66 protein-coding genes and 1 tRNA gene (2 of these 67 running past the window's edge) are annotated in these 55,784 nt (G+C 29.6%); 39 read left to right on the top strand and 28 right to left on the bottom strand.

Features of this window, described 5'->3' with window-relative positions:
• The 6 genes in view from B8063_RS03390 to B8063_RS03365 are tightly spaced (at most 58 nt apart) and all read left to right on the top strand, a layout consistent with a single transcriptional unit that may run on beyond the window.
• Window positions 1-77 carry the 3' portion of a nucleotide exchange factor GrpE gene (locus B8063_RS03390; protein ID WP_085069524.1) on the top strand. Its footprint begins 565 nt before the window's first position, so 77 of the gene's 642 nt are visible here — the last part of the coding sequence; the start codon falls outside the window, past its left edge; the stop codon is at window positions 75-77.
• A 58-nt stretch (window positions 78-135) separates the two neighbouring features.
• Entirely contained in the window at window positions 136-2,061 is a 1,926-nt protein-coding gene (dnaK, locus tag B8063_RS03385) for a molecular chaperone DnaK (protein ID WP_085069522.1), read from the top strand.
• A 28-nt stretch (window positions 2,062-2,089) separates the two neighbouring features.
• Entirely contained in the window at window positions 2,090-3,217 is a 1,128-nt protein-coding gene (dnaJ, locus tag B8063_RS03380) for a molecular chaperone DnaJ (protein WP_085069520.1), read from the top strand.
• Between the two features lie 37 nt (window positions 3,218-3,254).
• Window positions 3,255-4,031, top strand: coding sequence for a 4-hydroxy-tetrahydrodipicolinate reductase (gene dapB, locus B8063_RS03375; protein ID WP_085069518.1), 777 nt, complete (start codon window positions 3,255-3,257; stop codon window positions 4,029-4,031).
• The gene (gene nth / locus B8063_RS03370; protein WP_085069516.1) at window positions 4,031-4,684 is read left to right on the top strand and encodes an endonuclease III; all 654 of its coding nucleotides are present in this window, start codon (window positions 4,031-4,033) and stop codon (window positions 4,682-4,684) included. Before dapB ends, nth begins: the two co-directional genes overlap by 1 nt.
• A 2-nt stretch (window positions 4,685-4,686) precedes the next feature.
• Window positions 4,687-5,616, top strand: coding sequence for an adenosine kinase (locus tag B8063_RS03365; RefSeq protein ID WP_085069514.1), 930 nt, complete (start codon window positions 4,687-4,689; stop codon window positions 5,614-5,616).
• Window positions 5,617-5,619: 3 nt separating this feature from the next.
• Here the strand turns inward: B8063_RS03365 and arfA are convergent, their stop codons facing one another.
• Both arfA and B8063_RS03360 read right to left on the bottom strand, forming a co-directional pair.
• Window positions 5,620-5,724, bottom strand: coding sequence for an alternative ribosome rescue factor ArfA (gene arfA / locus B8063_RS07155; protein WP_143323111.1), 105 nt, complete (start codon window positions 5,722-5,724; stop codon window positions 5,620-5,622).
• The gene (locus tag B8063_RS03360; RefSeq protein WP_085069512.1) at window positions 5,708-6,283 is read right to left on the bottom strand and encodes a winged helix-turn-helix domain-containing protein; all 576 of its coding nucleotides are present in this window, start codon (window positions 6,281-6,283) and stop codon (window positions 5,708-5,710) included. Before B8063_RS03360 ends, arfA begins: the two co-directional genes overlap by 17 nt.
• Before the next feature lie 16 nt (window positions 6,284-6,299).
• Here B8063_RS03360 and B8063_RS03355 point away from each other — a divergent pair, with 16 nt between their 5' ends.
• Window positions 6,300-6,791, top strand: a complete 492-nt coding sequence (locus B8063_RS03355; protein WP_085069510.1) for a L,D-transpeptidase family protein — start codon at window positions 6,300-6,302, stop codon at window positions 6,789-6,791.
• Between the two features lie 6 nt (window positions 6,792-6,797).
• On the opposite strand, the gene B8063_RS03350 is transcribed toward B8063_RS03355, so the two are convergent.
• Window positions 6,798-8,510 carry a tetratricopeptide repeat-containing sulfotransferase family protein gene (locus B8063_RS03350; protein ID WP_085069508.1) on the bottom strand — a complete coding sequence of 571 codons (1,713 nt, stop codon included), beginning with the start codon at window positions 8,508-8,510 and terminating at the stop codon, window positions 6,798-6,800.
• A gap of 3 nt (window positions 8,511-8,513) precedes the next feature.
• Window positions 8,514-9,182 (bottom strand): YggS family pyridoxal phosphate-dependent enzyme, encoded by a 669-nt coding sequence (locus B8063_RS03345; protein WP_085069506.1) that lies wholly within the window; start codon window positions 9,180-9,182, stop codon window positions 8,514-8,516.
• Here B8063_RS03345 and B8063_RS03340 point away from each other — a divergent pair.
• Window positions 9,177-9,701 carry a thiamine phosphate synthase gene (locus B8063_RS03340; RefSeq protein ID WP_085069504.1) on the top strand — a complete coding sequence of 175 codons (525 nt, stop codon included), beginning with the start codon at window positions 9,177-9,179 and terminating at the stop codon, window positions 9,699-9,701. The genes B8063_RS03345 and B8063_RS03340 overlap by 6 nt on opposite strands.
• 60 nt (window positions 9,702-9,761) lie before the next feature.
• Here the strand turns inward: B8063_RS03340 and B8063_RS03335 are convergent, their stop codons facing one another.
• Complete coding sequence (locus tag B8063_RS03335) at window positions 9,762-10,709, bottom strand: porin (protein WP_085069502.1); 948 nt, start codon at window positions 10,707-10,709, stop codon at window positions 9,762-9,764.
• A gap of 196 nt (window positions 10,710-10,905) precedes the next feature.
• Here B8063_RS03335 and B8063_RS03330 point away from each other — a divergent pair, with 196 nt between their 5' ends.
• Genes B8063_RS03330 through holA form a run of 4 tightly spaced genes read left to right on the top strand, consistent with a single transcriptional unit; the run spans window position 10,906 to window position 15,465 of the window.
• Window positions 10,906-11,460: a DUF3576 domain-containing protein gene (locus tag B8063_RS03330; protein ID WP_085069500.1), complete on the top strand. Its 555-nt coding sequence runs from the start codon at window positions 10,906-10,908 to the stop codon at window positions 11,458-11,460.
• 15 nt (window positions 11,461-11,475) lie between these two features.
• Complete coding sequence (leuS, locus tag B8063_RS03325) at window positions 11,476-14,019, top strand: leucine--tRNA ligase (protein ID WP_085069498.1); 2,544 nt, start codon at window positions 11,476-11,478, stop codon at window positions 14,017-14,019.
• Window positions 14,016-14,501 carry a hypothetical protein gene (locus B8063_RS03320; protein ID WP_085069496.1) on the top strand — a complete coding sequence of 162 codons (486 nt, stop codon included), beginning with the start codon at window positions 14,016-14,018 and terminating at the stop codon, window positions 14,499-14,501. The genes leuS and B8063_RS03320 overlap by 4 nt, the downstream gene beginning before the upstream one ends.
• Window positions 14,491-15,465: a DNA polymerase III subunit delta gene (holA, locus tag B8063_RS03315; protein ID WP_085069494.1), complete on the top strand. Its 975-nt coding sequence runs from the start codon at window positions 14,491-14,493 to the stop codon at window positions 15,463-15,465. Before B8063_RS03320 ends, holA begins: the two co-directional genes overlap by 11 nt.
• Here the strand turns inward: holA and B8063_RS03310 are convergent.
• From B8063_RS03310 to hemE, 9 genes are all read right to left on the bottom strand, one after another.
• Complete coding sequence (locus B8063_RS03310) at window positions 15,462-16,310, bottom strand: ParB/RepB/Spo0J family partition protein (protein WP_315861723.1); 849 nt, start codon at window positions 16,308-16,310, stop codon at window positions 15,462-15,464. The genes holA and B8063_RS03310 overlap by 4 nt on opposite strands.
• Window positions 16,307-17,107 (bottom strand): ParA family protein, encoded by an 801-nt coding sequence (locus tag B8063_RS03305; protein WP_085069492.1) that lies wholly within the window; start codon window positions 17,105-17,107, stop codon window positions 16,307-16,309. The genes B8063_RS03310 and B8063_RS03305 overlap by 4 nt, the downstream gene beginning before the upstream one ends.
• A complete protein-coding gene (locus tag B8063_RS03300; RefSeq protein WP_085069490.1) occupies window positions 17,104-17,742 on the bottom strand; it encodes a 16S rRNA (guanine(527)-N(7))-methyltransferase RsmG in 639 nt (212 codons plus the stop codon). Before B8063_RS03300 ends, B8063_RS03305 begins: the two co-directional genes overlap by 4 nt.
• The gene (mnmG, locus tag B8063_RS03295; RefSeq protein WP_085069488.1) at window positions 17,739-19,610 is read right to left on the bottom strand and encodes a tRNA uridine-5-carboxymethylaminomethyl(34) synthesis enzyme MnmG; all 1,872 of its coding nucleotides are present in this window, start codon (window positions 19,608-19,610) and stop codon (window positions 17,739-17,741) included. Before mnmG ends, B8063_RS03300 begins: the two co-directional genes overlap by 4 nt.
• A 76-nt stretch (window positions 19,611-19,686) precedes the next feature.
• Entirely contained in the window at window positions 19,687-21,015 is a 1,329-nt protein-coding gene (gene mnmE, locus B8063_RS03290; protein WP_085069486.1) for a tRNA uridine-5-carboxymethylaminomethyl(34) synthesis GTPase MnmE, read from the bottom strand.
• A 36-nt stretch (window positions 21,016-21,051) separates the two neighbouring features.
• On the bottom strand, window positions 21,052-22,323 hold the full coding sequence (rho, locus tag B8063_RS03285) for a transcription termination factor Rho (RefSeq protein WP_085069484.1): 1,272 nt from the start codon (window positions 22,321-22,323) through the stop codon (window positions 21,052-21,054).
• Window positions 22,324-22,385: 62 nt separating this feature from the next.
• Window positions 22,386-22,820 (bottom strand): protoporphyrinogen oxidase HemJ, encoded by a 435-nt coding sequence (gene hemJ, locus B8063_RS03280; protein WP_085069482.1) that lies wholly within the window; start codon window positions 22,818-22,820, stop codon window positions 22,386-22,388.
• Window positions 22,821-22,824: 4 nt separating this feature from the next.
• A complete protein-coding gene (gene hemH, locus B8063_RS03275; RefSeq protein WP_085069480.1) occupies window positions 22,825-23,814 on the bottom strand; it encodes a ferrochelatase in 990 nt (329 codons plus the stop codon).
• Complete coding sequence (gene hemE / locus B8063_RS03270; RefSeq protein WP_085069478.1) at window positions 23,814-24,815, bottom strand: uroporphyrinogen decarboxylase; 1,002 nt, start codon at window positions 24,813-24,815, stop codon at window positions 23,814-23,816. The genes hemH and hemE overlap by 1 nt, the downstream gene beginning before the upstream one ends.
• Window positions 24,816-25,101: 286 nt before the next feature.
• Here hemE and B8063_RS03265 point away from each other — a divergent pair, with 286 nt between their 5' ends.
• From B8063_RS03265 to dnaQ, 5 genes are read left to right on the top strand one after another with little or no spacing between them, the layout of a single operon-like run.
• On the top strand, window positions 25,102-25,920 hold the full coding sequence (locus B8063_RS03265) for a pyruvate, water dikinase regulatory protein (RefSeq protein WP_085069476.1): 819 nt from the start codon (window positions 25,102-25,104) through the stop codon (window positions 25,918-25,920).
• Window positions 25,920-26,501, top strand: coding sequence for a Maf family protein (locus B8063_RS03260; protein WP_085069474.1), 582 nt, complete (start codon window positions 25,920-25,922; stop codon window positions 26,499-26,501). Before B8063_RS03265 ends, B8063_RS03260 begins: the two co-directional genes overlap by 1 nt.
• On the top strand, window positions 26,498-27,292 hold the full coding sequence (gene aroE / locus B8063_RS03255; protein ID WP_085069472.1) for a shikimate dehydrogenase: 795 nt from the start codon (window positions 26,498-26,500) through the stop codon (window positions 27,290-27,292). Before B8063_RS03260 ends, aroE begins: the two co-directional genes overlap by 4 nt.
• On the top strand, window positions 27,285-27,860 hold the full coding sequence (coaE, locus tag B8063_RS03250) for a dephospho-CoA kinase (protein ID WP_085069470.1): 576 nt from the start codon (window positions 27,285-27,287) through the stop codon (window positions 27,858-27,860). Before aroE ends, coaE begins: the two co-directional genes overlap by 8 nt.
• The gene (dnaQ, locus tag B8063_RS03245; protein WP_085069468.1) at window positions 27,857-28,525 is read left to right on the top strand and encodes a DNA polymerase III subunit epsilon; all 669 of its coding nucleotides are present in this window, start codon (window positions 27,857-27,859) and stop codon (window positions 28,523-28,525) included. Before coaE ends, dnaQ begins: the two co-directional genes overlap by 4 nt.
• On the opposite strand, the gene B8063_RS03240 is transcribed toward dnaQ, so the two are convergent.
• Together B8063_RS03240 and B8063_RS03235 are read right to left on the bottom strand one after the other, a co-directional pair.
• On the bottom strand, window positions 28,519-28,944 hold the full coding sequence (locus B8063_RS03240; RefSeq protein ID WP_085069466.1) for a protein-export chaperone SecB: 426 nt from the start codon (window positions 28,942-28,944) through the stop codon (window positions 28,519-28,521). The two genes, dnaQ and B8063_RS03240, sit on opposite strands and share 7 nt — an antisense overlap.
• Window positions 28,944-29,360, bottom strand: coding sequence for an FxsA family protein (locus B8063_RS03235; protein ID WP_085069464.1), 417 nt, complete (start codon window positions 29,358-29,360; stop codon window positions 28,944-28,946). Before B8063_RS03235 ends, B8063_RS03240 begins: the two co-directional genes overlap by 1 nt.
• A gap of 58 nt (window positions 29,361-29,418) precedes the next feature.
• On the opposite strand from B8063_RS03235, the gene B8063_RS03230 reads away from it, so the two are divergent.
• A complete protein-coding gene (locus B8063_RS03230) occupies window positions 29,419-30,006 on the top strand; it encodes a Tim44/TimA family putative adaptor protein (RefSeq protein ID WP_085069462.1) in 588 nt (195 codons plus the stop codon).
• Window positions 30,007-30,423 (top strand): Smr/MutS family protein, encoded by a 417-nt coding sequence (locus B8063_RS03225; RefSeq protein ID WP_085069460.1) that lies wholly within the window; start codon window positions 30,007-30,009, stop codon window positions 30,421-30,423.
• Here B8063_RS03225 and hslU read toward each other — a convergent pair.
• On the bottom strand, window positions 30,418-31,785 hold the full coding sequence (gene hslU, locus B8063_RS03220; RefSeq protein WP_085069446.1) for an ATP-dependent protease ATPase subunit HslU: 1,368 nt from the start codon (window positions 31,783-31,785) through the stop codon (window positions 30,418-30,420). The two genes, B8063_RS03225 and hslU, sit on opposite strands and share 6 nt — an antisense overlap.
• 1 nt (window position 31,786) lies before the next feature.
• Entirely contained in the window at window positions 31,787-32,302 is a 516-nt protein-coding gene (gene hslV / locus B8063_RS03215; RefSeq protein ID WP_085069432.1) for an ATP-dependent protease subunit HslV, read from the bottom strand.
• Between the two features lie 91 nt (window positions 32,303-32,393).
• On the opposite strand from hslV, the gene hisB reads away from it, so the two are divergent.
• From hisB to B8063_RS03175, 8 genes are all read left to right on the top strand, one after another.
• A complete protein-coding gene (hisB, locus tag B8063_RS03210) occupies window positions 32,394-32,984 on the top strand; it encodes an imidazoleglycerol-phosphate dehydratase HisB (protein WP_085069430.1) in 591 nt (196 codons plus the stop codon).
• A gap of 5 nt (window positions 32,985-32,989) precedes the next feature.
• Window positions 32,990-33,616, top strand: a complete 627-nt coding sequence (gene hisH / locus B8063_RS03205; RefSeq protein ID WP_085069427.1) for an imidazole glycerol phosphate synthase subunit HisH — start codon at window positions 32,990-32,992, stop codon at window positions 33,614-33,616.
• 11 nt (window positions 33,617-33,627) lie between these two features.
• Window positions 33,628-34,470 (top strand): heparin lyase I family protein, encoded by an 843-nt coding sequence (locus B8063_RS03200; protein WP_085069425.1) that lies wholly within the window; start codon window positions 33,628-33,630, stop codon window positions 34,468-34,470.
• Complete coding sequence (hisA, locus tag B8063_RS03195) at window positions 34,467-35,192, top strand: 1-(5-phosphoribosyl)-5-[(5-phosphoribosylamino)methylideneamino]imidazole-4-carboxamide isomerase (protein ID WP_085069424.1); 726 nt, start codon at window positions 34,467-34,469, stop codon at window positions 35,190-35,192. The genes B8063_RS03200 and hisA overlap by 4 nt, the downstream gene beginning before the upstream one ends.
• A complete protein-coding gene (gene hisF / locus B8063_RS03190; protein WP_085069422.1) occupies window positions 35,185-35,937 on the top strand; it encodes an imidazole glycerol phosphate synthase subunit HisF in 753 nt (250 codons plus the stop codon). The genes hisA and hisF overlap by 8 nt, the downstream gene beginning before the upstream one ends.
• A gap of 1 nt (window position 35,938) precedes the next feature.
• Window positions 35,939-36,211: a phosphoribosyl-ATP diphosphatase gene (gene hisE / locus B8063_RS03185; RefSeq protein WP_085069420.1), complete on the top strand. Its 273-nt coding sequence runs from the start codon at window positions 35,939-35,941 to the stop codon at window positions 36,209-36,211.
• A 125-nt stretch (window positions 36,212-36,336) separates the two neighbouring features.
• Window positions 36,337-36,831: a hypothetical protein gene (locus tag B8063_RS03180; protein WP_085069418.1), complete on the top strand. Its 495-nt coding sequence runs from the start codon at window positions 36,337-36,339 to the stop codon at window positions 36,829-36,831.
• Window positions 36,798-37,082, top strand: coding sequence for a hypothetical protein (locus B8063_RS03175; protein ID WP_085069416.1), 285 nt, complete (start codon window positions 36,798-36,800; stop codon window positions 37,080-37,082). Before B8063_RS03180 ends, B8063_RS03175 begins: the two co-directional genes overlap by 34 nt.
• A 14-nt stretch (window positions 37,083-37,096) precedes the next feature.
• Here B8063_RS03175 and B8063_RS03170 read toward each other — a convergent pair whose 3' ends face one another.
• Complete coding sequence (locus tag B8063_RS03170) at window positions 37,097-37,594, bottom strand: outer membrane lipoprotein (protein WP_085069414.1); 498 nt, start codon at window positions 37,592-37,594, stop codon at window positions 37,097-37,099.
• A 35-nt stretch (window positions 37,595-37,629) separates the two neighbouring features.
• On the opposite strand from B8063_RS03170, the gene B8063_RS03165 reads away from it, so the two are divergent.
• From B8063_RS03165 to B8063_RS03140, 6 genes are read left to right on the top strand one after another with little or no spacing between them, the layout of a single operon-like run.
• Window positions 37,630-38,040, top strand: coding sequence for a cupin domain-containing protein (locus B8063_RS03165; RefSeq protein ID WP_085069412.1), 411 nt, complete (start codon window positions 37,630-37,632; stop codon window positions 38,038-38,040).
• A gap of 48 nt (window positions 38,041-38,088) precedes the next feature.
• A complete protein-coding gene (locus tag B8063_RS03160; protein WP_085069410.1) occupies window positions 38,089-39,024 on the top strand; it encodes an HpcH/HpaI aldolase/citrate lyase family protein in 936 nt (311 codons plus the stop codon).
• A gap of 2 nt (window positions 39,025-39,026) precedes the next feature.
• Complete coding sequence (locus tag B8063_RS03155; RefSeq protein ID WP_085069408.1) at window positions 39,027-40,187, top strand: malate--CoA ligase subunit beta; 1,161 nt, start codon at window positions 39,027-39,029, stop codon at window positions 40,185-40,187.
• Complete coding sequence (sucD, locus tag B8063_RS03150) at window positions 40,188-41,075, top strand: succinate--CoA ligase subunit alpha (RefSeq protein ID WP_085069406.1); 888 nt, start codon at window positions 40,188-40,190, stop codon at window positions 41,073-41,075. It begins immediately after the preceding gene.
• Window positions 41,076-41,441 carry an HIT domain-containing protein gene (locus B8063_RS03145; protein WP_085069404.1) on the top strand — a complete coding sequence of 122 codons (366 nt, stop codon included), beginning with the start codon at window positions 41,076-41,078 and terminating at the stop codon, window positions 41,439-41,441.
• Entirely contained in the window at window positions 41,438-41,950 is a 513-nt protein-coding gene (locus B8063_RS03140; RefSeq protein ID WP_085069402.1) for a GNAT family N-acetyltransferase, read from the top strand. Before B8063_RS03145 ends, B8063_RS03140 begins: the two co-directional genes overlap by 4 nt.
• Here B8063_RS03140 and B8063_RS03135 read toward each other — a convergent pair.
• Together B8063_RS03135 and B8063_RS03130 are read right to left on the bottom strand one after the other, a co-directional pair.
• A complete protein-coding gene (locus tag B8063_RS03135; protein ID WP_085069400.1) occupies window positions 41,943-42,497 on the bottom strand; it encodes a LolA family protein in 555 nt (184 codons plus the stop codon). The two genes, B8063_RS03140 and B8063_RS03135, sit on opposite strands and share 8 nt — an antisense overlap.
• Window positions 42,494-44,575 carry an FtsK/SpoIIIE family DNA translocase gene (locus B8063_RS03130; protein ID WP_085069398.1) on the bottom strand — a complete coding sequence of 694 codons (2,082 nt, stop codon included), beginning with the start codon at window positions 44,573-44,575 and terminating at the stop codon, window positions 42,494-42,496. The genes B8063_RS03135 and B8063_RS03130 overlap by 4 nt, the downstream gene beginning before the upstream one ends.
• Window positions 44,576-44,637: 62 nt before the next feature.
• Here B8063_RS03130 and B8063_RS03125 point away from each other — a divergent pair, with 62 nt between their 5' ends.
• The gene (locus tag B8063_RS03125) at window positions 44,638-45,735 is read left to right on the top strand and encodes an FAD-dependent monooxygenase (RefSeq protein WP_085069396.1); all 1,098 of its coding nucleotides are present in this window, start codon (window positions 44,638-44,640) and stop codon (window positions 45,733-45,735) included.
• Here B8063_RS03125 and B8063_RS03120 read toward each other — a convergent pair.
• Window positions 45,725-46,375, bottom strand: a complete 651-nt coding sequence (locus tag B8063_RS03120; protein WP_232311417.1) for an LON peptidase substrate-binding domain-containing protein — start codon at window positions 46,373-46,375, stop codon at window positions 45,725-45,727. The genes B8063_RS03125 and B8063_RS03120 overlap by 11 nt on opposite strands.
• Window positions 46,376-46,418: 43 nt before the next feature.
• On the opposite strand from B8063_RS03120, the gene B8063_RS03115 reads away from it, so the two are divergent.
• From B8063_RS03115 to B8063_RS03105, 3 genes are all read left to right on the top strand, one after another.
• Window positions 46,419-48,071, top strand: a complete 1,653-nt coding sequence (locus B8063_RS03115; RefSeq protein WP_085069392.1) for a tetratricopeptide repeat-containing sulfotransferase family protein — start codon at window positions 46,419-46,421, stop codon at window positions 48,069-48,071.
• A gap of 3 nt (window positions 48,072-48,074) precedes the next feature.
• On the top strand, window positions 48,075-48,926 hold the full coding sequence (locus B8063_RS03110; protein WP_085069391.1) for a sulfotransferase domain-containing protein: 852 nt from the start codon (window positions 48,075-48,077) through the stop codon (window positions 48,924-48,926).
• A gap of 241 nt (window positions 48,927-49,167) precedes the next feature.
• On the top strand, window positions 49,168-49,353 hold the full coding sequence (locus B8063_RS03105) for a hypothetical protein (RefSeq protein ID WP_085069389.1): 186 nt from the start codon (window positions 49,168-49,170) through the stop codon (window positions 49,351-49,353).
• Here the strand turns inward: B8063_RS03105 and B8063_RS03100 are convergent.
• A complete protein-coding gene (locus tag B8063_RS03100; RefSeq protein WP_085069387.1) occupies window positions 49,350-49,937 on the bottom strand; it encodes a hypothetical protein in 588 nt (195 codons plus the stop codon). The two genes, B8063_RS03105 and B8063_RS03100, sit on opposite strands and share 4 nt — an antisense overlap.
• A 134-nt stretch (window positions 49,938-50,071) precedes the next feature.
• Here B8063_RS03100 and B8063_RS03095 point away from each other — a divergent pair.
• Window positions 50,072-50,146 (top strand) — tRNA-Gly (locus B8063_RS03095).
• Window positions 50,147-50,156: 10 nt separating this feature from the next.
• Complete coding sequence (locus B8063_RS03090; RefSeq protein WP_085069385.1) at window positions 50,157-50,501, top strand: 4a-hydroxytetrahydrobiopterin dehydratase; 345 nt, start codon at window positions 50,157-50,159, stop codon at window positions 50,499-50,501.
• Here B8063_RS03090 and purH read toward each other — a convergent pair.
• The 5 genes from purH to B8063_RS03065 all read right to left on the bottom strand — a co-directional run.
• Window positions 50,491-52,032 carry a bifunctional phosphoribosylaminoimidazolecarboxamide formyltransferase/IMP cyclohydrolase gene (purH, locus tag B8063_RS03085; RefSeq protein WP_085069382.1) on the bottom strand — a complete coding sequence of 514 codons (1,542 nt, stop codon included), beginning with the start codon at window positions 52,030-52,032 and terminating at the stop codon, window positions 50,491-50,493. The genes B8063_RS03090 and purH overlap by 11 nt on opposite strands.
• Window positions 52,029-53,660, bottom strand: coding sequence for a heparinase II/III family protein (locus B8063_RS03080; protein ID WP_232311416.1), 1,632 nt, complete (start codon window positions 53,658-53,660; stop codon window positions 52,029-52,031). Before B8063_RS03080 ends, purH begins: the two co-directional genes overlap by 4 nt.
• Before the next feature lies 1 nt (window position 53,661).
• Window positions 53,662-54,321, bottom strand: coding sequence for a ribulose-phosphate 3-epimerase (gene rpe / locus B8063_RS03075; protein ID WP_085069380.1), 660 nt, complete (start codon window positions 54,319-54,321; stop codon window positions 53,662-53,664).
• Window positions 54,322-54,348: 27 nt separating this feature from the next.
• A complete protein-coding gene (locus B8063_RS03070; RefSeq protein ID WP_085069378.1) occupies window positions 54,349-54,705 on the bottom strand; it encodes a hypothetical protein in 357 nt (118 codons plus the stop codon).
• Between the two features lie 69 nt (window positions 54,706-54,774).
• Window positions 54,775-55,784 carry the 3' portion of a sodium:solute symporter family protein gene (locus tag B8063_RS03065; RefSeq protein ID WP_085069376.1) on the bottom strand. Its footprint extends 805 nt past the window's final position, so 1,010 of the gene's 1,815 nt are visible here — the last part of the coding sequence; its start codon lies off the right edge, out of view — the gene reads right to left on this strand; its stop codon occupies window positions 54,775-54,777.

The raw sequence follows: 55,784 nt of genomic DNA, 5'->3' as shown, positions 1-55,784 counted from the left end.
CAAAAAGAAAGACAGAAGAGCAATCAAAAGATGAGCAAAAAACTCAAGAAAATCAATCAGAAATGGATAAAAATTAATCTTGATGGGTGCTTGTAGTTGTAAAATTAACACTTATATGAAGCAAAGGAATTTAATATGAGCAAAGTAATTGGGATTGATTTAGGAACAACTAATTCTTGTGTAGCCGTAATGGAAGGTACACAGGCAAAAGTTTTAGAAAATGCAGAGGGTGCGAGAACTACTCCATCTGTTGTTGCTTTTACTGATGGAGACGAAAAATTAGTTGGACAGCCAGCAAAAAGACAAGCGGTAACAAATCCTGAAAATACTATATTTGCTGTTAAAAGATTAATTGGTAGAAATTTTGAAGATCCAACTGTTAAAAAAGATGTTGAGACGGCTCCATTTAAAATAGTTAATTCAGACAAAGGTGATGCTTGGATTGAAGCAAAAGGAACAAAGTATTCACCATCTCAAATATCTGCATTCACACTTCAAAAGATGAAGGAAACAGCAGAAAAATATTTAGGACAAGAAGTAAAACAAGCAGTAATAACTGTTCCAGCATATTTTAATGATGCACAAAGACAAGCCACAAAGGATGCAGGTAAAATTGCTGGTCTTGAAGTCTTAAGAATTATTAATGAACCAACTGCAGCATCACTTGCATATGGATTAGATAAAAAAACAAATAAAAAAATTGCAGTCTACGATTTAGGTGGTGGAACTTTTGACGTTTCAATTCTTGAATTAGGTGATGGCGTCTTTGAAGTAAAATCTACTAATGGAGACACATTCTTAGGTGGTGAAGATTTTGATAATACGATTGTTGAGTATCTTCTTTCAGAATTTAAAAAAGAAAATGGTATTGATTTAAAATCAGATAAGCTAGCACTACAAAGACTCAAAGAAGCTGCAGAAAAAGCAAAAATTGAATTATCTTCTGCTGCGCAAACTGAAATAAATTTACCTTTTATAACAGCTGACAAAACAGGTCCAAAACACATAAATTTAAAAATGACTAGAGCAAAATTAGAGGCTCTTGTTGAAGATTTAATTTCTAGAACAATACCACCTTGTCAAACTGCATTAAAAGACGCTGGTCTTTCAGCAAGCGAAATAGATGAGATTGTTTTAGTTGGTGGTATGACGAGAATGCCTAAAGTAGTTGAAGAAGTAAAAAACTTTTTCGGTAAAGATCCAAATAAATCTGTAAACCCAGATGAAGTTGTTGCAATGGGTGCTGCAATTCAAGCAGGTGTATTACAAGGAGATGTTAAGGATGTATTATTGTTAGATGTAACTCCGTTATCACTAGGAATTGAAACATTAGGTGGTGTATCAACAAAATTGATTGAGAAGAATACGACTATTCCTACAAAGAAAAGCCAAGTTTTCTCGACCGCAGAGGATAATCAGCCAGCTGTATCAATAAGAGTTTTGCAAGGTGAAAGAGAGATGGCAACAGACAATAAAGTTCTTGGAAATTTTGAGTTGGTTGGAATTGCGCCAGCACCAAGAGGAGTTCCTCAAATTGAAGTAACATTCGATATTGATGCAAATGGTATCGTTAACGTTTCGGCTAAAGATAAAGGAACTGGTAAAGAGCAAAAAATTCAAATTCAAGCATCTGGTGGTTTAAGTGATGAAGAAATCAATCAAATGGTAAAAGACGCAGAGAGCAATAAGGAGGCTGACAAGAAAAAAAGAGAAGCTGTTGATGCAAGAAACCAAGCTGATACTTTATTACATTCAACTGAAAAAAATTTAAAAGAGCACGGAAGTAAGGTTTCTGATGCAGATAAGAAGGCCATTGAAGATGCATCCGCAAATTTGAGAAATGCACTTAAAGGAACTGATTTAGAAGAAATAAAAAAGAAAACTCAAGACCTAGTTCAAGCATCCATGAAGCTTGGTGAAGCAATTTATAAATCACAACAAGGTGCTAAACCAGATGATGCTCCAAAAGACGATTCTAAAGGAGAAAATAAAAAAGACGACAATGTTGTTGATGCTGACTTTGAAGAAGTAAAAGACGAGAATAAAGAGAAAAGCGCCTAGACTAACAACTATTTGTCTATAACCTGTTATGGCAAAGAGAGATTATTATGACGTCTTGGGAGTTAATAAAGGTGCTTCAGCTGATCAAATTAAATCAGCTTACAGAAAATTAGCAGTCAAATTTCATCCAGACAAAAATAAAGGCGATAAAGCAGCTGAGGAAAAGTTTAAGGAGGCATCAGAGGCTTACCACGTTTTATCGAATTCTGAGAGGAAGCAGAATTATGATAATTTCGGACATGCGGCTTTTGAAAATGGCGGTGGAGGCAGAGGTGGTTTTGGAAACTTTGACTTTTCTGGCTCTTTTTCAGACATCTTTGAGGACTTTTTTGGTGAAGGTTTTGGAGGAGGTGGAAGAAGATCAAGAAGATCTAATAACAGAGGTTCTGACTTAAGATATGATTTATCCGTAACTTTAGAAGAGGCTTTTTCTGGAAAAAAACAAGACATTAAGTTTTCAACAACAGAAAAATGTGACACTTGTAGTGGTTCAGGCTCTAAACCAGGTCATAACCCTGGTGCGTGTAATATGTGTGGGGGTCATGGACAAGTAAGATCTAGTCAGGGATTTTTTACTGTGCAACAAACCTGTCCACAGTGCTCTGGCTCTGGTGAGATGATAACTCATCCATGTGGAAGTTGTGGTGGACAAGGAAAAAAACAAGCATCAAAAAGACTATCAGTTACAATTCCAAAAGGTGTTGATGATGGTACAAGAATTAGATTATCTGGTAAAGGCGAAGCAGGATCTAGAGGTGGAAGTAATGGAGACTTATATCTATTTATTAATGTTCATTCTCATGAATTATTTAAGAGATCAGATGAAAATTTATTTTTCGAGTGTCCAATTTCTATCGCTGATGCAGCTTTAGGTACCTCTATTGAAATACCAACTATTGATGGAGGGAAAGCAAAAATTAAAATCCCAGCAGGAACACAGAGTGGAAAACAGTTTAGATTAAGAGCAAAAGGGATGCCTTACATGAGAGGTGGGGATTATGGTGATCTTTATGTACAAGTAAATACTGAAGTACCTGTTTCATTAAATAAAGAGCAAAAAGAACTACTAGAAAAATTTAGAGAAATTGAAAACGAGAAATCAAACCCAAGTATTAAAAAATTCTTTCAAAAAGCCAAAAGTTTCTGGCAAAACTAAAGGTTAATGCTAATCTAAGTTAACTTTAAATTTTTAAATGAAAAAAATAAATTTAGTAATAACTGGGTGTATGGGGAGAATGGGCCAACAACTAGTAAAATCCATAAAAACTGATAGAGCTATAAAACTTGTTGGTTTGACTGAAAATAAATTAATAAAAAAAAAGATAGGTGGAATTAAACCACAATTAAACAACGACAATGTGTTTAAAAAAACAGACGTAATAATAGATTTTACAGTGCCCAGATGCACCTTTGAGATTTTAAACATAGCTTCAAAATTAAAGAAAAGAGTTGTTATTGGAACCACTGGTTTTACTAAGACTGAAGAGGATAAGATTAAAAAAATTTCAAAAAAAATTCCTATTTTAAAAGCAGGTAATATGAGTCTTGGAATAAATCTTTTGATGTATTTAACTGAAATAGCATCAAGAGCACTTGGGGATAGATATTTAAGTAAGGTTTTTGAAGTTCATCACAAACATAAAAAAGATTTTCCATCAGGTACTGCTTTAATGCTTGGTAAAGGTATAGCTTTTGGTAAAAATAAAGATTTTTATAAATTACTTGGGAAAAAATTTCTAAATAAGAAAATATTTCCATACAGCAAAAAGATAAATTTTAATTCAATTAGGAAAGGTGAAATTATCGGAGAACACGAAGTTAAGTTTTCTAGTGGTAAAGAGATAATCACGCTAAACCATGAAGCTTTTGATAGAGCTCTTTATTCAGAGGGAGCAATCACAGCTGCAAAGTGGCTAAAATCAAAAAAACCAGGTCTTTATTCAATGAGAGATGTATTAAATTTTGAATAATGAATGAAGTCCAAAGGGCTAAAATAGTTTTAAAAGAACTTAATAAATTTTATCCTAAAACACCAATTCCATTAAAACACAAAAATATTTTTACACTTTTAATCTCTGTCCTTTTGTCAGCTCAGTGTACTGACAAAAATGTAAATAATGTGACTAAAAATATTTATCCAAAGTATTATAGACCAGAACATTTTGTTAAACTTGGTAGAAAAAAAATAGAAAAACTTATAAAAAAAATTGGAATTTTTAGAGTTAAAGCAAAAAGTATTTATATTTTGTCAAAAATGTTAGTAGAAAATTATAATGGAAAGGTCCCAAAAACCTTTGAAGATTTAGAAAAATTACCTGGTGTTGGACATAAAACTGCAAGTGTAGTCATGTCACAAGGATTTGGATTTCCTGCTTTTCCTATAGATACTCATATTCATAGATTGGCTCAAAGATGGGGACTTACAAATGGAAAAAATGTAGTACAAACTGAAAAAGACCTTAAAAGATTATTCCCAAAGAAATATTGGAATAAATTGCACCTTCAAATAATTTATTACGGACGAGAGTACTGCAAAGCAAGAGAATGTTATGGAATTGCTTGTAAAATTTGTACCACTTGTTATCCTAAAAGAAAAAAACCTCTTAAAACAAAGAAAGCATAAAAATGAAAATATTAGGAATTGGAAACGCAATTGTAGATGTAATTTGCAAAGTTGATGAAGATTTTATTTCAAAAAATGGGTTAACAAAAAGTACAATGAAGTTAATTTTTGATGAGAGTGAATTTCAAAGTTTATTAAAAAATCTTAAAATAGAAAAAACTGTCTCAGGCGGCTCTGTTGCTAATTCTATTGTTGGTCTATCACAACTTGGGAATGAAGTAGGATTTATTGGAAAAGTAAGTGATGATAAATTGGGTGAAAAATACGAAGAGGGTTTAAAACAAGAAAACGTTAAATATTTTTATGACAAGAAAAAGGAGGCACTGCCTACAGGAACGTGTTTAATTTTAGTGACACCAGACTCTGAAAGAACAATGTGCACATTTTTAGGAACAGCAGGGAAAATAAATGAGAATGATGTAAGTTCAGAGGCAGTTAAAAAAACTCAGATTATTCTTTTAGAGGGATATCTCTGGGATGAAGGGGATCCTAAAAAGGCATTTGAAAAAGCAATTCAAAGTGCAAACAAAGTGGCAATGTCTTTATCTGATCAGTTTTGTGTTGATAGACACAAACCACACTTTTTAGAATTGGTTAAAAATAAACTAGATATTACCTTTGCCAATGAGCAAGAAATAATGTCGCTTATCGATGCAAAAAATTTTGATGATGTAATAACATTTTCCAAATCACTCAGTAAAACAGTTGTTGTAACAAGAGGCGAAAAGGGTGCTGTAGCGGTTAATGGAGATGAAGTTGTTGAGTGTGGTATAAAAGAAGGTTTAAAAATTGTTGATTTAACTGGTGCTGGAGATCTTTTCGCAGGAGGTTTTTTGCATGGACATGTAAATAATATGTCATTGAAAGATAGCTTAGAAAAAGGCACAGAAATGTCGTCGAAAGTTATTCAACAAATAGGTGCAAGACTTTAAATATTATTTTTTTCTTTTAAAACTGCCTTTACCTTTTTTTGGTTTAACAACCCTTGGCTTGTACTTTTTAGAAAAAAGTTCTTTAGCCACACTATTTTTTTTTTTCATTTAAAAAATATCCCTTTTTATCACTTATAATAAATTCATTATCGTAGAATTTATCGTTTATTTTCTTTCTAAGACGATATACGTGAGTTTCAACTGTATGGGTTTCGAGTTCAGAGTTATATCCCCAAACCTTTTCTTGAAGCTGATCAATTTTCACTGGATCTTCAGACTGTTTTAAAAAAATTAAGATAGAGCTCTCTTTTTCTGTTAGCTCAAGTTCCTTTTCATTTTGATTTAATATCCTTGAATTAAGATCTAAATTATATCTTCCTAAATCAATTTTAGATTGTTCTATAAATTTTGACTTTAAAAAATTGATATTTAAAATTTGAATAAGATCATTAATATTAATTGGAGATTTATCAATTATAATCTGCTTTTTTAAATTTGATAATTTTTTTTTAGTAATCACTAAGTAATCACTCAAATTATCATTTTCCAAATTTTCTAATTCTCTCTCGTTCTCATAAAATTCTAATTTAAATTCAAAATTTTCCTTAATTTCTTCAAGTATATTAAATAGTTCTCTGTATCTAAAAATTATTAATTTTTTTGTCATAGTATATAGTGAATCTATGACAATTATTGTCAAAAATAAACATACTCTTTTATTTAAAGATTTTAAGTTTAGATGTTGTATTGGAAAAAATAATTTCTCAAAAAAAAAAATTGAGGGTGATAAAAAAACTCCAATTGGAATATTTGGTTTGGGAGATCTCTACTATAGAGCTGACAGATTTAAAAAGCCATTTACAAGCCTAAAGACTCATAAAATCAATAAAAATATGGCCTGGTGTAATGATGTTAACCACAAAAAATATAATAAATTAATCAAAATAAATAAAAAGATAGGCTATGAAAAATTATTTAGAAAAGACTATAAGTATGACTTTCTTTTACCAATTAAATATAATTATAAAGCTATACCTAAAAAAGGGAGTGCAATTTTTATTCACTTAACGAAAAATTATCAGCCTACCGCAGGGTGTATTGCTTTATCAAAAAAAGATTTTTTAATTTTAATAAAGCTAGTTAATAAAAAAACAAAAATAAGAATATTAAAATAAATTTATTTAGTAATTAAATTCCTTGATCCAATTTTCCAACGAAATATTTGATTTTGCAAACTCTTTTTCATAATTTTTCCATCTATACATAGAATTAGAATAAATAGGTTGGCTAACTTGGTTATAACTTGGAGTGTTAATTATTCCTCTTTTTTCAGCAGTTTTATAAAATTCTATTACATTATCAGACCACTTAACGTTTAAAAATTTCAAAAGATCTCCAATTGTTTTTTTAAAGTTAGAGACCACATCTTCATATCTTATTAAATGATGATCAATTATAAAAACATTGGTATATTTTTTCCACAATGACATAGTAAGATCATATAATTTTAACGTGTCATCTAAATTTAGGAAGTTAGCCATAGCATGATTGAGCATAAAATTTTGCATGAAACAGCTCAAAACACAGTCATATGGATGTCTTAAAGCTAATATAAATTTAGCATTTGGAAAAAATCTTAAAATCTCACCCACATGTACAATATTAAGTGGCATTTTATCTATAGTGATTTTTTTATTTTTATTTTTCTTATAGCTTTCAATTTGATTAAAATAGTAATCCCTCATTTCTTTTATTAATTTTGGATCGGTATTTTCTAAATTTTCAAGGGTGTAACCTTTATTTATATAAAGATGATCTATAAATCTATTTATTATTGGTATTTCTTCTAAAACCTCAATAGACGGGTGACTTCTTAAAATTGTATCTAACAAAGTTGTACCAGATCTCGGGAAACCTATTAAAAAATATGGATCTCTCCTATCATCTAAGATTTTGGGAGGGTCCCAAGTGGAAATTTTTGGATTACTAAAAAAATTTAGTCTATCTTTTGTAGTTTTAATATGTATTTTTTTGTCGACTGTTTGGTCTTTACCTTGATCCATGATGTCATTCAACATCTGAAAAAGTTTAAAAGCTCGGCCATAGTCGCCCACTTTATCGTAGCTTTTAGCTAAGACTTCATAGCTAGCCTGTTTTTGAACGATTTGCTCTGGTAAAAATTCTGTATTTTCTAATAGACTTATTACCTCTTTATAACTTTTATTTTTATAAAACAGCTTTGCTTTAAATGATTTGATTACTTGATCATTTAAAAATATTTTTTCTGCAGTATTTATTAGATCCTTAAGTTTTTCATTTTGATTTGATTTATCATACAAATCCATAACATTATTATAAGAAGGTAGATAATTTGGATCAATCTCTATTGCTTTTTTATAAAAATTTTCAGAATTTTCATGGTCCCCTAATCTTTTCAATAGATTAGCAAAATTATAGTTTGCGAGAAGATTATCCGGATCAATTTCAAGCGCTTTAAGATAATTTTCTTTTGCTTCCAAAACTTTTTTTTGATTAACATAAGCCATACCAAGATTAGTATAAGCGAGTAGATAATTTTTATTTAGACTAATTGCTTTTTTAAAATATTTTATAGCTTTTTCTATTTCATTTAAGTTTAAATATACTAAACCTAGATTATTATTTAACTCTGGAAGATTTGGATTTATGGAATTAGCTTTCTCCATGTAATCTTTAGCTTCATTGAAACTATTATTTTGTGCTTTGATTGAGGCCATAAAATAATTAGCATCAAAGTTATTAGGAAATTTCTTTATTATTTTTTTATATAATTTTTCTGCTTTAACAAAATTTTTATTTCTAAAAAATTTATTTGCGAAATCTAAATTTTCTCGCAAATCGTTATTATTTTTCATTACTTAAAATTTCTTTTTTCTTTCACCAAATATTTTAGAACCTACTCTGATAAAAGTAGCATTGTTATCGATTGCAGAAATAAAATCAGCCGACATACCCATGCTGAGTTCATTTAAGCCTAAATCTTTATTTAAATAATTCATCCTCATAAAGTATTTCTCAGGGTCTTCTGAAATGGGTGGTAAACACATGGTTCCAATGACATCTAAATTTTTATTTATGCAATATTTGTAGAATGATTTTAACTTGTTAGGATTTACACCACTTTTTTGATCCTCGTTTCCAACATTTACTTGAATAAACAATTTAGGTTTTTTATCTATTTTTTTTTGCTCCTCAGAAATTTTATTGGCAAGTTTTTCATTATCAAGTGAGTGAATGTAATCAAAAATTTTTAAAGCTAATTTTGTCTTATTTGATTGCAGTCTTCCAACTAAATGAAGTGATAAGTTTTGATTTTTAAGTTTTATGTCAGACCATTTTTCAATTGCTTCTTGAACCTTGTTTTCTCCAAAATCTGTATGACCGTATTCGACCAAGGGATTTATATGACTAATTTCAAATGTTTTTGAAACAGCAATAATTTTAATATTATTTTTATTGTTTGTTTTCTCTTGATTTTCTTTTATTGAATTCTGTATGTTTGTAAAATTTATTATTGATTGATGCATAGATTAAAAAAAAAATATTACTTTATAAAAAACTTTAATACTACAGAACTTAAAAATTTAAACTCAAATACAGATGTAATATATAGAAATTACGAGAAAATGCCTAAAATTACTGAACTTTTGAAGATGAGGACATTCTGCAAGAGAAAAGGGATAAAACTTTATTTATCCAATAATATTCAACTTGCTATTAAACTAGGTTTTGATGGGGCTTACATCCCCGCTTTTAACAAAAGTTTAAGACATTTAAATTACAAATTAAAAAAAAATTTCAAGATTTTAGGCTCTGCTCACAATATTAAAGAAATACGGTTGAAAGAAAAACAAAAAGTTAGTCCAATTTTTATTTCGTCGGTATTTAAGAAAAATAAAAATTACCTTGGTCTTTATAAATTTATAAATTTAGGAAAATTAACTGATATCAATATTATTGCTCTTGGGGGTATTAATAGACATAATCTTAAAATACTTAGATTAACTAATTGTGCTGGTTTCGCTGGAATTAGTTATTTCAATTAAATTTAGAGCAAAAAAAAAGGCCCCTTAAAAAGGGGCCTTTAATATAATTATATAAAATAATTAGAATGCAAAAGTTAAGTTAACTTCTGTTGCATCTCTATCATCAGTTGCTGTACCAGCAACATTGTCAATTGAATGACGTGAAGCTGTTACTGACATTGAACCGTTAGTCCAAGACACACCTAAAGCATCTGCTTCTTGATCTGAATTTCCTGAACCTGATTCATATTCTACAGTTGATGAACCATATGAAATTGATACATCTTCACTTATTGCATAAGATACACCCCAAGCCTCAAACTCTGTGTCTGCGTTAGCTGTTTGGCTATCAGTTTCGTTAGCTTGGAAACCTACTGTAAATGCATCCATTGCGTAAGTTGCGTATACGACAGTATTTTCTACTACAGCACCATCAGTTGTATTGTTGTCTTCTACCGCAACACCAACATTTAAACCTTCCATACCAGTAAATGCAATACCAGCACCTGTAGTACTATCATGCGTTGTCTCACCTGGTTTGTAGTTTAACATTACTGTAACACCATCAATTGCAGAGCTGTTAGTGTAGATTAAAGAGTCGTTAGTAGTTTGTTGAGCAATTGGACCAGTTTCTCCGCCGCCGCCTTTGATATCCCAAGACTCTTCGTTAGCAGCTGGAGTTTTATCATCCCATGCGCCTACTGCACCGTTTCCAGATGCACCTCTGCCAGCAAACCTTAATTTACCCATGTCTCCCATGTCTACATCAAAGTGGCTGTTAGCTGCAGTCATTGCACCGCCTGAAACGTTGTTATAATAACTAACTGTGAAACCATTATCTAAATCAGCAGAACCTGTGAATGAGATAGTAGTTTTTTGTGATAACTTACTGTCAGCGTTATCAGCTCCAGAATTTCCTACATAAGTAATACCAGCAGTACCTGTAACATCTAGAGAACCAGCAACAGCTGATGAAGTTACAAGAGCAGTACCTAATGCAGTCAATCCTACTTTTTTAAGATTGTTCATATTAATTACTCCTTTATTAAATTGTTAATATTAATATTAAACATGAGCCTTTTATCAGTTTTTTTTAAATAAAATCCCACATATCATGTAAATTTATCTTTATTTTGTATAGTGTTGTATTTTTGCATCTATATTATGATAGTTAGTAAAAATTGACTATTTATTATTAATATTAAATAAAACATAAAATAACAAAATGATTAAAAATCTTAAAAACTTCGTAATTTTAAGCACTTTAATCCTGTTTCTTTATGCCTGTGGCATGGGTGCGGATGCACGTCAGTTTCCCCCAGATGCAGAATCTAGAGTTAAAAAAAATATTGAGGAAGGAAGAGGATTTAGAATTTTTGATGACAAAAATAAAGGAGGTTCAGGAAATTTTGATTTTGCAAGTTCAAATAGTTTGTGGAGAGCATCACTTGATACGATAGACTTTATGCCTTTAGCATCAGCAAATTACAGTGGGGGGATAATTATAACTGACTGGTACTCTAACAATAATAACTCATCAGAAGCAATAAAAATATCAATAAGATTTTTAACAAATGAAATTAGATCCGATGCCCTTGATATTAAGATTTTTTATAAAAAATGCGCATCAAATGAAAATTGTAAAATTGTTGAGAAGTCCGAAAATATTAGAAAAGAATTAAGTAAAAAAATCCTAACAAAAGCCGCTGTTTATGAGAAAGAAACAAAAGACAAAAACTTTAAACCTTACAAAGGAAAAGCTGGTCTAAAAGACGATTAGAAGAGTAAATCATAAGTGGAACAAAAAAATAGATATAATTTTAAAATTGTAGAGAGTAAATGGCAAAATTATTGGGAGAAAAATAAATCCTTTAAAGCTAAAACTGATAAAAATAAAAAAAAGTTTTATTGTCTTGAGATGTTTCCTTACCCATCAGGAAAAATTCACATGGGTCATGTGAGGAACTACACAATAGGAGATGTTCTATCAAGGTATAAATCACTTCAAGGATATAATGTTCTTCATCCAATGGGATGGGATTCATTTGGTTTACCTGCAGAAAATGCCGCTAAACAAAATAATTTAGATCCAAAAGATTGGACTGAGAAAAATATTTCAGTAATGAAATCTCAACTAAAAAAGCTTGGACTTTCTATAGATTGGGATCGAGAAATTTCAACATGTAATGAAGATTATTATAAACATCAGCAATTATTCTTTTTAGAGCTTTATGAGAAAGGTTTGGTATATAGAAAAGAAAATTTTGTAAATTGGGATCCTGTTGATGAAACAGTTTTAGCAAATGAGCAAGTAATTGATGGCAAAGGTTGGAGGTCAGGAGCTGTCGTTCAAAGAAAGAAACTTAATCAGTGGTTTTTTAATATTTCAAAATTTTCAGATGATTTATTAGAAGGACTTAATGAATTAACAAATTGGCCAAATAAAGTTAAAGTTATGCAACAAAATTGGATTGGAAAATCTTTTGGCTGCGAGCTAAATTTTAAGATCGAGGGTGATTTGCCAGTTGATGAAATAAAATGTTTCACTACAAGACCAGATACTTTGTTTGGCTTTTCTTTTTTAGCTCTTTCGCCAGATCATCCAATATCAAAACATTATGAGAACGATCCAGATTTTATAAAGTTTAAAGATGAATGCTCAAAGACAGGTACTACGGAAGAGTCTTTGGCAATGGCCGAGAAGATAGGTTTTAAGACAAGTTTGAAAGCTATAAATCCATTTAAAGAAAATGAAAAAGTTCCAGTTTACTTTGCAAATTTTGTGCTAATGGATTATGGATTTGGTGCAGTATTTGGTTGTCCTGGTCACGACCAAAGAGATTTTGATTTTGCAAAAAAATATGATCTTAATATAAAAACAGTCGTCAGACCTAAAGATCAACAAGAATTTGAGGCAAAAACTGAGGCATTTCCTGGGGAAGGCATAATAATAAATTCGGAATTTTTGAATGGTCTCAAAGCACCTGAGCAATCGGTAGTAAAGGCCATAGAAATTTTAGAAGAAAGAAACATTGGAAGAGAAAAAATTAATTTTAGATTAAAAGATTGGGGCGTTTCAAGACAAAGATACTGGGGATGTCCAATTCCTATCGCATATGATGAAAAAGGTGAAATTAAGCCGATACCAAAAAATCAACTACCAGTAAAACTTCCCAAAAATATTAATCTTAATTGTAAAGGAAATCCATTAGACAACAATGAAGCCTGGAAGACTGTCAATATAGATGGAAACAAATATTTTAGAGAGACAGATACTCTAGATACATTTGTAGATTCATCTTGGTATTTTTTAAGATTTTGTTCACCTAAAAATGATAAGTATGGTTTTGATTTAGATGAGATAAATTATTGGATGCCAGTAGATCAGTACATTGGTGGTGTAGAGCATGCCATTCTTCACTTGTTGTATTCAAGATTTTTTATGAGGTCTCTAGCTTTCAATAATAAAAATTTTAAATTTAATGAGCCATTTGATGGACTTTTTACTCAAGGAATGGTTTGCCATCAGACATATAAAGATGAAAATAATAATTGGCTTAGTCCAGATGATGTCGACATAAATGGGGATAAATATTACATTAAAAATAATCCATCATTAAAAGTAATAGTGGGTCCATCAGAGTCTATGTCAAAATCAAAAAAAAATGTTATTGATCCTGAAAACATAATAAATAATTATGGAGCTGATGCTGTAAGATTTTTCATACTTTCAGATAGCCCACCCGAAAAAGATGTACAATGGTCAGACCAAGGCATGTTATCATCATATAAATTTGTGCAAAAATTTTGGGTTTTACATCGAAAAATTATTGATAAAATAAACATTAAATCAGATGGCAAAGAAGATATAATACTAAAAAAATTTACTAATCAGCTAATACAAAAAATAGACCAAAATCTACATAACTTTAACTATAACGTCATTATCGCTAACATGCATGAAACCTACAATTTTTTGATTAAACATCTAAATAAAACTTTGAACTCAAATGACCTCGATGAATGTTATAAAAAAATTTTGATTATTTTTTCTCCAATCCTTCCTCACCTTATAAGTGAGTGTTTAGAGGAATTAAATTATGCTAAAAATAATAATTGGCCTCTGGTTGATAAAAAATATCTAGAAAATAAAAATATTGATTATGTAATTCAAATAAATGGAAAAAAGAGATCATTAATAAATGCTGAAAAAAATCTTAAACAAGAGTTGTTATTTGACCTTGTTAAGAAAGATAAATTATTAGATAAATATTTAAAAGATTTATCTATAAAAAAAGTAATTTTTGTAAAAAATAGATTGATGAATATTTTATTATGATTGCAAAATATTTAAAAATTTTTAATATTTTTTTAATTTTAATTTTTACTTACAATTGTGGTTTTAAACCAGTATTAGTTGGTTCTGACTATAATTTTTCTATCCTAGTTGATAAAAGCAGTGGTAACGATCAAGTAAACTATAAGATTAAAGAAAAACTTAAAGTTGTAGATGGGAGAAATAGAACATTTAAAGTAATCATAAATACAGAGGAAACTATAAAAACAATATCTAAGGACTTAAAAGGTGACCCAACTATATATGAAATTGAAATAAATTTAGATTATAAGCTAACTGAAAATAACAAAGTCCTTATTCATAAATCTTCTACTCAAAGTAGTACTTATAACAATATACAAGATAAGTTTGAGCTTAGTAAATCAAAAGAAATTTTAAGAGACAACCTTATAGATAATCTTGTATCTGATATTATAAACTCTGCAGGAAATTTAATCGTCAATCCAATGGGTAATGATAATTAAATCTTTTGATGTCAATAAAGTTAAATTTTCTGACTTTAAATCAATTCTTTTATACGGTCTTAATAGGGGTTTTAAAGAAGAAGTTATAAAACACAATATTTCATTTGGGTTTACAGGAGAAATATTATGTTATGAAGAGTCAGAAGTTTTAGATAACAAGGACACAATACTTGAAGATTTAATTAATGGGTCATTATTTGGTGAAACGAAGTTAATGATAATCTCAAGATCTTCTAACAAAATACTTGATTTCATTGAGGAGTTTTTAGAAAGAAATATATCAAACGTTCAAATAATAATAAATTCTGAAAATTTAGATAAAAAATCAAAGCTAAGAAGTTTATTTGAGAAAGATAAAAAATTGGCCTGTATACCGTTTTATGAAGACAACAATCAAAGTTTAAATATTTTTGCAATTAAATTTATAAAAGAGAAAAATATAAAAATTTCACAAGAAACTCTAAATTTAATTGTTGAAAGAGCACGAGGAGATAGAGGTAATTTAAATAGTGAACTTCAAAAGTTAGAAGCTCTATCTCTAACAAAAAAAAAAATTACACAAGAAGATATTTTTAAATTAACAAATCTTTCGGAAGATTATGGAATATTTGAACTCGTAGACAATTATTTAGCGAAAAATAAAATTAAAGTTTCAAAAATTCTTAATGAAAATAATTTTGTAAATGATGATTGCATTTTAATACTAAGAACCTTGCTAAGTAGGTCAAAAAGGCTTTTAAAATTAAAGAATATCCATAAAGAAAAAAAAAATATTGATGAAGTAATTTCATCTTACAAACCCTCAATATTTTGGAAAGAAAAGGATTTAGTTAAACAACAAATTAAAAATTGGTCTGAAAAAGAGATTAAAGAAAAAATTTATCAAATATCTAATTTAGAGATTTTAACCAAAAAAAATACATCTTCTATTAATCTTGTATCAGATTTAATAAGCAATTATTAATAGTTTTCTTTTATTATTTTGATCAATCGATCAAGTTGATCAACACCTTTATACTCAAAAATTAATGTGCCAGTATTATTTTTTTTATTATTTAAAAATACCTTCATCCCAATTTTAGAACTTAACTGATTTTCAATATCTATTGAATTTGGATCCTTAGATTTAATTGAACTTTTATTACTCTTTACTAATCTAGCAAGAGCTTCTGCTTGTCTAACTGATAATTTTTTTTTGATTATTTTCTCAGCTAGTAACTCAGAGTTATCTAAGCCGACTAAAACTTTAGCGTGACCTTGAGAAATTTTTTCATTGATAATGTGCTCAATCACCTTGGTTGGAAGACTTAATAATCTTATACAATTAGATATATGAGCTCTACTCTTCCCAATAAATTTCGCAACTTTTTCTTGATCATAATTAAATTCATTTATTAATCTTTGATATCCTTCAGCCTCCTCGATAGGATTAAGATCCTTTCTTTGAACATTTTCAACAATTGCAAATTCAAGGGACTTAAGATTGTCTACATTAAGAATTACTACTGGAACTTCGTGCAAGCCAGCATTTTGAGCTGCTTGCCATCTTCTTTCTCCTGCTATCAATTCATATTTGTCATTGCTATCTTCTGACGCTCTAACAATAATTGGCTGAATAATTCCTCTTTCACGAATTGATGCTGTGAGTTCTTCTAAACTATTTTTATCAAACTTTTTTCTTGGTTGATATTTATTTGGAATAATAGAACTAATCGATATTTTATTGTTTGTAATCTTTACCTCACTATCTCCAATCAGGGATGATAAGCCTCTTCCTAATCCTTTTTTATTTTTGAACGGATTTATCATGCAGCAGTCTCAATTTCTTTTTCTTGTTCTAAAAATTCTTCAGTGAAACTAAAATAGGCTTTACTACCTGGACAAAGCTTATCGTAGATTAATACTGGAACTCCATGGGAGGGCGCCTCGGATAACCTTACATTTCTTGGTACTGCTGTGTTGTAAACTTTTTCTTTAAAAAAATTTCTAGCTTCCGTCTCCACCTGACTGGACAACTTATTTCTCTTATCATACATCGTAAGGAGTATCCCTCTTATCTCTAGGATAGGATTTAAATTCGATTTAATTCTTTCAATAGTTTTCATTAATTGAGTTAGGCCCTCTAAAGCGAAAAACTCCGTCTGAAGAGGGACTACCAAAGCATCAGAGGCAACTAAGGCCATAATTGTGAGAAGACTAAGAGATGGAGGGCAGTCAATTAGTATATAATGATAGGATGCTCTAGAATCATTTAAAATAGAGGCTAATTCATCTTTTAATTTAAATGCTCTTCGGCTGTCACCAGCAGTTTCAACCTCGAGTCCTGATAAATCTACATTAGAAGTAATAATATCTAAGTTTTCAAATTCAGTTTTTTGTATCACGTCTGATATTTTTTTGTTTCCATTTAAAACACTATAAATTGTATTATCTGATGTACCTGAGTTGGATAATCCAAGACCTGTTGTAGCATTTCCTTGTGGGTCAAGGTCAATCACAAGAATTCTTTTTTCTTTAAGAGATAAACCAGCAGCCAAATTAATTATTGTTGTTGTCTTCCCTACTCCACCTTTTTGATTTATCACTGAAATAATTTTTCTATTCATATTTTTTTAAGATTTGATATTTTCACAATGATAGACTCTTCGTTGGTTAAACTTTTCCTCTCTTCATAATCAAATTTCCAATTTTTCATTGCATCTTTTAAAATCTTTTTTCCACTTTTTCCTAAAAATAAAATTATGTATTTAAAATTTTTAAAATTAGTTTTCGCAATTTGAAAAATTACTGGCAAAGGTTTAAAGGCACGTGAAATTATGACGTCTGTAATTAAATTTTTTTCATTAAAAATATTTTTTTGATAAATTTCCGCATCCAGATTAAATTTTTTGGACATCTCTCTTAAGAAATTACTTTTATGATAACTTTTTTCATAAAAAATCACTTTAAAATTTGGCTTTTTTGAACTCATAATAATACCTAAGACAATTCCTGGTAAACCTGCCCCCGACCCTAAGTCTGTACATGTTTTAATATCATTTTTATCAATAAAATCAATAGTTTGCATACTATCAGCAATATGCCTTGATTTTATTGAGCTTTCTGTGCTTTTGCTAATTAAATTTATTTCCTTATTTTTCAAAATTATGTCTTTTGAATATTCATCTAACCTTACGAGTGTTTCACGTGAAACATCTAGATTAAATTTTGGGTCTGTTTTTAAAAAATACGAATCAATCAAGCTATATGCTTAATAGACCTTCTTTTAAGATGAGACAATAAAATATATACAGCCGCAGGTGTTATGCCGTCTATTCTAAGAGCTTGGCCCATTGTTTTGGGCTTTATTTTCTTAAATTTTGACTTAACTTCATTTGATAGTCCTGAAAAGCTATCATAATTAATATTATCTGGAATTATTAAATTTTCATCTCTTTTAAAAGCTAAAATATCAGCTTTTTGCTTCTTCAAATAACCTTTATAATGAGAGTTTATCTCTAATTGTTGATCTATTTCACGTGAAACATAAGGTATTTCTGACCAAATTTCCCTAATTTTACTCATATTTACAGATTTTTGGCCTAATATATGGAATGCATTTCTACTAACCCCATCCTTTGCAATTTTTATACCGTATTTTTCAACTTTTGAAGGGGTAATTTGTAATTTTGACATCTGATTTTCAATTTTTGTTAATTGAAAATTTTTATCTTTAAATATTCGAGCTCTATCTTTAAGCACCACTCCCAAATTAATACCTTTTTGAGTTAATCTAACATCTGCATTATCTGACCTTAATGATAATCTATACTCTGCTCTTGAGGTAAACATTCTATATGGTTCTGCTACACCTTTCGTAACTAAATCGTCTATCATCACTCCTATATATGCATCCGATCTATCAAGTATAAAAGGTTCCTCGCCTTTGATAGATAGAGCAGAATTTATTCCAGCGATTAAGCCTTGGGCGGCAGCCTCTTCATATCCAGTTGTTCCATTTATTTGACCAGCAAGATAGAGATTTTTGATTTTTTTAGTCTCTAAAGTTAAGAATAGCTCTCTTGGATCAATATAATCGTATTCAATAGCATATCCAGGCCTTAATATTTTTACATTCTCTAAACCATTGATTTTACTACATATTTCCTGTTGTATCTCTGATGGTAGTGAAGTTGAAATGCCATTTGGGTATATAGTATTATCATTTAAGCCCTCTGGCTCTAAAAAAATTTGGTGTCGCTCCTTATCAGCGAATTTTTTTATTTTATCCTCTATAGATGGACAATATCTTGGACCTACTCCTTGTATGCTGCCAGAGTACATAGCGCTTCGCGCGATATTTTTGGAAATGATTTTATGAACTTCTTCATTGGTATAAGTCATTCTGCAAGAGATTTGCTTGTTTAAATTTTTTTTGGTTAAGAAAGAAAAAAAATATGGATCTTCGTCTGCATATTGAGCTTCCAAATTTTCAAAATTAATTGTACGTGCATCTAATCTTGGTGGAGTTCCGGTTTTTAATCTACCAATTTTAAAATTAAACTTTTCTAGTTGTTCACTTAAACCTGTTGATGGTTTTTCATCATATCTCCCTGCTGGAGTTTTTTTCTCGCCAATATGTATAAGACCATTTAAAAATGTGCCAGTTGTTAGAATTATCTTAGATGATCTGATTTCTTTACCAGATTGAGTATTAAATCCAATTATAGCATTATTTTTAAAATTGAAACTTATTACAGGATCAGAATAAATGCTTAAATTACAGTAGTTTACAAGTTTTTCTTGCATAAATTTTTTGTATAAGGATCTATCACTTTGTGTTCTTGGTCCTCTAACTGCAGGGCCTCTACTTCTATTTAGGAGCCTAAATTGTATTCCTGATTTGTCCGCAACTTCTCCCATAACACCGTCTAGTGCATCTATTTCTCTAACCAAATGACCTTTGCCAAGTCCACCAATTGCAGGGTTACAGGACATTTCCCCTATAGTTTCAAACTTATGTGTGAATAAAGCAGTGTTAACTCCCAATCTTGCAGATGCTGCTGCTGCCTCACAACCAGCGTGACCACCCCCAATAACCACTACATCAAACGATAACTCATTTTTCATGCCTTTAATTTATTATCGTTATAAAATTTTACAAGATGCTTGTTATTCCACTTTCTGGGGTTTTCTTAGTTGATAATTATTTGCCTATACAGAAATCGTTAAAGATGGATCCGAGTATTTCTTCGACATCTACTTTTCCAACTATTAATCCTAAATGTCTAACTGCTAATCTTAAGTCTTCTGCGGCTTTATCAAATTCCTCTTCTGAATTTTTATTATGAAAGGTTTTTAAATGATAAATACATTTCTCAATATTGTCTCTATGCCTGCTTCTTGTGATTATAATATCGTTTGATGATATAAATTTATTTTCTAATTTTTTTTTTATTTCATTAATAAGTAAATCAATATTTTTGTTTTCTTTAACTGATATAGAAATTGGATTTAATTTTCTAATTTCTTCATCCATTGTTTCATTAATATTATCCAATTTATTAACGACAATAATATTCTTATCCTTGCTCAAAGCACTTAAAAAGCTTTGAAATTCAACACTTTTTGGTTCCAAGACAATGATATTTAAATCTGCTTCATTTGCATTTTTTAGACTTAGCTTTATACCTTTTCTTTCTATTTCATCTTTAGAGTCTCTGATGCCGGCTGTATCAGATAAAATAACTGGATATCCATCCAAATTAAGATGTGTTTCTATAACATCTCTTGTAGTCCCAGCTATTTCAGACACAATTGCTACTTCACGGTTTGCTAGATGATTAAGAAGAGAAGATTTGCCCACATTTGTCGGACCAATTATAGAAATTTTGAAACCTTCTCTAATTCTTTCTCCTACTCTTTGATCATCCAATAACTTCTCTAAATCAGCTAATGCTTTAGTTGTATCTGCTTTTATTCCGTCTAAGATTTCAATTGGTAGATCTTCATCTGGAAAGTCAATTTTAGCCTCTAACTTAGATAAAACTTTAATAAGTGTATGTCTGAGAGTTTCAAATATTTTTGAACTTTTGCCCTCCATTATTTTTATAGCTTGTAATCTCTGAATTTCTGTTTCTGATGAAATTAAGTCTGAAATACCTTCTGCTTTCAGTAAATCTATTTTTCCATTCTGGAAAGCAGTTTTCGTGAACTCTCCAGGAGATGCAAGTCTACAATTAGATACTTCTGAAATTGAACTTTGTATAGCTTCAATTACTGCTCTGCTACCATGAACATGGAATTCGGCCATATCTTCACCTGTGTAACTGTTTGGTCCAGGAAACCATAAAAGTATACCTTCATCTATCAATTCATTATTTTTATTAATAAATTTTCTTAAAGTTGCCTCTTTAGGTTTCGGCAAACTAGAATTTGTGAGCTGTTTAATAACGTTCACAGTTTCAGATCCTGAAACTCTAATAACAGCTATACCCGATATGCCTGGCCCTGAAGATAGAGCATAAAATGTCATCAGAAAATTATATCAGTATTTTGGGAAAATAAATCTTTAAGATGGCTTATTCATAGAATTAAAAAATTCTGCATTATTTTTAGTATCTTTTAATTTAGAATTTATAAACTCTATTGCATCCATTGAGCCCATTGGTGCAATAATTCTTCTTAACACATTCATTTTTTGAAGGTCGTTTTTATCAAACAATAGTTCTTCTCTTCTTGTGCCCGATTTAGTTATGTCTATTGCTGGGAATATTCTCTTTTCGGATATCTTTCTATCTAAAATTGTTTCACTGTTACCTGTACCTTTAAATTCTTCGAATATGACCTCATCCATTCTGCTTCCAGTATCAATTAACGCTGTAGCAATAATTGTTAATGATCCACCTTCCTCAATATTTCTTGCAGCACCAAAAAATCTTTTTGGTCTTTGAAGTGCATTTGCATCCACGCCTCCAGTTAAAACTTTACCTGAACTTGGAACTACAGCGTTATAAGCTCGTCCAAGCCTTGTTATGGAATCTAATAAAATTACAACATCCTTTTTATGCTCAGTTAGTCTTTTAGCTTTTTCAATAACCATTTCAGCAACTGCAACGTGTCTTTGAGCGGGCTCATCAAATGTTGAGCTTATTACTTCTCCTTTAACAGTTCGTTGCATGTCTGTTACCTCTTCAGGTCTTTCATCAATTAATAAAACCATTAAATAACACTCTGGATGATTTGCTGTAATCGAGTTTGCTATACTTTGCAAAATCATCGTTTTACCAGCTTTTGGTGGTGATATGATCAATGATCTTTGTCCTTTTCCAATTGGACTTACGAGATCAATTAATCTTGGAGTTAGGTCTGGTTTTTTTTCAATTTTTGTAGTCTCGACTTCCATTCTAAATTGCTTGTTAGGGTAGAGTGGAGTTAAATTGTCGAAAGCTATTTTGTGTTTAAATTTATCAGGTTCCTCAAAATTTATTTTAGACACTTGCAATAAAGCAAAATATCTTTCACCTTCCTTTGGAGATCTTATTGGGCCTTCAACAGTATCGCCTGTTCTTAATCCAAACCTTCTAATTTGGCTTGGGCTTACATATATATCATCTGCACCTGGGAGATAATTGGACTCCATTGCTCTTAGGAAACCAAAGCCATCCTGTAAAAGCTGCAAAACCCCTCCACCAGTAATTTCTTCACCTTTTTCAGCCAATTTTTTTAATATGGCAAAGTAAATTTCTTGTCTTCTTAAAGTACTAGCATTTTCAATGCCAAGCTTTTCAGCTTCAGTAATTAATTTCTCTGAGCTCTTTTCTTTTAGTTCTTGTATGTTCATGGTTATGGGGAGTTTGTTTGTTAGATATAATAAATATATATATTAAGTCTCAAATTTCAAGGCTAGATGGGTTTAAAAATTACAATAAATACTATTAAAATTAACAGTATTGTTGGAATTTCGTTAATTATTCTAAAGAATCTAGAAGATTTTGAGTTAGAGCCATCTCTAAGAGAAGTCAGACATTTTCCCAAATACTCGTGGTAAACAGTCAAAATTATTACAAAAAAAATTTTTAATTGAAGCCAGAGTTGTGAGAAAGATTCAAAACCTATTTGATAAATTAAAAGTATGCCGAAGAGCCAGGATATTAACATTGCTGGCCTCATAATATAAAAATAAAGCTTCCTTTCCATAGTCTCAAAAATTTCAGTTGTTTCTTTTTTTTGATAATTTTCAACGTGATAAACAAAAATTCTTGGCAAATACAACAACCCAGCCATCCAAGATATAACTGCTATTAAATGTAGTGACTTAAATAACAAATAATAATTCATAAATTTATAAATTTTTATTTATAAGATGTTTTAGAAGCTTAATATGATCTTCGTTATCATTCAAACAAGGTATCATATCAAAGTTTTTCCCCCCAGATTTTAAAAAACTCTCTTTACCTTGAATTGCGATTTCTTCTAAAGTCTCAACACAATCTGATGCAAAACCAGGACAAATTACTAAGATATTATTTATATTGTCGCTCGGTAATTCTTCTAAAGTTTTATCTGTATAAGGTTTTAACCATTGTTCGGGACCGAATCTTGATTGGAAAGTTGTTCTTATCTTAACATCTTTGAACTTTTCTGAGATTAGTCTTGTGGTTTTATGACAGTAACAATGATAAGGATCACCTTTGTCAAAATATTTTTGTGGAATTCCATGATAAGAAGCAATTATAAGGTCTGGTTTCCAATTAATTTCTGAAATTTTTTTATTTAATGAATTTACTAGTGCATCAATATAAAGTTCCTCTGACTCATAATGTGGAACAATCTTTAAACTTGGTTGCCATCTCATTTTCATAAGAGATCTATATACTTCATCACATACTGTTGCTGTTGTTGCTGCAGCATATTGTGGGTATAGAGGAATAATTAAAAGGTGCTCACAACCAGCTTCGTGAAGTTTATTTATCTTGCTTTTAATACTTGGGTTTCCATATCTCATTGCATAATCGATTATAACGTTTTTATTTTCAATCAATTTGTCAATTTTTTCTGCCTGTAGCTTTGTGTAGTATCTTAGAGGAGACATGTTTTCTTTTTCCATCCAAATTTCTTTATATGCTTTTGCAGTTTTTGAGGGCCTAAATGTTAAAATGAAAACATTCAGGATGAATTTCCATAATATAGGATTAACTTCTATAACTCTTCTATCGGAGAGAAATTCTTTAAGATACCTTCTTATATCAAACCAACTTGTGGATTCGGGAGTTCCAAGATTAATTAGTAAAACTCCAGTTTTTCCAAAATTAATTTTTGGGTGGTCTTCCATTAATTAAACGATCTCACAGTTTTTACTAATTTTTCAACCATCTCAATTTTTGTTTGAGGTTGAATTCCATGTCCTAAATTAAATATATAAGGATGATCTTTAAATATATTTAAATATTTTTTAGTCTCTTTTTCTAAAGTATCTTCATCTTGTAACAGAATTTTTGGATCGAGACCCCCCTGAATCGGAATATCAATATTTTTTACAATATCTTTTGGATCTATATCATAATCGATGTTAACAGCACTTGGTTTAACAATATCACAAAAGTTCTTGTAGTCTTTTATACCTCTAGGAAAACATATAACTGGAACACCAAGGCTTTTAGTATACTCTACAAGACTTAATGTTGGTATATAAATATACTCAGGTATATTGTTTTCAAGCAGTCCAGCCCAACTATCAAATATTTGTATAATCGTTGCACCTGCTTCAACTTGATTTTTAATATGAATTTTGAGGAATTTATCAATGATAGATAATAATCGATTAATTAAAAATTCATCTTTAAAAAAATCTTCTTTAAGTTTTTTTTTAGGAGAGATTTTGTTTATCATGTATACCAAAATTGTCCATGGAGCACCGACAAAACCTATTAAGTCTTTTTCATCTCTGTTAATCTTATTTGATGTTATATTAATTGCCTTATAAACAGAATTTAACTTAAAAGAAAAATCTACCTCATCAATATTTTTTAAGTCATCTAGATTTAAATTGCCTAACTTTGGACCAAAATTTTTTTCAAACTCGACTTTCTGGTTTAGACCATATGGTAACATTAAAATATCTGAGAAAATAATTGCAGCATCAAAATTAAATCTTTCTATAGGTTGTAAGGTTATTTCAGACGCTAAATTTTCACTAAGACATAATTTTATAAAATCTTGATTTTTGCTCCTTATCTCACGAAATTCTGGTAAATATCTTCCAGCTTGCCTCATTAACCATATAGGATTAAGATTGCTCTTTTTCTCAACTATACATTTTTGAATTGGAGTCATTTATAAATAGATCAATTAATATTTATTGTATTAGTATTATGATATGTGAATTACGTAAATTATCTAATTTGCACACTTTATATACGATTTATTAACATTTAATCGTATATTAAACGTCTATTTACCAATGTAAGTTAATAATTATTACCAATTAAAGAATTCTGGTTTTTAATTAATTAACATGTAAAAAAAAGTTTAATTTCTGTAATTATTTATAATAATAATTGAAAATATTTACTAATCACTAATAACTAAATTTTAGTGATATTTTATTGACATTTTATACATGAGAAACGAACATCAAATTTATCTGATCTCTGATTCAACTGGAGAGACACTAGATAGAATCTTCTTAGCACTAAAAGCACAGTTTACAAACTTTGAATATGAACTTAATAATTTTTCTTTCACCAGAACAGAGAGTCAAATTCAGCAGATTTTAGAAAAAGCAAAGAAAAGAGAGAACCCAATTATACTTTATACAATCGTTAATAGTAAACTTGCCAAGTATTTAGCGGATCAAGCTCAATCAAAACAAATTCCCTGTTTTGGTGTTTTAGGTGATTTAATACTAAGCTTTTCTAAAATATTAAATCAAAGAGCATCACACGAACCAAGCGGTCAGCACGTGCTTAATGAAGAATATTATCAAAGAATAGAAGCTATCCAATTTACAATGAACCACGATGATGGAAATCAAACTGATGATTTAGAGAAATCTGATATTATTTTGTTAGGGGTCAGTAGAACAAGCAAAACCCCAACCTCGATTTACTTGGCCAATAAAGGCTACAAAACTTCGAATATTCCATTAGTTAATGAAAAATCAATACCTTCAAGAATAACAAGCAAGAATTTTAAACCTTGTATTGTTGGTTTAACAACTGAAGCTGAAAGATTGTTTGATATAAGAAAGAATAGACTGAATAGCTTGAAGGAAAATGAAAGTACGGAGTACACAAATTTAGAAAAAATTAAAGAAGAGGTTGAAAACTCAAAAAAAATTTTCAGAAAAAACCAATGGCCAACAATAGATGTTACAAGAAAATCTGTTGAAGAAACTGCTGCTTCAATCATAAAAATTTATGAAATAAAGAATAGATAATGAAAATAGTATTGGCTTCGAAAAGCAAGGTTAGAAAAGATATATTAACTGAACACAATATAGATTGTGAAGTTATTCAATCAAACGTTGATGAAGATCCAATTAAAGATAGTTTAATCGCGGAAGGAGCGACACCTGAAATCATCTCTAGAAATCTAGCTGAGTTAAAAGCAAATAAAGTTAGTTCTAATGTGTATGACAAATTAGTATTAGGAGCTGATAGTGTAATAGATTTAAATGGTGAATTAATTTCAAAACCATCTTCAAGGGAAGAGGCGATGAATATACTAAAAAAGTTGAATGGTAAGTCACATTATCTAATAAGTTCTGTTTGTATTTCAAAAAATAATTCAATGATTTGGAATCATACTGATAAAGCAAAGCTTACTATGAAAAATTTTTCGGAAGTAGAGCTAAAAGATTATTTAAACAAAATCACAGATGAAGCATTATATGCTTATAATGTTTATCAAATAGAGGGAGAAGGGAAAAATTTATTTGAGAAAATTGAAGGTGATAAAAACACAATAATGGGTTTACCAATAACACAAATAAAAACATACATGGAAAATTACAAATGAAAAAATTTTTAGTAATTGGTGATCCGATAGAACATTCACTTTCCCCAAAATTACACAATTATTGGTTCAAACAAAATAATGTTGATGCAGTTTATGAAAAAAAAAAAGTTAATGAATTAGAACTAAAGGATATTGTATCTCGAGTTAGGAAAAATGAAATTTTTGGAGTAAATGTAACCGTTCCTTATAAATCAAAAATAATTAAATACTTAGACTTACTTAGTGATGATGCCAGCGCCACTCAATCTGTGAACACAATATTTAAAAAAGATAACAAAATTTTTGGATTTAACACAGATGTAGATGGTTTTGAGTTATCTTTGTTAAATTATATCGATAAAATAAGAAATAAAACTGTCTTAATTTTAGGAGCCGGAGGTGTTGCACCATCTATAATTTATGTTTTAAAAAAAATTAAAGCATCAAAAATTTTAATTACTAATAGAACAAAGATTAAATCAGAAAATTTAAAAACTAAATTCAGTGATATCGATGTAGTTGATTGGGGAGAGACACCAGCTGCCGATGTTGTAATAAATGTGACGAGCCTAGGTCTTAATCCTAACGATAAAATTGATTTAGATTATAAAAAAATTGGCAAGGATAAGTTTTTCTATGATGTAATATACAAACCATCAAAAACATTATTTTTAGATGAGGCAAAAAAAAGAGGCAATATAATTGAAAACGGCAAAATGATGTTTGCTTATCAAGCACAAAAAGCATTTGAATTGTGGAATAATTTAAAGCCAGAAATTAATGAACAGGTCTTAAATCTTTTAGATGATTAGAATAGCAATATTAGGAGATATAGGTGCTGGCAAAAGCTTTGTTTCCAAACAATTTAATTGTCCACTCTTTAATGCTGACAAAGAAGTTGCTGAAATTTATAAAAATGACAGATCTTGTTATCAAAAAATTAAAAAAGCATTGCCTAAATATATTATTTCAGATCATCTTGATAAAAAATTTTTACTGAAAGCTGTGCTGGATAGTAAAAATAATCTTAAAAAGATTTCAAAAATTGTTCATCCAATTGTTAGAAATAGGATGAATAAATTTTTAATTAAGAATAAAACTAAAAAATTAGTAGTACTAGACATTCCTTTATATTTAGAAAATAAACTAAATAAGAGGGGAGATGTTTTAATTTTTGTGGAAGCGAAAAGAAAAGATATTCAAAAAAGATTAGAGAAGAGGAAATATTTTAATAAAAAACTAAACAGAAATTTGAAAAGCTTACAGTTACCATTAACCAAAAAGAAAAAATTGTCTAATTTTGTTATTAAAAATACATTTAATGCAACCAAAATTAAAAATGATGTTAAACATATAAAAACTGAAATATTAAATATATGAAAGAAATAATTTTAGATACTGAAACAACTGGACTATCTGTTAAAGATGGTCACCGCATCGTAGAAATCGGTTGTATAGAACTTGATAACCTGGTTCCGACAAAAAATATATTTCATTGCTATTTAAATCCAGAGAGAAAAGTATCCGAAAAGGCATTTGAAGTTCATGGCTATTCCGATCAATTTTTATCTAATAAAAAAAAGTTTTTTGAAATAGCAGATGATTTTTTGAATTTTATTAAAGATAAAAAAATTATAATACATAATGCGGAATTTGATATTTCACATTTAAACAACGAACTATCTATTGCCGGTAAACCAGAAATTAATAAAGAACATACTGTAGATACACTAGACCTAGCTAGGAACAAATTCCCTGGCTCAAGTATAAGTTTGGATGCTCTGTGCAAGAGATTTAGAATAGATAATTCAAAAAGAGAAAAACACACTGCGTTAATTGATTGTGAACTACTTGCAAAAGTTTATATAAATCTACTAGATCAAAAAGAGCCTAAACTAAATTTTTCAAACTCTGTTGATATTAATTCTGTCGAAACTCAAAATAAAAATATTACTTATTCAAAAAAAATTGTTTATCCCACATCAGAAGAGCTTGAACAACACAGGGAATTTTTGAAGAGAGATTTAAAAAAAAATTTTTATTGATTTGATCTTTGCTCGTATAATTTGTTAAAATCAATTTCACCTGAAAAATTAGCCTCTGGAAATCCAGAGTGTCTGAGTATTTGAACAAAAGCTTCGCGTATTTTTGGAAAAACTTCTATTTGTAAATCACAAAGTATAAATTTTTTCATTTCATTTTTTTCTATTTTTGTATCTTCAATTTCAACAACTGTTGAATGGAGAAGTTCAAAGAGTGCTTTTTTTTTACTTTCTTCTACATCTGTGTATTTAAGCTTGGTAAAAACTTCTATCATTTTATTTTTTAGTGGTTTTGACGTTATATCTAAAGTGATTTTATATTTTGATATTCGTTCTCTTGCTAAAAGAAGGGTTTCCACATCTGGTATTTCAACAGATAAATCTTTTGTGTAAGTAACTATGATTTTATGTTTAATAGGCATTATTTTTCATCCATATCTTTATATTCACCTTCAATAAAATCTTTTTTTTCGTAGGTATTATTTTTTTTATTAAATTTTTTTGAAAAAGTATTAAAGATAAGTTTTCTTGTAATTGGAATAATTAAGAGTAGACCCAAAAAATCAGTGGCAAAACCCGGAATAATTAAGAGAATGGCAGCAAATGTTAGGGCGGCGCCTGACACAATTTCATAAATTGGAACTTCATTTTTAACTAATTGCGCCATCCCAGATTTTAAAGTGTTAAATCCCTCGTATCTTGCATAGGCAACCCCTATAATAGCTGTTAGCAAAATTAAACTAATTGTATTAAATGCTCCAATAGAGGATCCAATTTTAATAAATAAGTAAATCTCAATTAAAGGAATAGATAAAATAAGAATTAATACTGAGTTCATTTGTCTACAATGTAAATTGCCAGTTGAAATTAGGCAACATAGTAAATATTATTATCATATGAGTTATAGCTTTGAATATATCGATATTATCCTTCTTGCAATGATTGCAGGGTTTATATTTTTGAGATTAAGAGGAATTTTAGGAAAAAAATCAGGCTTTGAAGAAGATATTAACCAAAGCTTTCCTCATGAGACGCCAGTTGTTAAAACAGACGTAAAGTTAAACGCTGATACATTTGATGATAATGCAAAAAAAGAATTTTTAAAAGGTGCGCAAATTGCTTACGAAACGATTGTCACAAGTTTTTCCGAAGGAAAGTTAAAGGATATCAAATCATTGTTAGGTAAAGAAGTTTATGATCAATTTGATCAGGCAGTAAAAGACAGGAAATCTAAAAATTTATCTTCTAACACTACTTTTATAGGAATTAATTCTGCAGAAATTAAAAATCATGAACAAAATAAAAATATGTTAGAGGTAACCGTCGAGTTTGTAAGTGAAATCATTTCACATATTAAAGACAAAGAAAACAAAACAGTTTCAGGAGATCCGGAGAAAATAAAAAAAGTTCATGACATTTGGAAATTTTCTAAAGATAGTAGATCTGTAAATCCAAATTGGGTACTAATTGATACCCAAGCTTAATTGACAAACAAACTTTCAGATAAAGATAAAAAAGACTGGCAAAATTTTCTAGAAAGCTCAGAAAAGTTAGACAATAAAGATAAAGAAACTCTAGATCACCAGAATAGAATTGGAGAGAAAGTTATAGATCTTCATGGATTTACTCTTGAGGAGGCAAATCAAAAAGTTTCTGAATTTATCCAAGATTGTTATGATCAAAATGTAATAAAAATAAATATAATCACAGGCAAGGGACTTAGATCAAAAAATTTAGATGATCCATATCAATCTAAAGATTTAAGTATACTGAAGCACTCTGTACCTAACTACATTAAAGATAGCCCTCACCTAATGTCAAAAATTATCAAAATTGATCAGCAAGCTGTTGATAGTCCTTCAAAAGGAAATTTTGAGATTTACTTAAAAAAGAAGTTATAGAATAAACTTAGAAAGATCTGTATCTTTTACCAATTCTCCAATATTTTTCTTAATATATTCAGAGTCTACTGTTATTTTTTCACCAGCTCTATCTGTAGCTGTAAAACTAATTTCATCTAGAACTCTTTCGATAATGGTATGAAGACGTCTTGCACCAATATTTTCAACAGTTGTATTTACTTCGCTTGCAATATTAGCAATAGTATCAATACCGTCGTCTGTGAATTCAAGATCTACATTTTCAGTTTTTAAAAGTGCCTTATATTGTTTTATCAAACTGTTATCTGGTTCTTTCAAAATTCTTTTAAAATCATCACTGTTTAATGCATCAAGCTCAACTCTTATTGGAAGTCTTCCTTGAAGTTCCGGTAAAAGGTCAGATGGTTTTGCTAGTTGAAATGCTCCTGATGCAATAAATAAAATATGATCAGTTTTAATAGGACCATATTTCGTACTTACAGTTGTTCCCTCAATCAAAGGCAATAGATCTCTTTGAACCCCTTCTCTTGAAACATCTCCTCCAACACGATCAGTTCTAGCTGAAATTTTGTCAATCTCATCTAAAAATACAATACCATTATTTTCTGTTGAATTTTTTGCAGCTTTAATAATTTTATCTTGTTCAATTAATTTATCAGACTCCTCATTGATTAAAATTTCATGAGATTCTTTTACACTCATTTTCTTCTTCTTTGGTTTTTGGCCCATTGATTTTCCTAAAACATCAGAAATATTTATCATGCCAACATTAGCACCTGGCATTCCTGGTATTTCAAAAGATGGCATTTGATTACTTTCTGCAACAGCGATTTCAATCTCATTGTCATCTAAATCTCCATCTCTCAACCTTTTTCTAAAACTTTCTCTCGTAGCAACACTTGCTTTGTTGCCGACTAATGCGTCTAAAACCCTTTCCTCAGCTAACTTTTGTGCTTGGGCGTGGACTTCTTTTCTTTTTTTTACTTTTTCCATTGAGATAGCAATCTCTAACAAATCCCTTACAATTTGTTCTACGTCTCTTCCAACGTAACCTACTTCTGTAAATCTTGTCGCTTCAACTTTTACAAAGGGCGCTTCAGCAAGCTTTGATAGTCTTCTTGAAATTTCTGTTTTACCAACCCCTGTTGGACCAATCATAAGTATATTTTTGGGAAGAACTTCATCTTTCATATCTCCAGATAAAGCCTGTCTTCTCCATCTATTTCTTAATGCTATAGCTACTGCTCTTTTTGCTTTGTTCTGTCCAACAACAAATCTATCTAGCTCTGAAACAATTTCTCTTGGGGAAAGTGAATTTTCAATAGTTGAATTTTCTTTTGTAACCTTTTCTTTTGGAAATGTAGTAACGTTAGTTTTTTCCATTTTATATTTTCTCCATACTCAAATTGTCATTTGTAAAAACACATATTTCAGATGCAACTTTGATAGCTTTTTTTGCTATATCCTCAGCAGATTTATCACCATCCATTAATACTTTTGCAGCTGCTAAAGCATAATTTCCACCTGAACCAATTCCAATAACATCTCCTTCTGGTTCTAAAACATCTCCAGTACCAGAAATAATAAAACTTTTTTCTTTATCAGCTATAGCCATTAATGCTTCAAGTCTTCTTAAATATTTGTCAGTTCTCCAATCTTTAGCTAGTTCGACAGCAGCTCTTGTTAAATTACCTGCATGTTTTTCTAATTTAGACTCTAATCTTTCAAATAAAGTAAGTGCGTCAGCTGTTGATCCAGCAAATCCAGCGATCACATTTCTTTTCTCAATCTTTCTGACTTTGTTAGCAGTTTTCTTAATTACGGTATTCCCCATACTGACCTGTCCGTCACTCGCGACTACTACATCATTATTTTTTCTAACCAAAACTATTGTTGTCATGCAGTATAAATGGATACTAAATTTGATAGTTCAAGCCCAGGTTTAGTATTATTGCCATAATTGAATTATATATATATACCTCTTTTAAATTATGAAGCGTAAAGCAAAAATAAGCAGAAAAACAAAAGAAACCAACATTAATGTTGAACTTAACATAGATGGAAAAGGTAAATACAAAGTTGACACAGGCATAGGATTTTTAGATCACATGCTTGAACAACTATCAAAGCATTCTTCAATGGATATGAATATAAAAGCTAAAGGTGATACACACATTGATCTTCATCACACCACAGAGGACACAGGCATTGCAATTGGTGAATGTTTAAAAAAAGCATCTAAAAAGTTTGTTGGCATTAAAAGATATGCACACGCAATGATACCAATGGATGAAACGCTTACTCGAGTTGCAATCGATGTGTCTAATAGACCTTACTTAATTTGGAAAGTGAAATTAAAAGTGGAAAAGCTAGGTGAAATGGATACAGAGCTTTTCAAAGAGTGGTTTCAAGCTTTCTCACAATCAGCAGGAATTACTTTACATGTTGAAAATATTTACGGTGATAATAGTCACCACATAATAGAATCTTGTTTTAAAGGCTTAGCAAGATCTTTAAGAGCTGCATTGGAAATGGATCCAAGGAACAAAACTACTATTCCTTCTACTAAAGGCTCTTTATAAAATTAATGAATGTCACAATTGTTGACTATAACTCAGGCAATATAAGCTCAGTAATTAATTCTTTCACTGAGGTTGCAAAAGGTACAGTTAATCTAGAAGTAACTTCAGATTTAAATAAAATTAAATCAAGCGACAAAGTCGTGTTACCTGGACAAGGTTCATTTAAGAGCTGCATAGACGCTTTAAACAGCATAAATGGTCTAACAGATATTTTAAATGAGTTTGTGATAAATAAAAAAAAACCACTTTTTGGAATATGTGTGGGCTTGCAAATGTTTGCTGATGTTGGTTATGAAGAAACCGAGACAAAAGGATTGGGGTGGATACCTGGAAAAGTATCAAAAATCGATAACAAAAATGGAGAATATAAACTCCCGCATATTGGCTGGAACCAAATAAATATAGTTAAAGATAGCAAAATTTTTAAAGATGTGGAAAATAATTCACATATGTATTTTGTACATAGTTATGAGTTTATCCCTGAAGATAAAGACGTGATTTCAGCAACAACAGATTATTCCTCTAAAGTCGTTTGCTCTGTTGAAAAAGATAATATCCTCGGAACTCAATTTCATCCAGAAAAGAGTGATAAGATTGGGCTTAAAATAATTAAGAACTTTATAAATATATAAGAGATATTCGTATGAAAAAATTTTTAATCTTATTAATTTTCGTTTTTTTTAATAGCACAATAACATGGTCTGATAGTCATAAAACAAAATTTAAAGACATTAAGGGATTTAAAAAACAATTTATTTCTATGTCTGAAAAAAAAGCAAATAGAATTAAGGAGGTAAAAAAATCAGATGGCTTTCCAGTTTATGAGGGTGAAACTAGTATTCAGTTTACAGTAAATAGAGAAGATGCAGGATGTGGTAAAGGAAAAGCACAAACCACCCAAATTCAGTGTGATGGCAAAGGCAATAGAAGCAGACAAGAATTGCATTTGGGTCACATGAAATTAAAAAATAAAGAGTATATTTATGAGTATGCAGTTTATTTTGATGAAAGTTATGAGCCTCTTAAGAAAGGTGCTGTGGTTATTATTGGTCAAATGCATACAGACAACAAAGCCAAAGGTTGTCATAGTTGTTGTCATTTCTGGTTCCAGGATTTTAAATATAAAGGAGAACATAATTATAGCTGGGCTAGTAAGGCAGCATATTCATCTGAGCCAGTAATAATTGGAAAAATAGATGATCTTAAAGGAAAATGGACACACATTAAATTTCATGTCTTATGGAAGCTAGATGAAACAGGCAGATTTAAAATCTATAAAAATAATGAAGTAATTGCTGATCTTAAAAATATTAAAACATTAGCTGATACATGTACAGGTGGTTATATGAAAATGGGAATTTATAGACATAGAACCATAGGATATTGGAATTCTGATTGGGAAAGTTTGCAGGATCAAACAGTGTATCTGGACAGTATAGTCTTAAGAAAACCAAAAAAAGATGAAAAATTTAAAAAAAGTAAATGAAGATTTTTCCTGCAATAGACATCAAAGACAAAAAATGTGTAAGACTAATTAAAGGAGAATTTGAAAATAAAACTGAATACGGGATGTCTCCATTTGAACAAGCTTCAAAATATAAAGATTATGGATTTAAAAATTTACACATTGTAGATTTAGATGGAGCCTTAACAGGGGAGACTGTTAATTTGGATATCATTCAAGAAATAGTAAAGAAGTGTGATCTTAAAATTGAAATTGGTGGTGGAATTAGAAACTTTGAAAGCATCAAAAAATATACTGATGCTGGTGTTGAAAAGGTTATTTTAGGAAGCGCGGCTATTAAAGATAAAGACTTTTTAAAAGGTGCTTGTGAAAAGTTTCATAATAAAATTGCATTAGGTCTAGATGCAAAAGATGGATATTTGTCAGTTTCAGGATGGAAAGAAAACTCTAACCAGCTGACTTTGGATTATTTAAAAGAGGTGAATAACTTTGGAGTAAGTAGATTAATTTATACAGACATCAATAAAGATGGAATGAAGCAAAGTCCTAATTTCAAGGAGACTGAGGTAGTGGCTAATAATTCGAATTGTCCAGTAATAATATCCGGCGGGGTATCAAATATAGATGATATTAAAAAAGCAAAAGAATTAAATAACGAAAATATTGAAGGTATAATTGTTGGTAAAGCTATATATGATGGAGATATTAAGTTAGAAGAACTTGCGAAAGAAATAGATGCTTAAAAATAGAATTATCCCTTGTTTAGATGTTAAAAATGGAAGAGTTGTCAAAGGTATAAATTTTGTTGATCTAAAAGATGCTGGAGATCCAGTTGAACAAGCAAAAATTTATAGTGATGGTGGTGCTGATGAAATATGTTTTTTAGATATCACAGCATCAAACGAAAATAGAGATACTATTTACGATGTGGTTAAGGAAACCTCAAAAAAATGTTTTGTGCCTTTGACAGTTGGAGGAGGTGTGAGAAGTGTTGATGATATAAACAAACTTTTAAACTGTGGTGCAGACAAAGTTTCCATAAATACAGCCGCAGTCCAAAACCCAAGGGTTGTTGAAGAAAGCTCTAAAAAATTCGGTTCACAATGTATTGTGGTTGCAATAGATGCAAAAAAAAAAGGAGACACATGGGAAATATTTACCCATGGTGGTAGAAAAGAAACAGGAATTAATGCAATAGAATTTGCCCTTAAAATGGAAAAAAGTGGAGCAGGGGAATTACTTGTTACCTCAATGGATAAGGATGGCACTCAATCCGGATATGATATTGAATTAATGAAAACTATTTCTGAAAGTGTAAATATTCCTGTCATTGCATCTGGCGGTGTTGGAACCTTAGATCATTTGGTTGATGGAATAAAATCAGGTGCAAGCGCAGTTTTAGCAGCATCAATATTTCATTACGGCACATACTCAGTTAATGAGGCAAAGCAGTATTTGGCTTCAAAAGATATACCTGTTAGGATCTAATATGCTTACAGCTTTAGAAGATCTTGTTACTCTTGCAAGAGAAAGAAAAAAGAACCCAGTCGAAGGATCTTATACTAATAAACTCTTAGAAGATAAAACTTTATCAAAAGAAAAAGTTCTAGAAGAGATAGGTGAATTAATCGAATCTGTAGAAAAAAATACAAACAAAATTCATGAAGCTGCAGACGTTTTTTATCATTTAATCATTTATCTCGAAAAAAGTGGAATTATGATAGAAGAAGTAATGAATGAATTAAAGCAAAGAAAGAAATAATTGAAAAAAAAAAATTTTATAAATTCATAATAATTTTTACTCTAATTTTTTATCCTTTATCCAATGTATATGGGATCGTTAAAACTTTTAAAAACGGAAAAGGTCCATTGGTGCTTAGTGAGGATATGGCAAATTTATTAGAGTATTTTTTTAGCGGAGGTAGAATGGGTGTTTATGCAGAAAAACAATCAACAGCATGGTTCCCAGGAATTATAGTATTTGCAGAGGATGGATCGGATTTTTCTTATATGAGAAGACCAGCTCATGTAGATGCAAGCAATGTAGATACAAAAAATTATGTTGGTATGGTTCTTAAAGATTGTCAAAAAAAATCTGGAAAAGAATGCTACTTGTTTGCAAGTGGTTACAAAATTTTGTGGGATAACGGGAGCAACAAAAAAAGACGAAAGCTTAAGAGAAAAGAAATAAAAGCTGGAAAAACTCTTCAAATACTTCAAGAATTAGGATTTTACGATCCAGCATATTCTCAATCTTCAAGCAATCTCAGTGCTAGCAAACAAGAAAACTCTAAATCAACAAATGATCAAGATATTAAAAAAATATTTGTGTCGGGAGAGAGAGAGCAATGGCAATTCAATGGGAAGGTTATAAAGATTTAATAGTAGGGAATATTAATTTTAAAGTTTCTGAAAACGTTGGGGCTTTTAAACTAAGACTTCCAAAAAATGATGGAATTTGCAATGGCACCTATGCATTATCTGAAATTAAAGGTACTTGGTCAATAATGTGTGATAACAAAATGAGTGCATCCGGAACACTTCAATGGAATAGCGCAGACGACTCAGTTACAGGGTCAGGTAAAGATACAAATAATAAATCAGTGAAGTTCACTGCATCTGGAATAAACTAGTTTAATATAATTAACTAACCATCGTAAGGTAGAACTCTTATTGTTTTACCAAAAATTATTACAACCCTATCGTTATTACTTAATTTTGTTTCACTACCTTGAACGATGGCAACATCATCTTCACTATCATCAATGTTAATAATATATTGATGTCCATCATGGTTCCCCAACAAGGCTTCTGTTACATATCCAAGTGCAGCCCCACCTATTGTTGAATAAACAATTGCAATTTCCTCACATTTTGCACCTGCAATTAGTTCTTTTCCACAAACCTGAGTTCCTAACAGACCACCAATCATTGCGCCTGTAGTAGCACCAATTAAACTTCCTTCACCTTTAACTTTTACTGGTAAAGAGGAAACAATATTTCCATATTTAATTGATTTAATTCTTTGAGTATCTGATTTTTTAACATCAGAAGGGTTGGTCGTGTTACACGAAACAAAAAATAGAGATAAAAATAAAATAAATATATATTTCACATTTATTTGATTAGATTTAAAATTAGCCATAAATTAGGCATTAAATATTATTTGTGGGCTTGCATATGAGCATTGTAAAATCATTAATAGAATATCACAAAATGATACCTCATCCTGAAGGTGGACATTATGTTGAGGTATTTAAAAATAAAGATGTGAGTCATATTTATTTTTTATTGGAAGGCCATGAACATTCTCATTGGCATAGAATAACTAAGAATGAAACAGTACACTTTTATTCTGGAGATCCTTTAGAAATATATACTTCCAAAGATGGAGAAGAGTTTGAAACTAACCAAATTGGGTCAAATAACAATTTTATTTATAGTATTGAAAAAAATACTTGGTTTGCAATGAAACCCAAAGGCAAATACAGCTTAATCGGTTGCACAGTTGCTCCAGCTTTTGAGTTTGAAGATTTAGAACTTGCACCTAAAGATTGGAAGCCATCTAAATTTAATTTATCTTTGAAGTAGAATTAAGTATTCACATTAATTAAATCCAGATATACTTTTTTTATAAAAATGAGCCATAAATTTTATAAACCTGCAAGATCTAGACTTCAAAGAAGCGAACTAGCGGTTCCAGGATCGTCTCCAAAAATGTTTGAAAAAGCATTGAATTCTGAAGCCGATTATATCTTTTTAGATTTAGAAGATGCTGTTTCTCCAAATGATAAGATAACTGCAAGGGCAAATGTTGTTAAAGCTTTAAAAGAAATTAATTGGAGAGAAAAAGGAAAAACAATATCTGTTAGAATTAATAGTTTGGATACGCACTATATGTACAGTGACCTTGTAGAAATAGTTGAGCAAGCTGGAGAAAATGTTGACACAATATTGGTACCAAAAGCAGGGACTGCCAGTGATGTTTATATGGTTGATTGTATGCTTACACAAATTGAAACAAACAAAAAAATTAAAAACAAAATTGGAATTGAATGTTTAATTGAAACGGCACTTGGAATGTCAAACATAAAAGAAATTGCAACATCAAGCGAAAGACTTGAGGCTTTGCATTTTGGTGTAGCAGATTATGCTGCAAGTCTTAGAGCAAGAACAGTTGTTATAGGTGGATTAAATCCTGATTATCCTGGTGATCAATGGCATCATGGTTTATCAGAATTAGTAATGACTTGTAGAGCTTTTGGATTAAGGGCAATTGACGGCCCTTTTGGAGATTTTAATGATCCAGATGCTTATATAGCTGCAGCAAAAAGAGGAGCAGCTATAGGGATTGAAGGAAAGTGGGCAATACATCCTTCTCAAATAGAATTAGCAAATAAAGTATTTTCACCTCCAGAGACTGAAGTGAACAAGGCAAAAAGAATTTTAGAAGAACTTGAAAAAGCCGCCAATGAAGGCAAAGGTGCAGCCCAATTAGATGGCAGAATGATTGATGCAGCGTCTGCAAGAATGGCAGAGAATATTGTTAATATAGATAAATTAATAAATAAATAATTATGGACATACACGAATATCAAGCAAAGGAAATTCTATCTAGTTTTGGAGTAACTATTCCAAGAGGAGGCATTGTTTATAGTCCTGAAAATGCTGAAAATAAAGCTAGAGAGATTGGTGGATCTAAATGGGTTGTAAAAGCACAAATTCATTCTGGAGCAAGAGGAAAGGCAGGAGGAATAATAGTTTGTAATTCACCTTTAGAGGTTGCTCAGGCAACAGATAAATTATTAGGTAAAAAATTAGTTACAAATCAAACAGGACCTGAGGGAAAAATCGTAAATAGAATTTATATTGAAGAAGCAACTGATATTGAAAAGGAACTTTATCTAGGTTTAGTATTTGACAGAAGCTCTGAAAGCATAATGGTTGTAGCCTCAACAGAGGGAGGAATGAGCGTTGAGGAAATTGCCAAAGAAAAACCAGATACAATTATTAGATCTAAAATTGAAGTAGCAGTAGGAATTCAAAGTTTTCAAGCGAGAGAATTAGCATTTGGGCTAGGTATTGATCCAGAGTTAATAGCTAGAGCTTCAGACACGATAATAGGATGTGCTAAAGCATTTAGTGAGTTAGATGCTACAATGGTTGAAGTTAATCCATTAGTTATTTCAAAACAAAAACAAATATTAGCTTTAGATTGTAAAATGAGTTTTGATAACAATGCAATGTTTAGAAGAAATAAAGTTTCAGAACTTAGAGATAAATCACAAGAGGATGAAAAAGAAGTATATGCATCAGATAGGGGTTTGAATTATGTGAGTTTGGATGGAAACATAGGAAATATTATTAACGGAGCTGGACTTGCTATGGCATCAATGGACATGATTAAATTAGCTGGTGGAGAACCCGCTAACTTTTTAGATGTTGGTGGAGGAGCAACGCCAGAAAAAATTGTTAAAGCATTTAGGCTTATAACAATGGACAAAAAAGTAAAAGTAATTTTAGTAAATATTTTTGCAGGTATAAATAGGTGTGATTGGGTTGCAGAAGGCATTGTTCAAGCGCTAGAAAAAATTGAGGTAAAGGTTCCATTGGTTATTAGATTAGCTGGCACAAATGTTGAAAAAGGAAACAAAATTTTAAAAGACAGTAATATAAATTATATTGAGGCAAGCACTTTAGAGGAGGCTGCTAACAAGGCTGTTGCAGCATTAAAATAAATGTCAGTAATTATTCATAAAGATACAAAAATTATTATCCAAGGGTTTACTGGAAAAATGGGCACATTTCATGCTGAGGAAATGATTAAATATGGATCTAATATAGTTGGGGGAGTTACCCCTGGCAAAGGAGGCCAAAAGCATTTAGATAGACCAGTTTTTAATACTGTAAAAGACGCTGTTAAGCATACTGGTGCCACAGCATCAATATTATTTGTTCCCCCAGCATTTGCAGCAGATTCTGCAATGGAAGCAGCTGATGCAGGTATTAAAACTTGTGTAGCTATAGTTGATGGAATTCCATCACACGACATGATTAGAATTAAAAGATACATGAGAAGATATTCTAGAACAGAGAAAATGACTTTAGTTGGACCTAACTGTGCTGGAATTATTAGTCCAGGAAAATCGATGTTAGGAATAATGCCTGGGCACATTTACAAAGAAGGTAGAGTTGGAATTATAAGTAGATCAGGAACATTAGGCTATGAAGCTGCTCAGCAAATGAAAAATTTAGATATAGGAATATCAACAAGTGTTGGTATTGGTGGTGATCCGATCAACGGAAGTTCTTTTAGAGATATAATTGAAAAATTTGAAACTGACGATGAAACTGATGCTGTATTAATGATTGGAGAAATAGGAGGACCACAAGAAGTAGCAGCTGGAGAATTTGCAAAAGAAAATATGAAAAAACCAGTTATAGGTTATATTGCTGGATTAACAGCTCCAAAGGGAAGAGTTATGGGTCATGCTGGAGCGATAGTCTCAGCATATGGAGAAAGTGCAATCGAAAAAGTTGAAATTTTAAAAGAATGTGGAGTTACAATTTCCAAAAATCCGTCAGTTATGGGTGACACAGTAAAATCTGTTCTTGATAAAATGTAAATGCCTTACGATGATCAAAATATTTTTGCAAAAATTTTAAGAGGAGAAATTCCTTGCAAAAAAATTTATGAAGATGATTTCGTATTATCTTTTCATGATATAAATCCACAAAAGAAAGTTCATGCTTTAGTGATACCTAAAGGGAAATATATTAACCTGGACGATTTTAATAAAAATGCATCCAAGGATGAGATTGTTGGACTTATAAATGGAATATCTATTGTGGCTGAAAAATTAGGTATTTCATCAGAAAATGGCAATGGATATAGAACTTTAGCAAACATTAATGAAGATGGAGGACAAGAAGTTCCACATTTACATTTTCACTTATTTGGTGGTGAAAAAGTAGGTAAAATGGTTTCGTGATTACAAAAATTAGTCGAAATTATTTAGAGATAAAATCTATAGATGAATTAAATTATTCAAAAAGCCCAAACAATAAATGTGAACTACTTAAGATAAATCCACCAGATTTTCAAATAAATAAATTTTTTTATAAACAAATTGGGAGTGATCATAGATGGATTGACCGTCTAGTTTGGGATGATCAAAAATGGGTATCTTATGTAAGTAATCCAAATGTTAAAACTTATGTATTGAAAGAAAATGACAATTTGGTTGGATACTTTGAACAAATTATTAATCAGGAAAAAAATGATTGCGAAATAGCATATTTTGGAATTTTAAAAGAATTTTATGGAAAAAAATATGGAGCTCATCTCTTGTCTCTAGCAATTACAAAGTGTTTCGAAAAAAAAATTAATAAGGTATGGCTTCATACTTGCTCATTAGACCATGAAAACGCCCTTAAAAATTATTTATCTCGGGGAATGAAAATATTTAAGTCAGAAACAATAAATTTAGATATTAATTAGTATAATTTCTAATATCGAATATTTTTTGATCGACTTGAATATTTTTCTCAACAATCGAGAGTTTTGTTTCAACTTTATTTTGGTATATATCGATTGTTGACCAACCAACTAAATTAAGACTTTGATTATCAAAGTAAATAATTATATCTAAATTTTCGTAAGTTAATTCAAATTTGTAATTATCACCGACTGAAATCTCTTCCCCAAGTTCTCTAATTTGGCTGATAATAAATTCCTTATCCAAAATTAGATTAAGAGGAGTTTTGTCTAGAGAATATCTAAAATACTGATTATTTTTGTTTGAATTTATCAATAATGACTTACCATTAGAAACTAAAACTTTCTTGTAGAAGTCATCATATTCACAAAAAATTTTTTTTGGGTAATTAATTATGCAATTTCCTGTCTCAATTTTTTCATCAATTTTTTGTTTAAATTTAAATTTTAAATTATCTGTAGAAATTAAATTTGAAATTATTTGAGATTTTACAGACCCATGAGTAATGGTTGTAGATAAAAAAAAAAATATTAAGATTAATTTTTTCATTTAAGAACTTCTCTTTTCCCCACATGATTAGCTTTACTTACTTCACCATTTGATTCCATTTGGTCAATTATTCTTGCTGCACGGTTATATCCAATTTGTAGTTTCCTTTGTAAAAAAGACGTAGAAGCTTTTCTTTCACTTTTAATGATTTCAAGAGCAGTTTCGTATAATTCATCTAGATTTTCATCATCTTTGTTTGACGATTTTGTGTCTTTTTCATCAGCAAAATTTAAAATTTCATCAACGTAATCTGGCTCAGCTTGATTTCTTAAAAAATTGTTAATTTTTTCAATTTCATTCTCAGATACAAATGGTGCATGTATTCTAACAATTCTGTTCGCAGAAGACATGTAAAGCATATCACCTTTTCCAAGCAATTGTTCAGCACCTTGTTCGCCAAGTATGGTTCTACTATCTATTTTAGAGGTAACTTGAAAAGATATCCTTGTTGGAAAATTAGCTTTTATAGTTCCTGTAATCACATCAACACTAGGTCTTTGTGTTGCCATAATAATATGAATTCCAGCAGCTCGCGCCATTTGAGATAATTTTTGAATATAATTTTCGATTTCTTTACCAGCAACCAACATAAGGTCAGACATCTCATCAACAATTACAACAATATATGGCATCGATAATTTATGTTTATCATTGTACCCATCAATGTTTCTAACTCCTTCTCTGGTCATAAGTCTATATCTACTCTCCATTTCTTTAACGACCCACCCTAATACTGATGCAGCTCTTTTTGCTTCTGTGATAACAGGACATAATAAATGGGGGATGCCTTCGTAAGTTGATAGCTCAAGCATTTTTGGATCAATTAATATAAATTTGCACTTATCTGGAGAGTGTCGATAAAGCAGTGATAGTATTATTGTATTTATACAAACTGATTTCCCAGATCCTGTAGTACCTGCAATAAGTAAATGAGGCATAGCACTTAAATCACCTGTAATGGGCATGCCAGAAATACTTTTTCCAAGAGCAATAGGTAATTTTATATTTTTCTTTGAAAATTCAGTGCTAGATATGATTTCACTAAGATAAACGTTCTCTCTTGAAGATTTTGGTAATTCTATCCCAATGGAGCTACTACCCGGAATTGTTGCTATTCTAGCCGACTCGGAACTAGTATTTCTTGCAATATCCTCTGACAAATTAATTATTTTTGATACTTTGACTCCTGGCGCAGGTTCAAACTCGTTTAATGTAACAACTGGTCCGTTGCTTATTTTATTTATTTTACCCTCCACACCAAAATCTAACAATATTTTTTCAAGGGTTTCTTCATCAACTTTTATTTCAGATGAGTTCTCTCTTTCTTTTTTTGTTGGTTGTTTTAAAAAATCTAAAGTTGGAAGTTTAAATTTTAAAGTATTTGATTTTGGTTCTGATTTTTTATCAAAAGAGAAATTTTCTTGAATTGTTGTTGGTTCAATTTTTGGTTCGATATTTTCTTCAGTATCGAGGTATGTTTCTATAACTTCAGTTTTTTTTTGTTTTTTAAATAATAGAAATATTTTTTTTAAAACATTTAAAACATAATTTATTTTAAAATTCACGCTCTTTAAAAACAATAATAATATTAAAGTAATTAATATGTAATAAGAAAAATTTTCTGAGCTTTTAACTAAACTTAAGATATACGTTTCGTTGTATAAATTGCCTAAAAAACCATTATTTCCGTTTATGACCAGCCAATAAGAATCTTCTCTAAATGCTGAAAAAAATAAACTAGCTAATAAAATGTAAAGTATTATGAAAAAAGAATTTTCAATAATTGATAGAAAGCTTTTTGAAATTGCAACGCTTAAACCAGTAAAGAAAAAAGTAAAAGGAATTAGTAAAGAGACTAAGCCAAAACTTTGAAAGAACAGGTCAGATATAAAACTTCCTTTGGACCCCATCAAATTTTTAATCAATGTATTTTCTGGAAAAATAAAATTTGGATCTTCAGGGGAATAAGTTACTAACGATGCAAAGATAAAAATAGATGCTAATATTATTATGATCCCTACTAATTCAGCCAATCTATTTACACAAAAAGTCCCAATTTTGTTAATTAATTCTCTCATATTACACAAATCAGATTTGTCACTTTTACCATTATACTATTATTGTTAAAATTAAATAATAAATGAATACATGTTTAATAGGCTTTAATCTTACAAACTTTCTCCTGGCTATATTATTAAGTAAAAAAGGTTTTGAGGTAGATATTGTTTTTGATGAAAAAAATAAATCTAAATCAAATAATAGAACAATTGGTATTTCAAAAAAAAATATTGAATTTCTGAAATCAATTTTAAATATTCCAAATCAATATCTTTGGCCAATATTTCAAATCGAAATTTTAAATTTAAAAAATGATCCATCAAAAAAAATAAAATTTAAAGATAAAAAAGATGAAAACTTTTTCTTAATTAGACAAAGTGATTTATTACAGTTATCTTTAAAAAAATGTAAGCAATTAAAAGATATTTATTTTTCCAAATGTACACAAAATGAGATTTTAAAATTAGAAGAAACAAATAACTATAATTTAATTTTTAATTCTCAATCAAACAATATTTTGATAAAAAAATTCTTTTCAAACAGTATTAAAAAAGATTATGCTAGTATGGCATTTACTGCGATCCTAGATCATAAAAAAATAAATAATCACGCAGCTGTACAAGTTTTTACAAAATATGGACCTTTAGCTTTCTTGCCACTATCTAAAGAAAAAACTTCCGTAGTTTATTCGGTCCAAAAAAAATTTGGACTTAATTCAGCTAAAATAAAAGATGAAATTTTAAAGCACTCAAAATATTATAATTTAAAAAAAATCTCTGAATTAGAAAATTTTGATCTCAAGTATTCTTTCCCTAGAAAATTTGTTCACAAAAATATTCTTTGTTTTGGGGATGCTTTGCACAAGATACATCCCCTTGCTGGACAAGGATTTAATATGACGTTGAGAGACTTGAAACTCATTTCTTCTATAATAGACAACAAGTTGGAATGTGGATTAGAGATTGATAAATCCACACTCCTCGAGTTTAGAGATAAAAGCAAACATATAAATTACATTTTTGGGGTTGGTATAAATTTCATTAATGAATTTTTTAAATTAGATAGTGAGTTTGAAGGTAAAATATCTGAAAATATTTTTAGTCTATTAGACAAAAGTGAATTCTTCAAACGTAATTCAATTTCTATTGCTAATAAAGGTTTAAATTTTGCTATTGAATAGTTTTATTTGTAAAATTGTAATTAGTGTAAGTAACTAATATTTCCTCTAATTTTTTTTTTCTATCCATTAAATTTTTTGTCTCTAATAAGATTTGTTTTTCCTCCAATGTAAATGGTGAAGCCATCGACAAAGTATTTATTGTTTGCTCAACACTTTGGTTTTCAAGATCTTTCCAATTAATTTGATAACCTTGTTGCTCAAATAGTTTCTTTAAATCATTAAAGACTTGTTTTAAATCAGAAAACTTTATTATTTCTTTTTGTTCGACCAAGTCATTTGAAAAGTTATTAAAATTTACTTCACACTCTCTGTATAGTTTACTGGAACTTATTTCGCCAATAGTTTCATATCTACATATTCCATTTAAAACTATAAGATATCTTCCGTCGTCTGTTTCATTAAAACTTGTAATTTTACCAATGCAGCCAACTTTATGTAGATCTGGTTTTTTTAAATTTCCAGTTCTCTTTGGCTGGATCATTCCAATATATCTATTATTCCTCATACTATCATCAATCATTTGTATATATCTTGGCTCAAAAATATTAAGTGGAACAGTTGTTTTAGGAAAAATAATAAAATTAGATAGTGGAAAAACAGGAATTTTTTTTGGTAAATCTTTGTTTATCATATTGATCATTTAATTTAAGTATAAGTATATAGTATTACATCATTATAATTCAATGAGAGAAAAAAATTTAAATTTCAATAAACAAAAAATATTAAAATTTTTTCAAGATAAAAAATACCTCAAAATATCAAAGATTTCAAAATCGATTTTAAAAGCTTTTGCAAATGATAAAGAGATTTATAAAATTATAATATATAGTGAGATTAACCAGAAAAATATTGACAAAGCTTTAGTTGTCTCTGAAAAACTTCTACTTTTAAAAGATGACGCTGAGACAAATTATATTCACGGAAATGTTCTTAAACTAAAAAATAAATTTGAGGAGGCAATAATTTTTTATAAAAAAGCTATTGAGTTGAAACATGATTTTTTTGAAGCATATAATAATCTAGCTAGTTCACAAAAAAAAATTGGTTTAATTAATGAAGCAATTCAAAACTATAATAATTCTATTAAAATAAAAGAAAACAATCTCGAGGCATATTTTAATTTAGGAAATTTGTTATATGATGAAAAAAAATTCGATGAAGCTCTTACATCCTATGAAAAAGTTATAGAAATTAATAGAGAATTTCCTAAATCGTATTTTTTAATTGCACAAATAAAATCTGTTCAAGGAAAGTTTGAGGAAGCGAAAAATTATTTTTTAAAAGCAATTGAGAAAGATAAATTTTTGTCAGAGGCCTATGTTCATTATGTAAATACCAGAAAAATTAAAGAGGACGATAGTATCATAAAGGTTTTAGAGGAACTTTTAGAAATAGAAGGTCTTGATAATAAATTAATACAAAACTTTTGTTATGCCCTAAGTAAAATATATTTTGATATTGATAAAATTGAACCTGGATTTAAACTACTAAAAAAAGCAAAAGTAGCTTACACAGCATTAAATAATTATTCAATAACTGAGGAAAAAAATCATTTTATAAAAGTAAAGCAATATTTTTTAAGCAATAAATTTCCAAAGTCAGATTTTAATAATACCTTCAAAAAAAATCCTATTTTTATTATTGGTATGCCAAGATCAGGCACTAGCCTAATAGAACAAATTGTTTCAACACATTCAAAGGTTTATGGTGCAGGCGAACTAACCATTCTTCCAAAAATAATACACAATTCTATTTGGGATAAAAATACAAATCCTCAAGAACTATTAAATTTTGTTAGGGAGGAATATTTATCTAAAATCTCAAAACTTAATACAAATAAAGAATTTATAATTGATAAAATGCCATTTAATTTCTTTTATGTAGGATTTATTTTAAACTCTATTCCTGAGGCAAAAATCATACATATGCATAGAAATCCAATGGCGATTTGCTGGTCAAATTACAAAGCAAATTTTTTTGATAATATTGGTATGGATTATGCCCACAAATTAGAAACTATTGGAGAATTTTATGTAATTTATAATGAAACAATGAAATTTTGGAATGAGATCTATCCTAATAGTTTAATTGAAGTTGATTATGATAATTTTGTAATGGATTATGTTTCAGGTTCTAAAAGTATAATTAAAGATATAGGTTTGAATTGGGAGGACAAAATTTTGAAATTTCACGAGAATAATAGAGCAGTTGAAACAAACTCTTTGTTGCAAGTTAGAGACCAAGTATATCAAAATAGTTCAAAAAATTGGAAAAAGTATGAAAAATATTTAATTCCTGTTATGGAAATACTTAAAAATAATAATATTAAATTCTAAACAATGATTCTTTGGATAGCCTCTTACCCAAAAAGTGGCAATACATGGATAAGATCACTTCTTAGCTCATATTATTATACAAATGATGGAGTTTTTACTAATGATTCTTTATTAAAAAATATTGGTCAATTTCCTGAAAAAAAACATTTCAAAAAATTTGATTATAATATGACAGTTCCTGGTGATACAGCTAAATTTTGGATTCAAGCTCAGGAGCTAATTAATAAAGACAAAAAACTCAGATTTTTTAAAACTCATAATTTTTTAGGAAAAATTGGTAATACTCAATTTACAGACGAAAAAAATACTTTAGCTGCGATATATATAATAAGAGATCCACGAAATGTTATTACTTCTCTAAAAAACCATTTTGAGATGAGTTATGAAGAATCTTTGGAATTTATGGTTAATGAAAGAAAATACACTTACGACTATTTCAAAAAAAATGATTTTAGTGATTTTCAGTTTTTAAGTTCATGGGAAAAAAATTACCAAACCTGGATTAATAATAAAATTTTTCCGACACTAGTTATTAAATATGAAGACTTAATCAAACAAACTTATGAAGAATTTAAAAAAATAATAAAATTTGTAGATAATTTAATCGAAAAAGACAATGAATTTCAAAAAACAAAAGCCCTTAATGCTTTGTCAAGCACAAGTTTTACTAACTTAAAAAAAATTGAAAATACAAAAGGTTTTTCCGAAGCTTTGGATTCAAAAATAAAAAATGAAAGGATACCATTTTTTCATTTAGGGCCAGAAAATAATTGGAAAAATAAGTTGGATAAAAACTTTCAAATTAAGGTTAACGAAGTTTTTAAAAAGAACCTACAAGAATTGCATTATCTTTAATTTTTTCTCACAAATTTTGCTACTTGCTTAATTGAAAAAAAACTACTAATTTAAAAATTATTATAAGCGGGCATAGCTCAGTGGTAGAGCGTCTCGTTGCCAACGCCATAATTCAAGCTCTTTTTCCTTTAGTAATCATAGTCTTTCTCAACGTTTAGTTGATCTCGACACACTCACGACACAGTTCGATACAAAAATGAACATAACTTTAAACCATTATTACATCTAAATTGTTATTTAAATGATTGATTATATTTTTTACTTATGTGTAGATATATTAGTTTGGTTAGCAGATCTTACTGGAACTACTTATGAATTAATAAATATTATTATATTTATTATAGGTTATCCTTTATTCGTATTTATACTTATTGGAATAATTTATTATCAAAATAAAAAATTAAAAAAGCTTAATAGTAAATACTAATTTTTTCCCCAATAATGTTTCTTAACTAGCTTTTTTATAAAATTGTCTATTTTATCAGTCGAATCTTCTTCTAAATCCTCAATTTTCCGAAAGTCACTATTGAGTGATTGAGCAATAGAGGCAAAATCAGGCAACGGTGTTTCTTTAGGATTTTTTTTATTTTCTTCTTCAGTATCTAGTATCAAAATTGCGTGTAATCCATCAATAATTAACTTAGCATCTTTCTTATCCATTCCTTTAATTGTGAAGGCGTTAATCATGATTTCGTATTCTGTAGTAAAAACCTTTCTAATATCTTTATTTTCAAGAAAAATATCCTGCATAAAAAATTCGTCTTTTTGAAAAGCAGATTTAAATATTAATTTTTTATTATTTCTAACTTTAGACACGTATGCAATTAAGTAGAAAGTAGTTAAAATTTCTGAAATTATATATGTGTTTTTTTCATCAATATATTTTTGAAAATTTTCTGGGGTCGATTTTTTATGAATTTCAAAAAATTCAAAGAGCCTCAAAAACTCTTTAGATGAATTTTTAATAACTTTTTTTTGATCTAAGAAGTCTAGAATTAAATCACCCAACATACGCGTAGCATAACAAATAATTCATTTATCATCTATATATTCGACACACTCACGACACAGTTGGTTTTAAATTTTAATAATTTAACTAACACTTGCATTTCTAAAAACCGCTAACTATAATAGTTTTTTAACAAGCGGGCATAGCTCAGTGGTAGAGCGTCTCGTTGCCAACGAGAAGGTCGTGGGTTCGAGTCCCATTGCCCGCTCCAAAAAAAAATTATGAGTGATTTAGCTAATAAAAAATGTGTTCCTTGTGAAGGAAATATTCCTCCTTTTAAAATAGAGGAAATACACAACTATTTAAAAAAAGTTGATGGTTGGACAGTTAAAGAAGATGGATTAGATGGTTATCATTTAACAAAAGATTTTAAATTTGAAAACTTTTTAAAAAGCCAAGAATTTGTAAATAAAGTGGGAGAAATTGCAGAAAGTGAAGGTCATCACCCAGATATATGGTTTGGATGGGGATATGCTAAAATAAAAATCTATACTCACGCAATAAAAGGATTGGCTGAAAGTGATTTTATATTAGCTGCAAAAATTGATAAAATTACTAATGCTTAAAGTGACGTGTTTTTGAAAATACAAGCACAGTCTCTGTTTCATTAGCATATTTTATAATCTCTTTATCCCTAATTGAACCAGAGGGTTGAATAACTGCGCTCACACCTGCTTGAACTAAAGTTTCAATTCCATCTACAAAAGGAAAAAAAGCATCAGAAGCAGCGACTACTTCATCATTCTCTTTTATTTTTTGAAAGTTATACATTTTATCAATTGCAATTTTACAACTATCCAGACGGCTTGGTTGACCCGATCCTATTCCAACTGTTCTATTATTAGAGGTAAGAACAATCGCATTAGATTTTACATATCTGCAAACATTTAGGGCAAACATTAGTTCTCTAAATATTTTGGACGAAGGTTTTTTTTTAGAAACTACTTGAAAATTTTTACTTTCAAACTTTTTATTATCAGGTGATTGTATAAGTAAGGAGTTAAAATTTGAGACAATACTATTTATGTTTTCTAATTTAATTTTTGAAGAGTCTATTATTCTTAAATTCTTTCTTTTTTTTAAGATTCTAATAGCATCTTTCTCATAACCATTGCCAATTATTACTTCAAAATAAGTTTTAGATAATTCAGCTGCCAGCTTGATATTAATTTTAAAATTACAAGAAACTATTCCACCAAAGGCACTTATAGGATCTGAAGATAGCGCTTCTTTAAAACTACCAACTTTGTTTTTGTTAATTGATACACCACAGGGATTTGCGTGTTTAACAATTACTGTGCCAACTCCAGTTGGTAATGATTTTGATGTGTTAAGTGCTGCATATATATCATTATAGTTATTATAACTGAGTTTTTTTCCATGTAGCTGATCTAAATTTGTTGATAAAGAATAGCTGTATATTGAAGCAATTTGATGTGGGTTTTCTCCATATCTAAGTTTTTCAACAAGGTTTGTTGATATTACTTTTTTATTTGGAAAACTTGTCTTATTTTTTTCTATAAAGTAATTTGAAATCATTGCATCGTAAGATGCAGTTTCAGTAAAAGCCTCCTCAGACATTTTTTGTCTAAAAGATAATGAAGTTGATCCTTTATTTTCATTTAATTCTGATATTAATTTTTCGTATTGATCCAATTTTGTGATAATTGTGACATCTTTATAATTTTTTGCTGCTGCTCTGACCATTGTTGGTCCACCAATATCAATATTTTCTATAATTTTATTGTGATTTGTACTTTTATTTAAGGCTTTCTCAAATGGGTAAAAATTTACAATTACTAAATCTATATTTTCAAAATTATAAGATTTCATTGCAAGTTTGTGGGATTTTTTATTTCTTTCATTTAAAATTCCAGCATGAATTTTTGGGTGCAAGGTTTTCACTCTTCCATCAAGAATTTCTGGAAATTTTGTAAAATTTGAAACCTCATTACATTTAAAACCATTTTTTTTTATTTCTTTAAATGTCCCACCAGAGCTTATAATTTTAATCTTAAATTTTTTAAGAACTGATAAGATTTTTTTTAAGTTACGTTTATCTGAAACTGAAATTAGAGCCTGTGATATTTTTTTCATTCAATTTTAGTTATTTCCCATTTTATCACCTGATCATCTTTTTCAGTCAATCCAGAGATAAAAATATTTTGATTTTCTAAATAATTATTTTTATTACCAAAATATAATCCAGTTTCAACATCAATAGACCCATTTACTGAATAAAATCTCCAAGCAGAATTTTCAAGTTCAATTAGTATTATATTTTTATCCTGAGTCTTTGTTACTTTTGTGGTTGGCATCAAATGGAATCTAATATCAAAACTTGTAGGTATAAAATTTTTATTTTTGATAAGTTTATCTGTTCCTACAAACTTGTTTTTTTCTGGAAAAAATTCTAATGACCTTTCATGAATAGTTCCATAATTTTTTAAGTATCCATCGTGTGAACTTTTAATTAGCCAATAGTTTTTTTCACATACAATATTTTTTTTTGAAGTATTGAAATTTGATTTATTATATATTTTACCTTTAAAATTTCTCTTAAAAGTAACTATAGAGTTGTTATTTAGTATCAAAGTAGAGTGTGCTGCAGTCGATCTTGAAATCAGATTCAATTTGTTTTTTATATTTTGATAATAACCTGAATTGCAAATTATTTTTGTTCCTCTATATATTGCTTCAAACGAAAGAGGTCCACTTTGGTAATTTTCAGAAAATTTACTTTCTGGAGGAGATCCAATATCCATTCCTAAAATTACGTGTTTATTTTTTAAAATACCGTATCCACCTAAATCTCTTTTTTCACTTTTAAAAGAGTATTTTTGATAATCCAGATAAATATCAAAATCTTCTAAATTGCTATTATGATTACCATTAAATAATAAACTTTGTTTAACTGAACCCCAAACAAAGTTATATCCCTTGCCCAAGTGAAAAATTATTTCATCAAGATATTCAGGGATTTCAGTGGATGACTCTTTCAAAAACTCTCTTAAAATAATAAAATATTTTAAGTAGAATACCAGTTGTCTAATATTTCTAGATTTTGGAAAATATTCAGTATCAAAAGAGGTGGTTATTATTTTTTTTAATAGTTCTAGTCCAAAATCTAAATATTTTTCATGATTATAAGATACTCCTGCTAAAATAATTGCAGAACATCCTATTAATTTATCATGGTAATTGTCCGATCTTTTTATTTCATTAATTAAATGATTTGTTTGTTTAAAAATTATTTTATTAAATTTCTCTTTAAATATTTTGCCCCCTTCATCGTATGTTAATTGTGAATTTGTGATCCATGAAATAATTCTTCTTGATAAAGTGTCGATTTCCCACAAATCATCATTGTATTTTTGATTACTCTCAATCCATTTATCAATTACTGATATACAAATTTTTTTAGAAGACTTTAAATCAACTGAAAATAGCCAAAAAAAATTATTTAATTTTTTATAGTCCTTATAAGAAAGTTTTTTTACTTCCCAAATTTTTTCTGTTTCAAAATCTTCAATTTTATTTTTTGTTTTTTCATATTTTGCAATTGAACCCAAAATTTTTAAGGAAGGTTTATAAGTTAATGCTTTAAGACTTTTTGATGAGATTCTCTTGTCGTAAATAGCAGAATTTAAATAAATTTTTCTTATTTTTTTTAAGACTTGATAAAGTGATTGATTAATAATCAGCGTGAAATTATTCAATTTCATTTTACACTAATCTTAGTGTCTCAATATTTTTTTTAATGTCCCCTCTATTTTCTTTAAAAATTGTAGTACCAGAGACCAATATATTTGCTCCAGCATTCAGAATATCTTTAGAGTTTGAAAAATTAACTCCACCATCAACTTCAATATCAAAATTATAATTATTTTTATCTTTTATTTCTTTGAGTGATTTTATTTTATCCAATACCTCTGGTATAAATTTCTGGCCTCCAAAACCTGGAAATACGCTCATTATTAATACTAAATCAATATTGTCATAGTAGTCAGATATTGTTTTAATTTCAGTATCAGGATTTAATGAAACACCTACTTTTTTATCCAAACTTTTAATTAAAGATATTGTTTCTTTCATGTTTTCTGTTGCCTCTGGATGAAATGTAATTATATCAGCGCCAGCATCTGAAAAGTCTTTTATATATTTATGCACTGGGGATATCATTAAGTGTACATCAAACTTCAATGAACAATGTTTTCTAAGCGCCTTAATGACTGGTGGACCAATTGTGAGATTAGGAACGAAATGTCCATCCATCACATCAACGTGGATCATGTCTGCTCCACCTTCTTCAAGCCGTTTTATTTCATAAGCCAATTGACTAAAATCTGCTGATAAAATTGATGGTGAAATTTGAATTTTTTTCATTAGTGCTAGGTTTACTAGTACCAATTTTTAAAATTTAATTGAATTAAAAAATTGATAGATTTGTCTTGAAATTTCACTCTCAAGAGGAAAAGACAACATTCCCATTACAGAATAACCCAATATCCAAGGCATTAAATAAAATCTAATCATATAAAAAAACCAAGCGACATATAATGGTACCAGAGGTCCAACAATAAAAGAAGGTGTTATTGGTTTAAATACATTAATCAAAGGATTTGTATATTTAACAAAAACTTTCATGAAAAAAAACTCAGAGTCTTCACGTTGAAAAATATTCATTGCAACTCTTCCAATCAAGGTCCACATAATTATTCCAAGCAAATAATCTATAAAATAGATTAAAGGATGAAAGTTTGCTGACATTTAAAATTTATATTGGAAAAATAGTTGAAATTAAAGGGGCGAAATTAATCGCCCCTTAAAAGAGTTTATTTAGTGTTGTTTACCAAGAATTGTTTTACCACTCGGTACACGTACGTTATCAACCATTTTTTGAGTAGCTTTATCTGGCTCTTGTGTCATTAAACTTACAACAACCATAGAAACTAAACTTACAGCTGATCCAAAGATACCAAATGTTAATTGTGTAATACCTAGGAAACCACTTCCACCACTTCGTACCCAAACTAAGTACCAAGCACCTGAAACTAAACCTAAGATCATTCCAGCAATTGCACCTTGTCTGTTGGCTCTCTTCCACCATACACCAAGTACAAGTGGGAAGAACAATCCAGACATCGCAAAGTCAAATGCCCAAATAACCGAACCTAAGATACCTTGTATCTCCATCGCTGCGATAGTTGCTCCAGCAAAACCAATTACTACAAGTAATACCCTTGCAACAACTAGTCTCTTTGCAGTTTCCGCTTTTGGATCAATGATTTTGTAGTAAACATCATGTGATATAGCGTTTGCAATCGCTAGAATTAAACCATCAGCTGTTGACATGGCAGCAGCCATACCTCCAGCAGCAACCAGACCCGAAATTACATATGGTAATCCTGCGATCTCTGGAGTTGCTAATACAACGGCTTTACCACCCATGAAGAACTCGTTTAATTCAACAGTTCCATTTCCGTTAAAGTCGCTGATAAACATCAAGTTTGCTTGGTTCCAGTTTTGATACCAATCTATCGCTTGAACTTCTGCTATTGATTTACCGATTATACCAGTTGATAAAGTTGGATCAATCAATGACAACTTGGATAGTGTAGCTAACATTGGAGCAGAAGAATAAAGTAAGAAGATAAAGAATAATGACCAACCTACCGATTTTCTAGCTGCTTTTACGCTTGGAGTAGTGAAGTATCTCATCATAACGTGTGGTAATGAAGCTGTTCCCATCATCATTGCCAATGCTAATGAAATAAATGCCCAAGGTGTAGCGTTAACTGCAGAGTGAGCTTTAGTTATTCCTGCTAAGCCTTTTGGTACTAAAGCAA

Origin of the sequence: Candidatus Pelagibacter sp. RS40 (genome assembly GCF_002101295.1) — a bacterium.
Taxonomy (GTDB): Bacteria; Pseudomonadota; Alphaproteobacteria; order Pelagibacterales; family Pelagibacteraceae; genus Pelagibacter.
This window is presented reverse-complemented; position numbering and strand designations above follow the sequence as displayed.

Excerpts from the sequence above, each read along its gene's own strand:
- dnaK (WP_085069522.1), top strand. The coding sequence starts at position 136 with ATGAGCAAAGTAATTGGGATTGATTTAGGAACAACTAATTCTTGTGTA.
- dnaJ (WP_085069520.1), top strand. The coding sequence starts at position 2,090 with ATGGCAAAGAGAGATTATTATGACGTCTTGGGAGTTAATAAAGGTGCT.
- dapB (WP_085069518.1), top strand. The coding sequence starts at position 3,255 with ATGAAAAAAATAAATTTAGTAATAACTGGGTGTATGGGGAGAATGGGC.
- nth (WP_085069516.1), top strand. The coding sequence starts at position 4,031 with ATGAATGAAGTCCAAAGGGCTAAAATAGTTTTAAAAGAACTTAATAAA.
- B8063_RS03365 (WP_085069514.1), top strand. The coding sequence starts at position 4,687 with ATGAAAATATTAGGAATTGGAAACGCAATTGTAGATGTAATTTGCAAA.
- arfA (WP_143323111.1), bottom strand. The coding sequence starts at position 5,724 with ATGAAAAAAAAAAATAGTGTGGCTAAAGAACTTTTTTCTAAAAAGTAC.
- B8063_RS03360 (WP_085069512.1), bottom strand. The coding sequence starts at position 6,283 with ATGACAAAAAAATTAATAATTTTTAGATACAGAGAACTATTTAATATA.
- B8063_RS03355 (WP_085069510.1), top strand. The coding sequence starts at position 6,300 with ATGACAATTATTGTCAAAAATAAACATACTCTTTTATTTAAAGATTTT.
- B8063_RS03350 (WP_085069508.1), bottom strand. The coding sequence starts at position 8,510 with ATGAAAAATAATAACGATTTGCGAGAAAATTTAGATTTCGCAAATAAA.
- B8063_RS03340 (WP_085069504.1), top strand. The coding sequence starts at position 9,177 with ATGCATAGATTAAAAAAAAAATATTACTTTATAAAAAACTTTAATACT.
- B8063_RS03345 (WP_085069506.1), bottom strand. The coding sequence starts at position 9,182 with ATGCATCAATCAATAATAAATTTTACAAACATACAGAATTCAATAAAA.
- B8063_RS03335 (WP_085069502.1), bottom strand. The coding sequence starts at position 10,709 with ATGAACAATCTTAAAAAAGTAGGATTGACTGCATTAGGTACTGCTCTT.
- B8063_RS03330 (WP_085069500.1), top strand. The coding sequence starts at position 10,906 with ATGATTAAAAATCTTAAAAACTTCGTAATTTTAAGCACTTTAATCCTG.
- B8063_RS03320 (WP_085069496.1), top strand. The coding sequence starts at position 14,016 with ATGATTGCAAAATATTTAAAAATTTTTAATATTTTTTTAATTTTAATT.
- holA (WP_085069494.1), top strand. The coding sequence starts at position 14,491 with ATGATAATTAAATCTTTTGATGTCAATAAAGTTAAATTTTCTGACTTT.
- B8063_RS03310 (WP_315861723.1), bottom strand. The coding sequence starts at position 16,310 with ATGATAAATCCGTTCAAAAATAAAAAAGGATTAGGAAGAGGCTTATCA.
- B8063_RS03305 (WP_085069492.1), bottom strand. The coding sequence starts at position 17,107 with ATGAATAGAAAAATTATTTCAGTGATAAATCAAAAAGGTGGAGTAGGG.
- mnmG (WP_085069488.1), bottom strand. The coding sequence starts at position 19,610 with ATGAAAAATGAGTTATCGTTTGATGTAGTGGTTATTGGGGGTGGTCAC.
- mnmE (WP_085069486.1), bottom strand. The coding sequence starts at position 21,015 with ATGACATTTTATGCTCTATCTTCAGGGCCAGGCATATCGGGTATAGCT.
- rho (WP_085069484.1), bottom strand. The coding sequence starts at position 22,323 with ATGAACATACAAGAACTAAAAGAAAAGAGCTCAGAGAAATTAATTACT.
- hemJ (WP_085069482.1), bottom strand. The coding sequence starts at position 22,820 with ATGAATTATTATTTGTTATTTAAGTCACTACATTTAATAGCAGTTATA.
- hemH (WP_085069480.1), bottom strand. The coding sequence starts at position 23,814 with ATGGAAGACCACCCAAAAATTAATTTTGGAAAAACTGGAGTTTTACTA.
- hemE (WP_085069478.1), bottom strand. The coding sequence starts at position 24,815 with ATGACTCCAATTCAAAAATGTATAGTTGAGAAAAAGAGCAATCTTAAT.
- B8063_RS03265 (WP_085069476.1), top strand. The coding sequence starts at position 25,102 with ATGAGAAACGAACATCAAATTTATCTGATCTCTGATTCAACTGGAGAG.
- B8063_RS03260 (WP_085069474.1), top strand. The coding sequence starts at position 25,920 with ATGAAAATAGTATTGGCTTCGAAAAGCAAGGTTAGAAAAGATATATTA.
- aroE (WP_085069472.1), top strand. The coding sequence starts at position 26,498 with ATGAAAAAATTTTTAGTAATTGGTGATCCGATAGAACATTCACTTTCC.
- coaE (WP_085069470.1), top strand. The coding sequence starts at position 27,285 with ATGATTAGAATAGCAATATTAGGAGATATAGGTGCTGGCAAAAGCTTT.
- dnaQ (WP_085069468.1), top strand. The coding sequence starts at position 27,857 with ATGAAAGAAATAATTTTAGATACTGAAACAACTGGACTATCTGTTAAA.
- B8063_RS03240 (WP_085069466.1), bottom strand. The coding sequence starts at position 28,944 with ATGCCTATTAAACATAAAATCATAGTTACTTACACAAAAGATTTATCT.
- B8063_RS03235 (WP_085069464.1), bottom strand. The coding sequence starts at position 29,360 with ATGAACTCAGTATTAATTCTTATTTTATCTATTCCTTTAATTGAGATT.
- B8063_RS03230 (WP_085069462.1), top strand. The coding sequence starts at position 29,419 with ATGAGTTATAGCTTTGAATATATCGATATTATCCTTCTTGCAATGATT.
- hslU (WP_085069446.1), bottom strand. The coding sequence starts at position 31,785 with ATGGAAAAAACTAACGTTACTACATTTCCAAAAGAAAAGGTTACAAAA.
- hslV (WP_085069432.1), bottom strand. The coding sequence starts at position 32,302 with ATGACAACAATAGTTTTGGTTAGAAAAAATAATGATGTAGTAGTCGCG.
- hisB (WP_085069430.1), top strand. The coding sequence starts at position 32,394 with ATGAAGCGTAAAGCAAAAATAAGCAGAAAAACAAAAGAAACCAACATT.
- hisH (WP_085069427.1), top strand. The coding sequence starts at position 32,990 with ATGAATGTCACAATTGTTGACTATAACTCAGGCAATATAAGCTCAGTA.
- B8063_RS03200 (WP_085069425.1), top strand. The coding sequence starts at position 33,628 with ATGAAAAAATTTTTAATCTTATTAATTTTCGTTTTTTTTAATAGCACA.
- hisA (WP_085069424.1), top strand. The coding sequence starts at position 34,467 with ATGAAGATTTTTCCTGCAATAGACATCAAAGACAAAAAATGTGTAAGA.
- hisF (WP_085069422.1), top strand. The coding sequence starts at position 35,185 with ATGCTTAAAAATAGAATTATCCCTTGTTTAGATGTTAAAAATGGAAGA.
- hisE (WP_085069420.1), top strand. The coding sequence starts at position 35,939 with ATGCTTACAGCTTTAGAAGATCTTGTTACTCTTGCAAGAGAAAGAAAA.
- B8063_RS03180 (WP_085069418.1), top strand. The coding sequence starts at position 36,337 with ATGGCAAATTTATTAGAGTATTTTTTTAGCGGAGGTAGAATGGGTGTT.
- B8063_RS03175 (WP_085069416.1), top strand. The coding sequence starts at position 36,798 with ATGGCAATTCAATGGGAAGGTTATAAAGATTTAATAGTAGGGAATATT.
- B8063_RS03170 (WP_085069414.1), bottom strand. The coding sequence starts at position 37,594 with ATGGCTAATTTTAAATCTAATCAAATAAATGTGAAATATATATTTATT.
- B8063_RS03165 (WP_085069412.1), top strand. The coding sequence starts at position 37,630 with ATGAGCATTGTAAAATCATTAATAGAATATCACAAAATGATACCTCAT.
- B8063_RS03160 (WP_085069410.1), top strand. The coding sequence starts at position 38,089 with ATGAGCCATAAATTTTATAAACCTGCAAGATCTAGACTTCAAAGAAGC.
- B8063_RS03155 (WP_085069408.1), top strand. The coding sequence starts at position 39,027 with ATGGACATACACGAATATCAAGCAAAGGAAATTCTATCTAGTTTTGGA.
- sucD (WP_085069406.1), top strand. The coding sequence starts at position 40,188 with ATGTCAGTAATTATTCATAAAGATACAAAAATTATTATCCAAGGGTTT.
- B8063_RS03145 (WP_085069404.1), top strand. The coding sequence starts at position 41,076 with ATGCCTTACGATGATCAAAATATTTTTGCAAAAATTTTAAGAGGAGAA.
- B8063_RS03135 (WP_085069400.1), bottom strand. The coding sequence starts at position 42,497 with ATGAAAAAATTAATCTTAATATTTTTTTTTTTATCTACAACCATTACT.
- B8063_RS03130 (WP_085069398.1), bottom strand. The coding sequence starts at position 44,575 with ATGAGAGAATTAATTAACAAAATTGGGACTTTTTGTGTAAATAGATTG.
- B8063_RS03125 (WP_085069396.1), top strand. The coding sequence starts at position 44,638 with ATGAATACATGTTTAATAGGCTTTAATCTTACAAACTTTCTCCTGGCT.
- B8063_RS03120 (WP_232311417.1), bottom strand. The coding sequence starts at position 46,375 with ATGATCAATATGATAAACAAAGATTTACCAAAAAAAATTCCTGTTTTT.
- B8063_RS03115 (WP_085069392.1), top strand. The coding sequence starts at position 46,419 with ATGAGAGAAAAAAATTTAAATTTCAATAAACAAAAAATATTAAAATTT.
- B8063_RS03110 (WP_085069391.1), top strand. The coding sequence starts at position 48,075 with ATGATTCTTTGGATAGCCTCTTACCCAAAAAGTGGCAATACATGGATA.
- B8063_RS03105 (WP_085069389.1), top strand. The coding sequence starts at position 49,168 with ATGATTGATTATATTTTTTACTTATGTGTAGATATATTAGTTTGGTTA.
- B8063_RS03100 (WP_085069387.1), bottom strand. The coding sequence starts at position 49,937 with ATGTTGGGTGATTTAATTCTAGACTTCTTAGATCAAAAAAAAGTTATT.
- B8063_RS03090 (WP_085069385.1), top strand. The coding sequence starts at position 50,157 with ATGAGTGATTTAGCTAATAAAAAATGTGTTCCTTGTGAAGGAAATATT.
- purH (WP_085069382.1), bottom strand. The coding sequence starts at position 52,032 with ATGAAAAAAATATCACAGGCTCTAATTTCAGTTTCAGATAAACGTAAC.
- B8063_RS03080 (WP_232311416.1), bottom strand. The coding sequence starts at position 53,660 with ATGAAATTGAATAATTTCACGCTGATTATTAATCAATCACTTTATCAA.
- rpe (WP_085069380.1), bottom strand. The coding sequence starts at position 54,321 with ATGAAAAAAATTCAAATTTCACCATCAATTTTATCAGCAGATTTTAGT.
- B8063_RS03070 (WP_085069378.1), bottom strand. The coding sequence starts at position 54,705 with ATGTCAGCAAACTTTCATCCTTTAATCTATTTTATAGATTATTTGCTT.